This window comes from Mesorhizobium sp. ESP-6-4, assembly GCF_020164735.1.
Classification (GTDB): Bacteria; Pseudomonadota; Alphaproteobacteria; order Rhizobiales; family Rhizobiaceae; genus Mesorhizobium.
Window position 1 is genome coordinate 54,914 of the sequence record NZ_JAIUGS010000011.1, and the last position, 54,842, is coordinate 109,755.

General features: G+C 64.1%; 56 protein-coding genes and 1 pseudogene (1 of these 57 cut by a window edge). 29 read left to right on the plus strand and 28 right to left on the minus strand.

Features of this window, described 5'->3' with window-relative positions; all coding sequences use genetic code 11:
• Window positions 1-1,725, minus strand: the 5' portion of a protein-coding gene (gene uvrB / locus LB523_RS19725) for an excinuclease ABC subunit UvrB (RefSeq protein WP_318011985.1). It extends 1,398 nt beyond the left edge of the window; the window shows 1,725 of its 3,123 coding nt (coding positions 1-1,725); its start codon is at window positions 1,723-1,725; the stop codon falls past the left edge of the window.
• A 99-nt stretch (window positions 1,726-1,824) separates the two neighbouring features.
• Window positions 1,825-2,748 carry a LysR substrate-binding domain-containing protein gene (locus LB523_RS19730; protein WP_224606125.1) on the minus strand — a complete coding sequence of 308 codons (924 nt, stop codon included), beginning with the start codon at window positions 2,746-2,748 and terminating at the stop codon, window positions 1,825-1,827.
• 104 nt (window positions 2,749-2,852) lie between these two features.
• Between LB523_RS19730 and LB523_RS19735 the strand changes: the two genes are divergently transcribed.
• The gene (locus tag LB523_RS19735) at window positions 2,853-4,070 is read left to right on the plus strand and encodes a clavaminate synthase family protein (RefSeq protein ID WP_224606127.1); all 1,218 of its coding nucleotides are present in this window, start codon (window positions 2,853-2,855) and stop codon (window positions 4,068-4,070) included.
• Between the two features lie 226 nt (window positions 4,071-4,296).
• On the opposite strand, the gene LB523_RS19740 is transcribed toward LB523_RS19735, so the two are convergent.
• Window positions 4,297-5,547, minus strand: coding sequence for a hypothetical protein (locus LB523_RS19740; RefSeq protein WP_411966483.1), 1,251 nt, complete (start codon window positions 5,545-5,547; stop codon window positions 4,297-4,299).
• Between the two features lie 137 nt (window positions 5,548-5,684).
• Between LB523_RS19740 and LB523_RS19745 the strand changes: the two genes are divergently transcribed.
• Complete coding sequence (locus LB523_RS19745; RefSeq protein ID WP_224606132.1) at window positions 5,685-6,734, plus strand: CapA family protein; 1,050 nt, start codon at window positions 5,685-5,687, stop codon at window positions 6,732-6,734.
• Between the two features lie 3 nt (window positions 6,735-6,737).
• Here LB523_RS19745 and LB523_RS19750 read toward each other — a convergent pair whose 3' ends face one another.
• Complete coding sequence (locus LB523_RS19750) at window positions 6,738-7,220, minus strand: YegJ family protein (protein ID WP_224606135.1); 483 nt, start codon at window positions 7,218-7,220, stop codon at window positions 6,738-6,740.
• A gap of 159 nt (window positions 7,221-7,379) precedes the next feature.
• Window positions 7,380-7,895 (minus strand): hypothetical protein, encoded by a 516-nt coding sequence (locus LB523_RS19755; RefSeq protein ID WP_224606138.1) that lies wholly within the window; start codon window positions 7,893-7,895, stop codon window positions 7,380-7,382.
• 802 nt (window positions 7,896-8,697) lie between these two features.
• Here LB523_RS19755 and LB523_RS19760 point away from each other — a divergent pair.
• Window positions 8,698-9,636 carry a diacylglycerol/lipid kinase family protein gene (locus tag LB523_RS19760; RefSeq protein ID WP_224606141.1) on the plus strand — a complete coding sequence of 313 codons (939 nt, stop codon included), beginning with the start codon at window positions 8,698-8,700 and terminating at the stop codon, window positions 9,634-9,636.
• A 70-nt stretch (window positions 9,637-9,706) separates the two neighbouring features.
• Here the strand turns inward: LB523_RS19760 and LB523_RS19765 are convergent, their stop codons facing one another.
• The 3 genes from LB523_RS19765 to LB523_RS19775 are packed head-to-tail and all read right to left on the minus strand — an operon-like array spanning window position 9,707 to window position 13,445.
• Window positions 9,707-10,624 (minus strand): NAD(P)-dependent oxidoreductase, encoded by a 918-nt coding sequence (locus LB523_RS19765; protein ID WP_224606144.1) that lies wholly within the window; start codon window positions 10,622-10,624, stop codon window positions 9,707-9,709.
• Complete coding sequence (locus LB523_RS19770; RefSeq protein ID WP_224606146.1) at window positions 10,621-11,832, minus strand: mandelate racemase/muconate lactonizing enzyme family protein; 1,212 nt, start codon at window positions 11,830-11,832, stop codon at window positions 10,621-10,623. The genes LB523_RS19765 and LB523_RS19770 overlap by 4 nt, the downstream gene beginning before the upstream one ends.
• Window positions 11,829-13,445 (minus strand): GMC family oxidoreductase, encoded by a 1,617-nt coding sequence (locus LB523_RS19775; RefSeq protein ID WP_224606148.1) that lies wholly within the window; start codon window positions 13,443-13,445, stop codon window positions 11,829-11,831. Before LB523_RS19775 ends, LB523_RS19770 begins: the two co-directional genes overlap by 4 nt.
• Before the next feature lie 188 nt (window positions 13,446-13,633).
• On the opposite strand from LB523_RS19775, the gene LB523_RS19780 reads away from it, so the two are divergent.
• Together LB523_RS19780 and LB523_RS19785 are read left to right on the plus strand one after the other, a co-directional pair.
• The gene (locus LB523_RS19780; protein ID WP_042646168.1) at window positions 13,634-14,029 is read left to right on the plus strand and encodes an acyl-CoA thioesterase; all 396 of its coding nucleotides are present in this window, start codon (window positions 13,634-13,636) and stop codon (window positions 14,027-14,029) included.
• A 126-nt stretch (window positions 14,030-14,155) separates the two neighbouring features.
• On the plus strand, window positions 14,156-14,359 hold the full coding sequence (locus tag LB523_RS19785) for a hypothetical protein (RefSeq protein WP_224606150.1): 204 nt from the start codon (window positions 14,156-14,158) through the stop codon (window positions 14,357-14,359).
• A gap of 158 nt (window positions 14,360-14,517) precedes the next feature.
• Here the strand turns inward: LB523_RS19785 and LB523_RS19790 are convergent, their stop codons facing one another.
• The gene (locus LB523_RS19790; RefSeq protein ID WP_140629822.1) at window positions 14,518-14,886 is read right to left on the minus strand and encodes a winged helix-turn-helix transcriptional regulator; all 369 of its coding nucleotides are present in this window, start codon (window positions 14,884-14,886) and stop codon (window positions 14,518-14,520) included.
• Between the two features lie 89 nt (window positions 14,887-14,975).
• On the opposite strand from LB523_RS19790, the gene LB523_RS19795 reads away from it, so the two are divergent.
• Both LB523_RS19795 and LB523_RS19800 read left to right on the plus strand, forming a co-directional pair.
• Window positions 14,976-15,581, plus strand: coding sequence for an NADPH-dependent FMN reductase (locus tag LB523_RS19795; protein ID WP_095766563.1), 606 nt, complete (start codon window positions 14,976-14,978; stop codon window positions 15,579-15,581).
• Between the two features lie 198 nt (window positions 15,582-15,779).
• Window positions 15,780-16,145 (plus strand): avidin/streptavidin family protein, encoded by a 366-nt coding sequence (locus LB523_RS19800; RefSeq protein WP_224606152.1) that lies wholly within the window; start codon window positions 15,780-15,782, stop codon window positions 16,143-16,145.
• 46 nt (window positions 16,146-16,191) lie between these two features.
• Here the strand turns inward: LB523_RS19800 and LB523_RS19805 are convergent, their stop codons facing one another.
• Both LB523_RS19805 and LB523_RS19810 read right to left on the minus strand, forming a co-directional pair.
• Window positions 16,192-16,665, minus strand: a complete 474-nt coding sequence (locus LB523_RS19805) for an SRPBCC family protein (RefSeq protein WP_224606155.1) — start codon at window positions 16,663-16,665, stop codon at window positions 16,192-16,194.
• A gap of 47 nt (window positions 16,666-16,712) precedes the next feature.
• The gene (locus LB523_RS19810) at window positions 16,713-17,582 is read right to left on the minus strand and encodes an SDR family oxidoreductase (RefSeq protein WP_224606158.1); all 870 of its coding nucleotides are present in this window, start codon (window positions 17,580-17,582) and stop codon (window positions 16,713-16,715) included.
• Between the two features lie 104 nt (window positions 17,583-17,686).
• Between LB523_RS19810 and LB523_RS19815 the strand changes: the two genes are divergently transcribed.
• Complete coding sequence (locus LB523_RS19815) at window positions 17,687-18,580, plus strand: LysR family transcriptional regulator (RefSeq protein WP_224543149.1); 894 nt, start codon at window positions 17,687-17,689, stop codon at window positions 18,578-18,580.
• Window positions 18,581-18,727: 147 nt separating this feature from the next.
• Here the strand turns inward: LB523_RS19815 and LB523_RS19820 are convergent, their stop codons facing one another.
• Window positions 18,728-20,038 (minus strand): hemolysin family protein, encoded by a 1,311-nt coding sequence (locus LB523_RS19820; protein ID WP_095766567.1) that lies wholly within the window; start codon window positions 20,036-20,038, stop codon window positions 18,728-18,730.
• Between the two features lie 171 nt (window positions 20,039-20,209).
• Window positions 20,210-20,914: an LssY C-terminal domain-containing protein gene (locus tag LB523_RS19825; RefSeq protein ID WP_224606161.1), complete on the minus strand. Its 705-nt coding sequence runs from the start codon at window positions 20,912-20,914 to the stop codon at window positions 20,210-20,212.
• A gap of 141 nt (window positions 20,915-21,055) precedes the next feature.
• Here LB523_RS19825 and LB523_RS19830 point away from each other — a divergent pair, with 141 nt between their 5' ends.
• Entirely contained in the window at window positions 21,056-21,739 is a 684-nt protein-coding gene (locus LB523_RS19830) for a gamma-glutamylcyclotransferase (protein WP_224606164.1), read from the plus strand.
• A gap of 6 nt (window positions 21,740-21,745) precedes the next feature.
• Here LB523_RS19830 and LB523_RS19835 read toward each other — a convergent pair whose 3' ends face one another.
• From LB523_RS19835 to LB523_RS19845, 3 genes are all read right to left on the minus strand, one after another.
• The gene (locus tag LB523_RS19835) at window positions 21,746-22,576 is read right to left on the minus strand and encodes an extensin family protein (protein ID WP_224606168.1); all 831 of its coding nucleotides are present in this window, start codon (window positions 22,574-22,576) and stop codon (window positions 21,746-21,748) included.
• A 136-nt stretch (window positions 22,577-22,712) separates the two neighbouring features.
• Complete coding sequence (locus tag LB523_RS19840) at window positions 22,713-23,702, minus strand: extensin family protein (protein ID WP_224606171.1); 990 nt, start codon at window positions 23,700-23,702, stop codon at window positions 22,713-22,715.
• Window positions 23,703-23,834: 132 nt separating this feature from the next.
• Complete coding sequence (locus tag LB523_RS19845) at window positions 23,835-24,260, minus strand: DUF3775 domain-containing protein (RefSeq protein WP_095766571.1); 426 nt, start codon at window positions 24,258-24,260, stop codon at window positions 23,835-23,837.
• 178 nt (window positions 24,261-24,438) lie between these two features.
• Here LB523_RS19845 and LB523_RS19850 point away from each other — a divergent pair, with 178 nt between their 5' ends.
• Window positions 24,439-24,975, plus strand: a complete 537-nt coding sequence (locus tag LB523_RS19850; protein WP_095766572.1) for a tetratricopeptide repeat protein — start codon at window positions 24,439-24,441, stop codon at window positions 24,973-24,975.
• 261 nt (window positions 24,976-25,236) lie between these two features.
• The gene (greA, locus tag LB523_RS19855) at window positions 25,237-25,710 is read left to right on the plus strand and encodes a transcription elongation factor GreA (protein WP_095766573.1); all 474 of its coding nucleotides are present in this window, start codon (window positions 25,237-25,239) and stop codon (window positions 25,708-25,710) included.
• A 140-nt stretch (window positions 25,711-25,850) separates the two neighbouring features.
• Here greA and waaC read toward each other — a convergent pair whose 3' ends face one another.
• Genes waaC through rfaD form a run of 3 tightly spaced genes read right to left on the minus strand, consistent with a single transcriptional unit; the run spans window position 25,851 to window position 28,752 of the window.
• Window positions 25,851-26,825, minus strand: a complete 975-nt coding sequence (gene waaC, locus LB523_RS19860; protein WP_224606175.1) for a lipopolysaccharide heptosyltransferase I — start codon at window positions 26,823-26,825, stop codon at window positions 25,851-25,853.
• Complete coding sequence (gene waaF / locus LB523_RS19865; protein ID WP_224606178.1) at window positions 26,822-27,829, minus strand: lipopolysaccharide heptosyltransferase II; 1,008 nt, start codon at window positions 27,827-27,829, stop codon at window positions 26,822-26,824. The genes waaC and waaF overlap by 4 nt, the downstream gene beginning before the upstream one ends.
• Window positions 27,802-28,752, minus strand: coding sequence for an ADP-glyceromanno-heptose 6-epimerase (gene rfaD / locus LB523_RS19870; protein ID WP_224606181.1), 951 nt, complete (start codon window positions 28,750-28,752; stop codon window positions 27,802-27,804). The genes waaF and rfaD overlap by 28 nt, the downstream gene beginning before the upstream one ends.
• Before the next feature lie 163 nt (window positions 28,753-28,915).
• Here rfaD and LB523_RS19875 point away from each other — a divergent pair, with 163 nt between their 5' ends.
• The 5 genes from LB523_RS19875 (at window position 28,916) to LB523_RS19895 (ending at window position 32,909) form a co-directional block, all read left to right on the plus strand.
• On the plus strand, window positions 28,916-29,374 hold the full coding sequence (locus LB523_RS19875) for a thioesterase family protein (RefSeq protein ID WP_224606184.1): 459 nt from the start codon (window positions 28,916-28,918) through the stop codon (window positions 29,372-29,374).
• A gap of 63 nt (window positions 29,375-29,437) precedes the next feature.
• The gene (locus tag LB523_RS19880) at window positions 29,438-30,070 is read left to right on the plus strand and encodes a LysE family translocator (RefSeq protein WP_224606187.1); all 633 of its coding nucleotides are present in this window, start codon (window positions 29,438-29,440) and stop codon (window positions 30,068-30,070) included.
• 152 nt (window positions 30,071-30,222) lie between these two features.
• Window positions 30,223-31,707, plus strand: a complete 1,485-nt coding sequence (gene rfaE1 / locus LB523_RS19885; RefSeq protein ID WP_224606191.1) for a D-glycero-beta-D-manno-heptose-7-phosphate kinase — start codon at window positions 30,223-30,225, stop codon at window positions 31,705-31,707.
• A gap of 7 nt (window positions 31,708-31,714) precedes the next feature.
• Complete coding sequence (locus tag LB523_RS19890) at window positions 31,715-32,287, plus strand: SIS domain-containing protein (protein ID WP_224606194.1); 573 nt, start codon at window positions 31,715-31,717, stop codon at window positions 32,285-32,287.
• Window positions 32,280-32,909, plus strand: coding sequence for an HAD family hydrolase (locus LB523_RS19895; RefSeq protein WP_224606197.1), 630 nt, complete (start codon window positions 32,280-32,282; stop codon window positions 32,907-32,909). Before LB523_RS19890 ends, LB523_RS19895 begins: the two co-directional genes overlap by 8 nt.
• Window positions 32,910-32,978: 69 nt before the next feature.
• Here the strand turns inward: LB523_RS19895 and LB523_RS19900 are convergent, their stop codons facing one another.
• Window positions 32,979-33,455 carry an Lrp/AsnC family transcriptional regulator gene (locus LB523_RS19900; RefSeq protein ID WP_224606199.1) on the minus strand — a complete coding sequence of 159 codons (477 nt, stop codon included), beginning with the start codon at window positions 33,453-33,455 and terminating at the stop codon, window positions 32,979-32,981.
• A gap of 275 nt (window positions 33,456-33,730) precedes the next feature.
• Here LB523_RS19900 and trxB point away from each other — a divergent pair, with 275 nt between their 5' ends.
• Window positions 33,731-34,705 (plus strand): thioredoxin-disulfide reductase, encoded by a 975-nt coding sequence (gene trxB, locus LB523_RS19905; RefSeq protein WP_224531307.1) that lies wholly within the window; start codon window positions 33,731-33,733, stop codon window positions 34,703-34,705.
• A 71-nt stretch (window positions 34,706-34,776) separates the two neighbouring features.
• Entirely contained in the window at window positions 34,777-35,673 is an 897-nt protein-coding gene (locus LB523_RS19910) for a LysR family transcriptional regulator (protein WP_095766582.1), read from the plus strand.
• 146 nt (window positions 35,674-35,819) lie between these two features.
• On the opposite strand, the pseudogene LB523_RS19915 reads toward LB523_RS19910, so the two are convergent.
• The 3 genes and pseudogenes from LB523_RS19915 to LB523_RS19925 all read right to left on the minus strand — a co-directional run bounded on the left by LB523_RS19915 (window position 35,820) and on the right by LB523_RS19925 (window position 40,342).
• Window positions 35,820-36,316, minus strand: a pseudogene (locus LB523_RS19915) (methyltransferase family protein).
• Window positions 36,317-37,113: 797 nt separating this feature from the next.
• Entirely contained in the window at window positions 37,114-39,162 is a 2,049-nt protein-coding gene (locus tag LB523_RS19920; RefSeq protein WP_095766583.1) for an elongation factor G, read from the minus strand.
• A 322-nt stretch (window positions 39,163-39,484) separates the two neighbouring features.
• Window positions 39,485-40,342, minus strand: coding sequence for an alpha/beta fold hydrolase (locus LB523_RS19925; RefSeq protein WP_224606202.1), 858 nt, complete (start codon window positions 40,340-40,342; stop codon window positions 39,485-39,487).
• A 217-nt stretch (window positions 40,343-40,559) separates the two neighbouring features.
• Between LB523_RS19925 and LB523_RS19930 the strand changes: the two genes are divergently transcribed.
• On the plus strand, window positions 40,560-41,042 hold the full coding sequence (locus LB523_RS19930; RefSeq protein WP_224606204.1) for a methyltransferase family protein: 483 nt from the start codon (window positions 40,560-40,562) through the stop codon (window positions 41,040-41,042).
• On the opposite strand, the gene LB523_RS19935 is transcribed toward LB523_RS19930, so the two are convergent.
• Window positions 40,997-41,446, minus strand: coding sequence for an aminotransferase class I/II-fold pyridoxal phosphate-dependent enzyme (locus tag LB523_RS19935; protein WP_263493130.1), 450 nt, complete (start codon window positions 41,444-41,446; stop codon window positions 40,997-40,999). The two genes, LB523_RS19930 and LB523_RS19935, sit on opposite strands and share 46 nt — an antisense overlap.
• Before the next feature lie 78 nt (window positions 41,447-41,524).
• Window positions 41,525-43,054, minus strand: a complete 1,530-nt coding sequence (locus tag LB523_RS19940) for a putative bifunctional diguanylate cyclase/phosphodiesterase (RefSeq protein WP_224606205.1) — start codon at window positions 43,052-43,054, stop codon at window positions 41,525-41,527.
• 298 nt (window positions 43,055-43,352) lie between these two features.
• On the opposite strand from LB523_RS19940, the gene LB523_RS19945 reads away from it, so the two are divergent.
• Window positions 43,353-43,748: a cupin domain-containing protein gene (locus LB523_RS19945; RefSeq protein ID WP_224606207.1), complete on the plus strand. Its 396-nt coding sequence runs from the start codon at window positions 43,353-43,355 to the stop codon at window positions 43,746-43,748.
• Window positions 43,749-43,810: 62 nt separating this feature from the next.
• Here the strand turns inward: LB523_RS19945 and LB523_RS19950 are convergent, their stop codons facing one another.
• Window positions 43,811-45,013, minus strand: a complete 1,203-nt coding sequence (locus LB523_RS19950) for a pyridoxal phosphate-dependent aminotransferase (RefSeq protein ID WP_224606209.1) — start codon at window positions 45,011-45,013, stop codon at window positions 43,811-43,813.
• A 219-nt stretch (window positions 45,014-45,232) separates the two neighbouring features.
• Between LB523_RS19950 and LB523_RS19955 the strand changes: the two genes are divergently transcribed.
• From LB523_RS19955 to LB523_RS19965, 3 genes are all read left to right on the plus strand, one after another.
• Complete coding sequence (locus tag LB523_RS19955) at window positions 45,233-46,135, plus strand: EAL domain-containing protein (RefSeq protein WP_224606210.1); 903 nt, start codon at window positions 45,233-45,235, stop codon at window positions 46,133-46,135.
• The gene (locus tag LB523_RS19960; protein ID WP_224606212.1) at window positions 46,132-46,992 is read left to right on the plus strand and encodes an EAL domain-containing protein; all 861 of its coding nucleotides are present in this window, start codon (window positions 46,132-46,134) and stop codon (window positions 46,990-46,992) included. Before LB523_RS19955 ends, LB523_RS19960 begins: the two co-directional genes overlap by 4 nt.
• A 155-nt stretch (window positions 46,993-47,147) precedes the next feature.
• Window positions 47,148-47,756 (plus strand): glutathione S-transferase family protein, encoded by a 609-nt coding sequence (locus LB523_RS19965; RefSeq protein WP_224531334.1) that lies wholly within the window; start codon window positions 47,148-47,150, stop codon window positions 47,754-47,756.
• Window positions 47,757-48,208: 452 nt separating this feature from the next.
• Here LB523_RS19965 and LB523_RS19970 read toward each other — a convergent pair whose 3' ends face one another.
• On the minus strand, window positions 48,209-48,421 hold the full coding sequence (locus tag LB523_RS19970; RefSeq protein ID WP_027168154.1) for a cold-shock protein: 213 nt from the start codon (window positions 48,419-48,421) through the stop codon (window positions 48,209-48,211).
• A gap of 278 nt (window positions 48,422-48,699) precedes the next feature.
• Here LB523_RS19970 and LB523_RS19975 point away from each other — a divergent pair, with 278 nt between their 5' ends.
• Window positions 48,700-49,026 (plus strand): hypothetical protein, encoded by a 327-nt coding sequence (locus LB523_RS19975; RefSeq protein WP_095766594.1) that lies wholly within the window; start codon window positions 48,700-48,702, stop codon window positions 49,024-49,026.
• Window positions 49,027-49,037: 11 nt separating this feature from the next.
• Here the strand turns inward: LB523_RS19975 and LB523_RS19980 are convergent, their stop codons facing one another.
• Complete coding sequence (locus tag LB523_RS19980; RefSeq protein ID WP_224606214.1) at window positions 49,038-49,607, minus strand: methylated-DNA--[protein]-cysteine S-methyltransferase; 570 nt, start codon at window positions 49,605-49,607, stop codon at window positions 49,038-49,040.
• A gap of 165 nt (window positions 49,608-49,772) precedes the next feature.
• Between LB523_RS19980 and LB523_RS19985 the strand changes: the two genes are divergently transcribed.
• From LB523_RS19985 to LB523_RS20005, 5 genes are all read left to right on the plus strand, one after another.
• Complete coding sequence (locus LB523_RS19985) at window positions 49,773-50,798, plus strand: transglycosylase SLT domain-containing protein (RefSeq protein ID WP_224606216.1); 1,026 nt, start codon at window positions 49,773-49,775, stop codon at window positions 50,796-50,798.
• Window positions 50,799-50,833: 35 nt separating this feature from the next.
• A complete protein-coding gene (locus LB523_RS19990) occupies window positions 50,834-51,331 on the plus strand; it encodes a GNAT family N-acetyltransferase (protein WP_224606219.1) in 498 nt (165 codons plus the stop codon).
• Window positions 51,332-51,752: 421 nt separating this feature from the next.
• Window positions 51,753-53,009, plus strand: coding sequence for an ABC transporter substrate-binding protein (locus LB523_RS19995; protein ID WP_224606222.1), 1,257 nt, complete (start codon window positions 51,753-51,755; stop codon window positions 53,007-53,009).
• A 23-nt stretch (window positions 53,010-53,032) separates the two neighbouring features.
• Window positions 53,033-53,947: a carbohydrate ABC transporter permease gene (locus tag LB523_RS20000; RefSeq protein ID WP_224606225.1), complete on the plus strand. Its 915-nt coding sequence runs from the start codon at window positions 53,033-53,035 to the stop codon at window positions 53,945-53,947.
• 1 nt (window position 53,948) lies between these two features.
• Window positions 53,949-54,773 (plus strand): carbohydrate ABC transporter permease, encoded by an 825-nt coding sequence (locus tag LB523_RS20005; RefSeq protein WP_224606226.1) that lies wholly within the window; start codon window positions 53,949-53,951, stop codon window positions 54,771-54,773.
• The last annotated feature ends 69 nt before the right edge of the window (window positions 54,774-54,842 follow it).

Sequence of the window (54,842 nt, forward strand, 5' to 3'; positions counted from 1 at the left end):
CTGCTCGGCGAAGACGCCGCCGGACTGCTCCATTTCCCAACCGCCCGGCGTCGCCGAGACCGCCACCGACAGCGGGCGCATAGCGTCCCATTCCTCGAAACGAAGCGGCCGGTTGTCCATGCAGGACGGCAGGCGGAAACCATACTCGGCCAGCGTCGCCTTGCGGCGAAAGTCGCCGCGATACATGCCACCGATCTGCGGCACGGTGACGTGGCTTTCGTCGATGAAGATCAGCGCGTTGTCGGGCACATATTCGAACAAGGTCGGCGGCGGATCGCCGGGCTGGCGTCCGGTGAGGTAACGCGAATAGTTCTCGATGCCGGCGCAGGAGCCGGTCGCCTCCAGCATCTCCAGATCGAAGCGCGTGCGCTGTTCCAGCCGCTGCGCTTCCAGCAGACGGCCAGCCTTTTCAAGCTCTTGCAGGCGATGCTTGAGCTCCTCCTTGATCGACTTGATAGCTTGGTTCAAGGTCGGGCGCGGCGTCACGTAGTGCGAGTTGGCGTAGATCTTGACGCTCTTCAGCTCGCCGGTCTTCTGGCCCGTGAGCGGATCGAACTCGGTGATCTGTTCGATCTCGTCGCCGAACATCGAGATGCGCCAGGCGCGGTCTTCCAGGTGGGCGGGAAAGATCTCGATGGTGTCGCCGCGCACGCGAAACGAGCCGCGCACGAAGTTGATGTCCTGGCGCTTGTATTGCTGGGCGACGAGGTCGGCGAGAAGCGAGCGCTGGTCGAGCCGGTCGCCGACCTGCATCTGGAACGTCATCGCCGTGTAGGTCTCGACCGAGCCGATACCATAGATGCAGGACACGGAGGCGACGATGATGACATCGTCGCGCTCGAGCAGCGAGCGGGTCGCCGAGTGGCGCATGCGGTCGATCTGCTCGTTGATCGAGGATTCCTTCTCGATATAGGTGTCCGTGCGCGGGACGTAGGCTTCCGGCTGGTAATAGTCGTAATAGGAGACGAAATACTCGACCGCGTTCTCGGGGAAGAATTTCTTGAACTCGGCATAGAGCTGCGCGGCAAGCGTCTTGTTCGGCGCCAGGATCAAAGCAGGGCGCTGTGTCTCCTCGATCACCTTGGCCATGGTGAAGGTCTTGCCCGAGCCGGTAACGCCGAGCAGCACCTGGGTGCGGTCGTTCCGCTCGACGCCTTCGACGAGGTCCTTGATGGCTGTCGGCTGATCTCCGGCGGGCTCGAAATCCGAGACCATCTTGATGGCGATGCCGCCCTCAGACTTTTCCGGGCGGGCCGGACGGTGCGGCGTCCACAGCTGGCCGTCCTTGTGCAGCGGATTGCCGGATTCGATCAGCGCCGACAGCGCCGCGACCGTCGCGGTGACGCCGCCGGACGAAACCGACTCGGCATCCTCCAGGCTGATGTCGAGGCCGGCCACAGGGTTGAGGCCAGCGGCCGCGCGCTCCTTCGCCGAGGCAGCGCCGCCCATCGAGGTGCCGCGCGCGGTGCGGCCGGGCGCCGACGAGCGCTCGGGTATCTTCTTCGGCGCTTTTGCCTTCGGCTGCTTTTCAGCTTCACGCTCGATCTGCCCGGCCCAATCGGAGATCGAGCCGGTCAGCGGCGCTCCGGAAAAGTCGGCCTGCGGCGCTTCCGCGAAGCCGCCGGGCTCCAGCGGCTCGGCGGCATCGAGGAATTCGGTCAGCGGGCTGCGCCGCTTCGGCGCGCCGTCTTGCGAAGGCGTCTTCTTGTCAGGATGTCTGGCCATGGCCCGAATATGGGAGGACTCGGCCGAAATGGAAAGAGCGGAGTGAAAGGGCTCCGGCCGAGCGCGGACGCTGCTGACAGAAGGCTGTCAGGAAAGGGGTCATGATCCGATTGGGCTGGGAGCGTCTGCGATTGCGGCAAGCGCCGCGGCGACGGCGGCGGCGCGGCGGCCCTTCGGCCCGTCAACCGGCCAGACCAGGCGGCGCTTGATGGTCAATGCCGGAACCTCGCGGGCAATCTCGACGAGCTGGCCGGAGCGGAAATGCTCCCTAAGCACCAGTTCGCTGGCAAGCAGCGCGCCCATGCCGGAAAGCGCGGCCTGCGCGGCCAGCACGGTCAAGGGGAATCGCGGTCCGTGATCGATGTTCTTACGCTGGCGGCCGGCGGCGGCGAACCAGTTTGCCCATGTGGGATAGACGTCGTCGCCCATCGTCTGGTCGATGTGGAGGAGGGGCAGGCGGTCGAGCACTTCGGCGCTGTCTTGATCTGTGCGGTTGCGGATCAGCGCCGGGGCACAGGCCGGAACCACCCTTTCGGTGAAAAGATCGGCCGATGCGAGATCTCTTGCCGTGCTGTTGCGGTAACTGATGGCGAGGTCGATGCCTTCCTCCAGCATCGAATCCAATGCGATCGATACGACGATGCGCACGTCCAGCCTGCCGAGAGCCGCGCGGACATTGCCAAGGCGCGGCGCCAGCCAAAGCGAGGCGAAGGACGGGTCGGCGGCGATGGTGAAGGTATCGGCGCGGCGCTCGAACCGCAGCCGCCGCAATCCGGAGGCCAGCGCGTCGAAGCCGCGATCGATGTCGGGCAGCGCCGCCTCGGCGATGCGCGTGAGCGCGATGCCGTTGCCCTCGCGCCTGACCAGCTTGACGCCAAGCCGATCCTCCAGCTGCCGCAACTGATGGCCGACGGCGCCCGGCGTGACGCCGAGTTCGTCGGCGGCCCGCGTCAGACTGCCGGTGCGCGCGGCGGCGGCCAGCGCACGCAGGGCCGACAGCGGGAGGTCGCGAAGAAGCATCATGGATTGAGAATACCTCAAAACTTGCGAAAACAAACTCGTTTGCAGGAAAAGCCGCGAGCGCCCTACCGTTGTTGAAGACAACTCAATCCAGGAAAGCCGTCGCCATGCTCGATATGCAGACTCAGTCCGTCCCCGCCGGCCAGGCACTCGCGACGCGCTCCTTGCGAGCGATGCGCAACGAAGGACCGCGCATCGCCGTGGAATTCGATGACGGCAGCGCCGGCCGGCTGTCGACGCGCTGGCTGCGGCTTGCCTGCGAATGCGGGATATGCGGGGACACCGCTTCCGGAAAGCGTTGGCTGACGCCTGCCGATGTTCCGGCCGACATCCGCGCGGCCTCGATCGAAATCTCGACGAGCGGGACGATGGACGTGGTCTGGCAGGACGGCCACGTCTCGCGCTTCGCGGTGGGCTTTCTGGCGGCTCATGCCCGCGGCGGCGATTTCGGCGCGCCGCGCTTTCAGCCGGAACTGTGGAATGGCGATCTCGGCGCGCGGCTTGGGCGCTTCGCCTTCGACGCCGTGGTGGAGGATGAAGCGGCGCTTTTCCAGTCGCTGCGCGCCTTGTGCGACCATGGCATCGCCATGCTGACCGGCGTCCCGGCCGAGCCTGAGGCGACGCTGCGCGTCGCCGGCCGCTACGGGCCCGTGCGCGAGACTAGTTACGGCAAGGTTTTCGATCTCATCTCGCGGCCCGACGCGCGGGTGGCCGGGGAAACGGCGCGCGCGCAAATTCCGCACACGGACGAGCCGTTCCGCTATTCGCCGCCGGGCTTCATCTTCTTCCATGCGATCAGGACCGGCGCCGGCAGCGGCGGCACCTCGTTGATGGTCGACGGCTTTCAAGTCGCCGAACGGATGCGCACAAATAGTCCGGAGCTGTTCGACCTGCTCGCTCGACATGGCGTGACATTCCATCGCGAGCATGCCGGCGACGTGTTCTTCAGCGCCGAGGCGCATGTCATCAGCCTCGACGCGAGCGGCGCCGTCACCGGCATACGCTTCAACGATCGCTGCCTGGCGCCGCAGACGGGCGCTGTCGATGAGATCGACGGGCTGATCGAGGCGCTTGCCGAGCTGACGCGGCTGATCTGCGATCCGGCGAACCAGTTCCGGCATCAGCTGCAGCCCGGCGAGGTGCTGGTCTTCGACAATCAGCGGGTCTTGCACGGGCGCACCGAATTCGATCCGACGCTGGCCGTCCGCCACCTCAGAAGCTGCAACCTGGACCGCGACGGCGTCCACAGCGCCTTCCGCACCCTGGCGCGCCGCTTCGCGCCGGAAGAGGCGAAAGCAGTGCTTTATCAGGGCGCAATTTTCTGACGATAGCCAGGGGGACGGCGTCGACCTCGAAGGTTCGGTTCCTCGCCCCCGCCAGAGGCGGGGGAGAGGTGTCCGCGAAGCGGACGGAGAGGGGGTTTCGTAAGGCGCAAGCCCTTCTCTTCAAAGCGCTTTTCGCCGCCCGGACCGGCGCCCCCCTCTCCGTCTCGGCTTCGCCGAGCCACCTCTCCCCCATTTCATGGGGGCGAGGAACCTAAGACCGCGGGCCTCAATTGAACCACAGCGCAAAGGTCAAAAAACCGGCGCCGCTGAACTGGCGCTGGATCTGGTCGAAATCGTCGCTGGTGAGGATCTTGCCGCTTTCGAGATAGGGCGCGATGCCGGGACCGGTGATCGAAAGGACCAGGTCAAAAGGTTTCGGCTCGTCGAAGAAGCGCTTCATGCTGATGCCCTTGCCGGTGATGCGGAAGTGCGGAAGCAGCGCGCGGCCTTCGAGAAGATCCTCGGCCACGGTCAACGTGGCGAGCCAGGCCTGCACCTGTTCCTCGCCGACCTCGAGGCCGGTGAGCGGGTTGACGCCTTTCTGCTGCGGTCCCGGCAGCCATTCGCGATCGTTGTCGGTCTCGGCCAGGATCGACTTCCAGTCCTCGCGCGACAGCCGGATCATCTCCAGCAGGTGGCGGCGCGCAGCCCGCCGGCGTTCCGGCTCGATCACCGGCCAGTTGACGAGATGCACCAGCGAGATGAAGTCGGCGAAGCGCCATTCCGAGGCGAACATGTTGCCGCTCATGCCGCCGTCCAGCGGCACGAGCGCATCCTGCAATGGCAGTTTCGCGCGCGGGAACAGCATGTGGAACGAGCCGTCAAAGGCATTGCGGAAATCATGCGCCAGCCAGAAATCGGCCTGCGCCATCAGGAACTCGGCATAGCCTTGCAGCCAAAAACCGTCGGCGCGGTCGAAGCGGAAGGTGAGCGAAGGCGCGGCATCGCTCGGTTCGACGCTGCCGCGTGAGAGCGACGCCATGATGGCGGTGATGCTTTCGTCGGGCGCGAGCTTGCCATCTTCGTTGAGGTCGATGCCGACATGGGTGAGGTCGACAATCATGCCGATATCGGCATCCTTTGGCAGGGAGCCAAGCGTGACGGCGGATTTCTCCAGCCGGTCACGGAAGGCGACCAGGATGGCGCGGAATTCTTCGTAGGTCAGCGGCTGCGGGTGGGGATTGTCGGGCACCGGCAACCGCATCAGCGGCAGCATGAAGGATCTCGGGCTCTCGAAACCGTGGCGATGCAGGCCGCCGGCGAGGAGCTCGAGCGCAGTGAAGAATTCGCCGGCGCCGGCCGCATAGGCTGAGGCTGGGTCCTTGGCCGCTGCCGCCTCCAACGTCGACAGCGCCGTGTTCCGGTCGGCCACGCTCTTCGCCTCGAACATGAACTTGGCTTCGTCCGGCATCTCGGCCCAGGCGACGGACGCCGGCAGGAATGCAAACAAGGCTGCTGCAAGAATCGTTCTACGCATCGTCATCGCCCTCCACTGCTCCACGTCGTGAGCATACACGGATTTCGGGCAGTCCGAGATGGCCGCCGCGGGATCGCCAGCAACCCGCTTCAACCGGCCCGTCAGACAGTCTACACAGGGCGAAACTGGATGGGCCCGTGTCGAACTATCCGCTTGCCTATAAACTGTCGTGGCTGCCGCGCCTGCTGAGACCATCGCTTGCCGGCGACAGAAGCGGCTTCGCGGCGCCCGCGGCGATGTTGCTCGATCCGCAACCCGCACGGAAGGTGCGGCTGGCCTTCGTCGGCGACATTTCGGCCGTCGCCAATTGCGATGCGCCGGATTGCGATCCGGCAATCACGACGCTGCTTTCGTCCGCCGACCTCGTGATCGGCAATTGCGAAAGCCCGATCGTCGAACGCCCACGCGCGGTGATGGGCACGTGGCTCGGCACGCATCATGCGATGAGCGAGCATTTCCTGGCCGATGCACTCGCAGCCGCCGGCATCGCGCGCGACAGGCTCGTTCTGTCCCTGGCCAACAACCACGTGCTCGATCAGGGCATCGCCGGTTTCGAGGAAACGCTCGCGGCGCTGAACCGGCTCGGGATCCGGACCATCGGCATGGTTGCCGGCGGGCCCGTCCAGCGTCATGCGGCCGGACCGCTGACGATCGGCTTTGCGGCTTTCACGCTCTGGCGCAACACGGATGCCGCGCCGTTCGAAGAACGCATCTCGATGCATGCCGCCGAATGGCCGAGCGACGCTGCATCCGGCATCGATCTCATCTGCGCCGTGCCGCACTGGGACTGGGAGTTCCGGCATTTTCCACGACCTGCGACGCGGGTGCTGGCGAGCCGGCTGGCGGATCGCGGCGTCCGGCTGATCGCCGGGCATCACGCGCATGTCGTGCAGCCCATCGAGCGCATCGGCGACAGCGTGATCGCCTACGGCCTTGGCGATTTCCTCGGCACTGCGCTCGCCAGACTGCCATGGCCGGCACGCATCGGCTCGATATTCGTCGTCGATGTTAGCGCCGATCCGGCCACGCGGGGTAGGATCGCTGCCTACCTGATGCATTTCTTCGTGCGGCTACGGGCAGGCAACCATGAGCGGCTGCTGCCGATCGAAGTTCTGGATGGAGTGCTCAAGCAGCGGGTCGCGGCCCGACTGGTGGCGATTTTTCCCATGGCGGGAGGTGGGCGATAGACCTCAGCAATCGAAGCCGTATTGGGCGCGCATGTGCTTGGCCTCTTCCTTCGACATCTTCTTGAGCATCACGCAGACGGTGAAGCTGCCGACCTGGCGGCCGTTCCTGGTGTAGCCCCAGTCGGAGATGTCGTCCCTGGTGAATTCGATGTTCTGGCCAAGGACGACGTTGCGGACGATTTCCGGCTCGTTCGCCAATATCCCGACGAAGCCGTTGGCCGTCCGCTTGAAGGGAATGACCCAGAAATGCTCCGTCGCATTGCCGTCGACGACCATCACCTTCAGCTTGAACCTGTCGGTTCCCGGCGGCGGAGCGTCGGACAGGTTCAGGAATTCATCCAGGCTGGATCGCGCCTTCTCGACCGCCGCCGCCATCTCGGCGTCGTCGGATGCGATCACCATGGCCTTGTCGTCGCCTTCCGCCCTGGCATGCAAGGGGGCGAGCGCCAGCAGCAGGGATAACGCGATACGAACGGCAGTTGTCATGACACCCCCCGGTGATGGCCAATATCCTGTGCGTTATCTTCGGGCAATGTGTCGGCTTGATCAATCCGATCTGCGGTTGCGAAGCTACGCCTTTGTCATCGGGCAATGATAAGGGAATGGCTTCACTTCTGCTCGGGCCGACCTGAACCGTGGGCAGGCTTACAGCCCGGTCAATCCGGCCAGCCAGTTCGCCGAGCGCTTCGCCGCGTCCACCGTTGCGCCGGCAGCGCGGCTGAGGTCGGTCTTGACCACGGCATAGCCGGCCTTGGTGCGGTAGAGCACGGCGCGGCCGCCATCGACCGATCCATCGAAGGCCACGGGCTTTGCCGATTCCGTTTCGCTGGCGGTCACCGTTCCGCCGACCGGAGCGCTCGGGCGATGGTGGAGCTCGGGCGGCAGCGGGGCGATGGTTTCGACGACGCGGTTCCTGGGCTTCAAATCCGGCCTGGAAGCTTTCTCGGCAAGCTCGGAGGAAGCGGCCGAGCCCTTGACGCGGCAGATACCCGAAACCAGCGGATAGTCGAAATTGCGCTGGTGCAGCATCTGGCTCTTCACCGCCGCTTCGCAGTCGGCGAGCGTCGCCCACTTGGCCGGCGTCTCGCCGATATATTCGCAGAGCTTGGCGTCGCAGTCGCAGCCGACAATGGTCATGGCGACAAGGGCGGTCTTGATCACGGTCTTGTCCCTTTAAATGTTCCCAAACCGATCAATCGCCGGGGAACAAGGCGGGATTTGGCCGCGATTGTGGATTGTGCGTGTCGACGCGTTACGGAAGGTTGCTTGGCCGGCGACTGTGGCCGGAAAGCATCAGCAGCGGACGCCCGGAAGGCGCGGTAGCCTGTGAGGCGGGCCAAAAAGACAGTTGGCGCTGGGATTTCTCCCAGCGCCTCCCTGTCAGATCAGGAACCAGTCAAGGCAGCAACTTCCGTAAAGTCGTCGCGCCAGGCCAGCCTTGATTTTGACGGTCCTGCCAGTCGCCGCCCGAAGGGCAGCTCCCGTTCCAGACCACGCCGATCTCCACCCTTGCGGGCTTCGCCCAGCGTGCCATCGAAGGTTTTCACCGGCCTTCATGGCAGCATCGGTCCGCCGTCGGCGTTGGCACGCTTTCCGCGGCACCCGTAGGTCTCGGCATCCGTCCCTCAAACAGGCGAGCCTGCTCTCGTTCTGGGCCGTACGGGCCTCAGGAAATCCGCCTTGCGCTTTTGCCTTTCGGCTGGGCGTTCGGTAGCCGCCTGAGATGGGTTGAATGTACGCCGGGTAAGGGTTCCAGGGAATGCCGGCGCGCCTGTGGATAGCGGGATTATCGGGGACCAATGGCAAAAGCCGCGGAATCCGCCGGCCGAACCGCTTAGACAGCCTGCCCCGCTTTTCTGTGACCGTTCGACGTTGGAGCCTTGCTCCGGCGCCCGGTCCGCGTTTCAATGTCGGCAAAAGACTTTGGGTACTAGTTGCGGGACTTGCCTCGGGGGAGGTCGACTTGAAAGTCGGGGTGGTTCTCAATCCGATTGCCGGCGGCGGCAGGCTCAAGCGGCATTGGGCGGAGGCTGCGGCATCACTCAAGGCGAATTTCGGCGATTTCGACTTGCGCGAAACTCAGGCCAGCGGCGACGCAGAGCGGCTCGCGATCGATCTCGCCGCCGGCGGGTGCGACCTGGTGATCGCGGCAGGCGGCGACGGCACCGCAAGCGAGGTGGCCGACGGGTTGCTGCAGGCACAAGATGAGACCGGCCAGGAAGCCGCGCTTGGCCTTCTGCCCTGTGGTACCGGCATCGACTTCGCGCGCGGGCTCGACTTGCCGCGCGGCATCGATGCCGCGCTGAAGCGGATCGCCGATTCCAATGCGCGAAAAATCGACGCTGGCCGCATCTGCTACATCGACGACCACGGCGCGCTGGCCAGCCGCCACTTCATCAACATTGCCAGCCTCGGCCTGTCCGGCGCGACGGATCGCGCCGTCAATGCCGACAAGCGCAAGGGCAGGGTCTCGGCCAAGGCGCTGTTCTTCTGGCGCACCGTGCTGGAGTTCATCCGCTACCGTTTTCAGGATGTCAGGATCACCATCGATGACGGCGAGCCGGTCGAGGCGCGCATGGCGCTGGTGGCGGTGGCCAACGGCAAATTCTTCGGCGGCGGCATGATGATCGCGCCGGACGCCGAGCTCGCTGACGGCCAATTCGACATCGTCATCCTGCGGGCCGCCGGCAAGCTTGGGCTGATCCGCGACCTCCGCCTGCTCTATGGCGGGCGCCACCGCAACCATCCGGCAATCACCATCCTGCGTGGCCGCAAGGTGCTGGTCGAGCCGCTCGGCGATGCCGAGAAGAACAGCGCGCTGGTCGACATAGACGGCGAGTCGCCAGGCCGAATTCCGGCGACATTCGAGATCCTGCCCGGCGCGCTGACGCTGAGAGGTTGAATCAGCGGCTAAGAGGCCGATTCAGCCGGTCCGGTCAGGCAATTGAAACAGCTGGCTAATTTCTGCCGGGTTACAGTTCGAGCTTCGCCGGAAAGCCCGGCGCGCGAAGCTCCACGCCGACTTCATCCTCAAGCAGCTTGACGATCTGTGTCGACCAGGCACCACCACCATAGGCGCGCTTACCCTCTTCGAAAATCGCGTTGACGCGGGTGGCAAGATCGAGCGGCGCGCCGAAATCCCTGCCCATGGCAAGCGCGAAGCCGAGGTCCTTCAGCGCCAGGTCCATGGTGAAGCCGATGTCGTAGGAGCCGTTAAGCACCAGCTGGCTTTCGGTCTCGTGGACGAAGCTGTTGCCGGAAGAGGCGACGATGGCGTGGTAGGCCTGGGCGAGATCGAGCCCGCCCTGCTTCGCCAGCATCAACGCTTCGCCGGCAGCGACGAGATGAATGAAGGCGAGCATATTGGTGATGACCTTGATCACCGCCGCCGAGCCGACCGTGCCCATCAGGAAGGATTTCGCGCACATCGCCTCGATGGCCGGACGATGGCGTTCGTAGAGCGCCGCATCGCCGCCGACGAGCGCCGTGATCCTGCCCGCCGCGGCCAGATGGACGCCGCCGGTCACCGGGCATTCGAGCGTCTTGATGCCTTGTGCCGATGCCAGCACGGCGAGCCGTAAAATCTCGTCACGGCCATTCGTCGACATCTCGATCCAGGTGCCGCCCGCGGGCAGGCCTTGGAGCAATCCGCCGGGGCCGGCGAGCACTGTTTCGCTGACCTTCGGCGAGGGCAGGCAGGTGATAGCATTGCCGGCGCGGGCAGCGGCCTCGGCCGGGCTGGCCGCCGCCGTGGCGCCGAGCGCGACCAGGCGCTCGACCGCTCCCGGGTCGCGGTCGAAGACGGTGACGGCAAAGCCGTTGCGCAGTAGGCTGGCGGCAAGGTTGCCGCCGAGATGGCCAAGGCCGACGAAAGCGTAAGCGAGGCTCACGGCATCAACGGCGTCTGCATCATCTGCAGATGCAGCTCCTTGCCGCTATAGGGATGGGCCTCGCAGACCGCCTCGTTGAGCTCGACGCCGAGGCCGGGCTCCTTCGAGGGGATGACGTTGCCGTCCTGCCATTCGATCTTCTTCTTGAGCAGCGTGGCGTGGAAACCGTCCCACTGCTTCAGCGATTCCAGGATGAGGAAGTTGGGCAGCGTCACCGCGAGCTGGATGTTGGCGGCGCCGACGATCGGGCCGCAGTAGCAGTGCGGCGCGACCTGGATGTGATAGGCCTCGGCCATGGCGGCGATCTTCTTGGTCTCCAGGATGCCGCCGGAGCGGCCGAGATCCGGCTGCAGGATGGTCGCGGCGCGGTTCTCGATGACGCGGGCGAACTCGAACTTCGTCGTCAGCCGCTCGCCGGTGGCGATCGGAATGGATGTGCCGCGGGCGACCTGCGCCATCACCTCGGGCATATCAGGCGGTACCGGCTCCTCGAACCAGAGCGGATCGTAGGGCTCGATGGCGCGGGCGAGCCGCAGCGCCCCCGAGGCGGTGAACTGGCCATGCGTGCCAAACAGGATATCCGCCCTGTTACCCACTGCTTCGCGGATCGCCTTGACCATGCGCGCCGACAGGTCGATGTCGATCAAGCGCGGCTGATGGCCGTCATAGGCGGTGTAGGGGCCGGCCGGATCGAGTTTCACGGCATTAAAACCCTGCTCGACATATTCGAGCGCGCAGGCCGCAGCCATGTCGGGGTCGTTGTAGACGTTCTTGCCGCGCGCATCTTCCGAATGGACGCTGCCGGTGTGCGGATAGAGGTAGGTGTAGGAGCGCAGGGTCTCGTGCACCTGGCCGCCGAGCAGCTTGTAGACCGGTTTGCCGGCTTCCTTGCCGACGATGTCCCAGCAGGCCATTTCGAGCGCCGAGAAGCAGCCCATGCCGGAGACGTCGGGGCGCTGGGTGAAGCCGGAGGAATAGGCGCGGCGGAAGAAATTCTCTATGTCGTGCGGATCGCGGCCGACGAGATAGCGCTCGGCCATGTCCTCGATCATCGTCGCGGTGACATGCGCGGAGAAGGTGGCGTTGTAAGCCTCGCCATAGCCGACCACGCCGCCATCGGTGGTGAGCTTGACGAAGATGAAATATTTGCCGCCGATGCCGGGCGGCGGGTTGCCGACAACCCAGGTCTTCACGTCGGTGATTTTCATTTGTGATCCTCCAGAACCAGGTCGGCGCCTTTCCATCCGGTCAGGATCGCGGCGGCGTTGGTGTTGCCCGTGATGTTGTCGGGGAAAATCGAAGCGTCGATGACGCGCAGGCCGTCCAACCCATGCACCCGAAGCCGCGGGTCGACGACGGCGCGTGCGGGGTCCGGTCCCATGCGGCAGGTCGAGACCGGGTGATAGACGGTGCCCGAGCGTTTCCTGAAATCCTGGATCAGGTCGGCGTCCGATTGGATCGAGGGGCCGGGCAGCACCTCTTCCTCGATGATCTCTGCCATGGCCGGCATCGAGGCGATCTTGCGCACGAACTTCACCGCCGCCAGCATCTCGTCGACATCGGCATTGGTCGAATAGGCGTTGGGCGTGATCTTCGGATAGTCGCGCGGATCCTTCGAGCGGATCATGATCTCGCCGCGGCTCGAGGGCCTGCAGTTGGACAGGCCGATCGAGAAGCCCGGCCAGGGGTCGGGCGTCAGGATGGGGCGCTCGCCGCTCTTCGGGATGACGGTGGAGAAGGCCTGGAAATAGAGCTGCATGTTCGGCCGTGTCATCGACGGGTCGGTGCGGAAGAAGCCGCCGGCATTGTTCATCGACAGCGACAGCGGACCGGAGCGCAAGAGGATGTATTGCATGCCGACTAGCAGCTTGCCCCACCATGGCCTGAGGACCTGGTTGAGCGTCGGCAGCTTGCCCTTGAAGGTGTAGTTGATGCCGACATGGTCCTGCAGATTGGCGCCGATATTGTCGTTGGCATGGACGACCGGGATGCCGAGGTCGGCCAGCAATGCCGCAGGGCCGATACCGGACAGCTGCAGCAGTTGCGGCGAGTTGATCGAGCCGCCCGACAGGATCACCTCGCGGCCCGCGCGAGCCGTCTTCTTCTGCCCGTTCTGCTCGTATTCGACGCCGACGGCGCGCTTGCCGTCGAACAGGATCTTCGTCGCCAGCGCGTTGGTCTCGACACGGACATTGCCGCGTTTCATCGCCGGCCGCAGGAAGGCGCGGGCGGCCGACATGCGGCGTCCGTTCTTCGTCGTGATCTGATAGACGCCGACGCCTTCCTGGGAGGCGCCGTTGAAGTCCGGATTGAGCGGCAGCCCGGCCTGCTGAGCGGCCGCAAGATAGCGCTTGGTCAGCGGATGCACCGCGTTCGTGCAGTCGGTGATGTGCAAGGGGCCGCCGATTCCGCGCCACTGGTCGGCGCCCGCCGCATTGTCTTCCAGCGCCTTGAAGGATGGCAGGAGGTCGTCATAGGCCCAGCCGGGATTGCCTGCGGCGGCCCAGGCATCGAAATCCTCGCGCGCGCCCCGGATGAAGACCATGGCATTGATCGAGCTCGAGCCGCCAAGCAGCTTGCCGCGCGGCCAGTGATCGCTGTTGCCGGTCAGGCCGGGGTCGGACTCCGCCTTGTAGTTCCAGTTGACGGCCGGATCGAAGAAGGTCTTGCCGTAGCCGAGCGGCATCTGGACATAGAAGCGCCGGTCGGTTCCGCCGGCCTCCAGCACCAGCACCGAGAAGCGGCCCGAGGCCGACAATTTGTCGGCAACGACCGAACCGGCCGAGCCGGAGCCGACGATGATGAAGTCGTAAGTCTGCATGATGGAAAAGCGGGCTCCGCAATGTTGCGCTTACCCTAGACATTGCCGGCTTGCGGCGTCGCCGTGGCTTCCGGCATGGCTTGTGAAAAAAGCGACCGGCGCAGTGGGGCACATTTCGCTTTTACCAGAGCTTGCGACATGGCGGTCGCATTGATACGCAACAGAAGCTGCCCTTTGAGGATTTCGCCATGGTGCATTACGCGGACGGAAAACCCCTTGGCGATCTGACCTTGCGCACGCTCGCTATGCCGTCCGACGCCAATGCGGCCGGCGACATCTTCGGCGGCTGGGTGATGGCGCAGATGGACCTTGCCTGCGGCATCCGCGCCGCCGAGCGCGCCAAGGGCCGCGTGGTCACCGCCGCGGTCAAGGAGATGTCCTTCGCCAAGCCGATGAAGATCGGCGACACGTTGTGCATCTACACCCATGTCGAGCGCGTCGGCCGCACCTCGATGGTGCTCAAGGTCGAAGCCTGGGCGCAGCGCTATCTTTCCGATCTGATGGAGAAGGTCACCCATGCCGATTTCGTCATGGTGGCGCTCGACGGCGAAGGCAAGCCGAAGCCGGTTCCGGCCGAGAGCTGACGCGCCGGCGGGATTACTGATTCTCCCCAGACTTGCCGCTTTGTAACAACGCCTACGCGGGAGATTCCCTTCGCGACATCCAATGGTTGCCTTCACGCCCCACCTTGTGGGCGCGGGGGAAAGACAATGCGTCAACGTATGCTGAACGGCTGGCTCGTGGCAGCCCTTGTTGCTCTGGTCTGCCTGCTTGGCGTAACGGCCTACATGGAAGTCAGCAAAGGTCTTCCACACGTCGCCTGCATGCGGGACCGGACGGCGGCCGGCAAGATGGCCGCGCAATTCAAGAGCTGCTCGACGGCGTGCTGCGACAGCACTGCCCCAAGCGTCTGATCGGTGGCGGCTAAAGACGGGTCTCCTTGGCGAAGCGGCTGCCCGGCGACGCCGCCGGCGGAACCGCGAAGGCTCCGATCAAAATCGAAAGCGCGATGCAACCGGCGCTGAGGCCCATGGTTTCATCGGCAGGTTAAAAACCTTTCATTGCAAGGGCTTCAGGCCTGTAGGCCGTCGAATTTCGCGCGTGCTTCGCGGACCCGATTGGTGTTCTTGCGGGCCCATTCGCCGAGCGCGCCGACCGGCACGAGGAGCTCGTGACCGAGTTGGGTGAGCTCGTAATCGACACGTGGCGGAATGGTCGGAAACACTTTGCGCGTGACGAAGCCGTCGCGCTCCAAACCGCGCAAGGTGGTGGTCAGCATCTTCTGCGAAATTCCGCCGACAGCGGCGCGCAATTCGTTGAAGCGCATTGGTCCGCCGCCGAGCTTGCCGACGACGAGCACCGTCCATTTGTCGCCGACCCGTTGCAGGATTTCCGAAACGGCCCGGCAGTCCTCGGTGTTGTGCGGGTGCCTCAGTAACAAAGAAGTGCCTCCTTGCGCGTCGATTTGTCAGTATCACATATAGCGCCGGTATCCAAACGATACCAGAAATTCCCGCAAGGAGAGCCCTTATGTCCAAGCCCAAAATCGCCATTGTCGTCGGTTCGACGCGCGCCGCCCGCTTCGCCGACGTGCCGACGCAGTGGATCGCCAAGATCGCCAAGTCGCACGCCGATATCGATGTCGAGATCGTCGATCTGCGCGACTGGCCGCTGCCTTTCTTCGACGAGGTCGCTTCCTCCGCCTGGGCGCCGTCGCAGAACGAAGTGGCGCAGCGCTGGCAGAAGAAGGTCGCCGAGTTCGACGGCTTCATCTTCACCGCCGCTGAATACAATCACGCCCCGACCGCTGTGCTGAAGAACGCCATCGACTACGCCGCCAACGAGTGGAACAAGAAGCCGGCCGGCTTCGTCGGCTATGGCAGCGTCGGCGGCTCGCGCGCGATCGAGCACCTTCGGCTGATCGCCGTCGAGCTGCAGATGGCGCCGGTCAAGTCGGCGGTGCACATCGCCTGGGGCGATTTCCTTGCAGTTCGCCAGGGCGAGAAGAAGCTCGAGGATCTCGAGCACCTGAACCAGTCGGCCGCCGCCCTGGTCAACGACGTCGCCTGGTGGGCAAGGGTGCTGAAAGCGGCTCGCGCCGCCGACGCGATCGCCGGCGAAGCCCAGGCCGCTTAGAGCGGTCGATCGACACTGTCCTCCCAATGAGAAAGGGGCAGCGCCAGCGCTGCCCCTTTCCATTTGCGGAGCTGTCTGTCTGGCCTGGATCCCAGGCTGATCCCTTTGGCCGCCGCGCTGTTGACCGCTCGGAACGGCGCGTTAGATGCAGGCCCGAATCCACCGAAGAAAAAGACAGCACAGTCGTGGAGGAGCGGGATGCCTTGGCTTGGCAGATGGCGCAATCAGTATGGGTCCGTCCTCGACATCACCGGCGAGGACGGCGGCCGGATTGAAGGCACGTTTCGCACGGCGCTCGAAGACAGCAGCTTCTATGGACAGACCGTGCCGATATCCGGCATCGCGCATGGCGACGTGATTGGAGTAACGGCCGCCGGCGAGGGTACGGCCGGCCCTGCCGCCGTGAGCTACACCGGCATTTTGCGAGACGGCAAGCTGGAGACGATGTGGCTGACAGTGGCCGGCAGCACCATCACCGGCAAGGAGGGCGAAACCGCTTCCCGCAAGCAGGTAGGAACCTGGCGCGCCTTCGGCATCAGCCTCGACACCTTTTTCCGAGAATAGCCAAGCCGACGAGAGAAGGTCCCTGATTGATGTTCATGGGTGATGGTCAGAGCCGGCCCTCCATGAGCAGCTCGCGGGTGCGCTTCAATGTGGACAGCAGGGCGGCTTTGTAGCCCTGGTCGCCGTCGAACTGCGCCTGTTCGGCCTGCTCCTCGGGGCCGTTCGGCTCTTTGCCACGCAGGCCGAGATAGCAGTAGAAGCGCAGATGGAGCGTGCCGTCGGCGCCCTCGAACAGTTCGTTGATGATCGCGCCCTCGCGCGGCCCGGTGGCCTGGAAGAATGTGACTTTGCTCTCCGGTTCAAGCGTGATGATCTCGCGCAGATCTGCACCCGCGATGGTTGCTTCGCGCACGAAATGCGTCTCGCTTTCTTCCACGACATCGCAGCGGGTGCAGAGGCCGGGCGGCAGGAATTCGCGGGCGTCGCGGGCCTTGAGCTCCAGGCCAGCCCAGGCTTGTGCACGGGTCAGCCTGGTCGCGCCTTCCGGGTTCACCGGGACGGTGGCGGTTGAGTAGATCATAATTGTATCCTTAGGATTGATGTTGGGGTGGCAGGCTGCCTCCGGCGTCAGGCCGAGGCAGCGATTTCTGCGGCGAAGTCGCGATAGGTGCGCAGCGGCCGACCCAGCAGCTTGGTCAGGCGGTCGACGTCGCCAGCATCGGGAATCATGCCCTCGCTGATGAAGCGCTCGCCCATCAGGCGCATGTCGAGCGCCATCCAACTCGGCATGAACTGCCGCAGGTTCTGTTCGAAGCCTGCCAGATCTTCGCCGGGGTAGGCGATCTGGCGACCCAGGACCTCGGTCCAGATGCCGGCAATATCCGTGCCGGTCAGCGTGTCGGGACCGACGAGGTTGATCCGGTCGAGCGGGAGGGCAATTTCGGCCTGCTCGCGGCGAAGCAACTCGATTGCTGCGACCTCGGCTATGTCGCGCGCGTCGACCATTGCCAAGCCCTTGCTGCCGATCGGCATCGGATAGACGCCCTGGCTGAGGATCACGTCTTTGATCATGAGCTCGTTGTTCATGAAATAGGCCGGACGAAGGATGGTGGCGTTGAGGCCCATCTGGTCGATCATCCGCTCGACCGCGAGCTTGCCGGCGAAGTGCGGCACGTTCACGTAAAGCTCGCCGTGGATCACCGACAGGTAGACGATGCGCTCGATGCCTGCCTCGCGGGCCAGGTTGAGCGCGATCAGCGCCTGGGTGAATTCATCGGGCACCACGGCATTGAGCAGGAACAGGGTGGAGACGCCCGAGAAGGCGCTGCGCAGGGAATCGACGTCGAGCAGGTCGCCCTGCACGACGGCGACGCCCGCCGGGAAGTTCGCCTTGGAAGGATCGCGGACAAGCGCACGGACGTCGGCGCCGCGCTTGACGAGCTGGTTGACGACTTGGCTGCCGACATTGCCGGTCGCGCCGGTAACGAGAATGGTCATGGGGTTCACTCCGGGTTTGGGTCAAAAGACATCCCGTAAATGAGTGATCCACATTCGAACCGATAGGCGCTATATCTGGACACAGCGTCTCAATGGTGGAACAGATGGACCTTCTCGCCCTCGCTGATTTCAATCTGGTTGCCCGGCATGGAGGGTTCGGAAAGGCGGCGCGCGCCGCGGGGCGCCCGAAGGCGACCCTGTCTCGCCGAGTCGCGGAACTGGAGGCCGCCCTCGACTTGCGTCTGTTCGAGCGCGGGGCGCGTGCGCTGAAGCTCACCGAGGAAGGACGGGCGCTCTTCGAGCGGACGGGAGCGTTGCTGACCGAATTGGACGAAACCGCGACGGCGATCGCTTCGGGCGGACGCACGCCGCGGGGCAGGCTGCGGATCAGCGCGCCGCTGCTCTTCTCCCAAACTGCGATGGGGAGGCTGGCCGCCGGGTTCGCGCTGAAATATCCGGAAGTCCGGCTCGAGGTCACGACGGAAGACCGGGCCGTCGATATGATCGAGGAGGGATACGATCTGGTGATCCGGGTCGATCCCGAGCCCGATGAAAGTCTTGTCGGACGGGTGTTCCTGCGCGACCGGCTGGTCGTGGTCGCGAGTCCGGGCCTCGCCAGACCGCCTGACGATCTCGCCGTTCCGGCCGTCGTGCGGGAGTCCGGCGAGCGCGTTGCAGCCTGGGACATCGTGACGCCGACCGGACGGTCACGCATCGCGATTGAGCCGGTCCTTCGCCTTTCGTCGCTCCTCATGTTCCGCGATGCCGTCCGGGCGGGCGTCGGCGCCGGACGTTTGCCGATCTCGCTTGTAAGTCATGATCTGGCTGCTGGAACGCTGGTGCATTGGGGCGATGTCGACGGCCCGGACATCGCCCTATGGACGCTCTATCCGTCCCGACGCTTGCTCAGCGTCCGCGTATCGGCGTTCCTCGACTATTTGAAGCAGGCGTTTCCCAAGGGAACCCCTGACGAATTGGCGGCCTACATCGGCGGATAAGGTGAATGATCGAAACGCTATCTGGCGCTTCCGCCTTCTCTATGCGGCAACCCTGCACTGCTGGAAGCGGCAGCTTGTGGCGGTTTGCCGGAAAGCAGATTGGCCGTTCAAAGCTGACGGCGAGTTGATCACCACATAAATTTCGCCTCAGCGCGCCACCGGGCGATGGCCGTCGGGCAGGCGGGTGGCGATCAGCTTGTCGATGCGGCGGCCGTCGAGGTCGACCACCTCGAAACGCCAGCCTTGCGCGTCGACGCATTCGCCGGTGGTCGGCAGATGATGCAGATGCGACAGCACATAGCCGGCGACGGTCTCGTAGTCGCGGTTTTCGGGCAGGTCGATGCCAAGCACCTCGGCCATCTCGTCGGCCTGCATGTAGCCGGCGAGCAGCCACGAGCCGTCATCGCGCTTGACGGCGTTCTCTTCCTCGCCGGCCTCGAGGTCTGAGCGGAACACGCCGGTGATGGCTTCGAGGATGTCGGCCGGCGTGACGATGCCTTCGAAATGGCCGTATTCGTCATGAACGAGCGCCATCGGCACGTCCGATTCCCTCAGCTTCTGCAGGACGTCGAGCGCGTCGGCCTGATCATGCACGATGGGGGCGGCGCGCACATGCTGGCGCGGATCCAGCACCCTGCCGGCGAGAAGGGCGGCCAGCACGTCGCGCGTCTGGATGACGCCGACCATGGCGTCGACATTGCCGTCGCCGACGGGCAGGCGCGAGTGCTGGGTATCCATCAGAAGCTTTTTGACCGTAGTCTCGTCGGACTGCAGGTTCAGCCAGTCGACCTCGGTGCGCGGCGTCATGACGGCGCGCACGGCGCGGTCGCCGAGACGCATGACGCCGGCGATCATGCGGCGCTCGTCGGATTCGATGGTGCCGTGATGCTCGGCCTCGGCGACCAGCATCTTGATCTCCTCGTCGGTGACCTTCTCTTCGGTCTCGCCGGCCTGCCCAAGCAGCCAAAGCACCGCGCGGCCCGAGAGGTCGAGCAGGAAGACCAGCGGCGCCGAGAAGGTGGCGAGGATGGTCATTGCCGGCGCGGCTCTGACGGCGACGCGCTCCGGATCCTTGAGCGCGATCTGCTTCGGCACCAGCTCGCCGACGATGAGCGAGGCATAGGTGATCAAGGCGACCACGATGCCGACGCCGACAGGATCGGCGATGTTTTCGCGGATGCCGGTCGACGCCAGATATTGCGCCAGTCTTTCGCCGAGCGTCGCGCCCGAAAAGGCGCCGGAGAGAACGCCGACCAGGGTGATGCCGATCTGCACCGAGGACAGGAACTTGCCGGGGTTAGAGCCGAGCGCCAGCGCGCGGCCCGCGCCCCTGACGTTGCGGTCGATCATCGCCTTGAGGCGGGCGGGCCGCGACGAGACGATGGCTAGCTCCGACATCGACAAGAGGCCGTTCACCAGAATGAGGACGGCCACGACGGCGATTTCAACATATAGCATGGGCGGTCAATAGCATTGCTGCAGTGCGTTCGAAAATAGCCCGCGGGTATTTTTGGAACATGACAGGCGCGCTGTTCAGGCGGCATCCCAAAGCGGCGCCGAAAAATGCCCGACAAGCGCGTCGACCACGACGCGCACCTTCGGCGTCAGCGCGCGCGCGACGGTGCGCCGTCACTGCTGCGTCTTCAGAACGCCGATAATGGCCATGCCGTCGGTGAAATAGGGATCGCCGCCGCCATTGCGTCCGGCCTTGGTGGCGCCGATCCCGGGTATCTCGCTGGTGGAGGCCAGCAGGTCGGCGGCCTTCAGATCGCCGATCAGGAAGTCGCGCTCCGCGTCGATGTCGGGGCCGATATGGTGGGTGACGGCGCCGGTATCGTGGCTGAGGCCGACGCCGCGATCGAAGCTCGCGGCGCCCAGCCAGAGCGGGCGGCCGTCGCCCACCGTGTCCGTCTGCCAGAAGCGGACGTGGTGGCGCCGGTCGGCGCTGTCGCCGACCGGCTTCTCGAAGGCCAGGTCCTGGGCTCGGCCCTCGAACAGAAGGCGGCTCATCGGCGCATCGGGGTAGGGGCGGGAAAACAAGACGCTTTCGCCGATGTCGATCGCGGTCCGCAGCGTCACGGCATCGGCAGTGTCCCAGCCCGCGACCGCGAAGGCGTGGACAACTTCCTTCTCGGTGCCGACAAGGCCGACATTGATCGGATCGCCGGGAATGCCCTGCGGCGTATGCGTCACCATCTCGAAGGGCCGGGTGCGGAAGCCGCGCTCCCGCCAGGTCCAGAATTCCGGCGCGGCGAGATAGGCGAGCATCACGTAGAAGGCGCAGAAAGCCGCGATCCAGATCACCGCGCGTCGTCTCAAACTTCTGTGGCTCATGAACGCCGCTCGATCCCGTATGGCATGTGTTGCGCGACAATCACGGGAAATCAATGGCCAGCGATCTGGAGACCGTCTACCATCGATTATCGTTTGACGGGGGTGCGGCGAATGGAACCGACAAAGACAGGCCGCGGTAAAATGGCGCTGACTGCCGAGCTTGTCGCGAGGGTCGAGCGCATGGAGCCGGATCCAGGTCCCGAGCCCGGAACAAGCGAGCATAGCGACGCTGAATTTGACGGTCTGGCCGAACAGCTGCTTGCGCAATATCGGCCTGAGACGCTTTGGGTCTTTGCCTATGGCTCGCTGATCTGGAATCCAGAGTTCATCTATGAAGAGCAGCGTCAGGCGACGGCACTGGGTTGGCACCGCTCATTTTGCCTGAAGCTGACACGCTGGCGCGGAACGCGTGAATTGCCGGCGCTGATGCTGGCGCTCGACCGGGGAGGCAGCTGCAACGGCATCGCCTATCGGCTGCCGGCGGAGGACCATCTGGGGCAGATCGTCCAACTGCTTCGTCGCGAAATAGATGCGAACCCGCCGACCAACGTGCCATGCTGGATCAAGCTCCGGACCAGGGACGGGCCATTGCGTGCGCTGGCTTTTGTCGCCGCGCCCAAGGGCAGGGCTTATGCCGGCAGGCTGGCGTTGGAGCAGGTTGCGCACACGCTGGCGCGCGCCGCCGGGCATTGGGGCTCCTCGGCGCAATATCTTTTCCGGACGGTCGCCAAGCTGGAGGAAAGCGGGATCCGCGACAGAAATCTTTGGCATATCCAGGATCTGGTCGCCCGGCAGATCATCGCTGCCACCGAAGCCCAATGCTAATCTAGACTAGCGGCAGGCGCGGTAACCGCTTTTGCGGTTCTTGATGTCGAAATGGAAATGGTTGCGGTGGTCGTAATTGTAGCCTGGGCCGAGCACCGTGGTGAAATACTCGCAGCCGTCGGCGCGCACATTGTTGAGGAAGCTGCGCGTGCGGAAGGCGAACAGGCCGGGCTTGCGGACGTCGATGTCGTCGCCATTGTTGAGCTCGATGCTCATGACGTCGAGGGCGTTGCCCTTGCCGTGCTCGGACAGCACGCCTTCGCCGGCGATGTTGCGACAGGAATAGCTGGAGCCCTGGTGGATCGCCTTGACGCCGGAGAAATAGCGCCAGCGGGCAGCCGGCTGCAGCTCGTTCTTCGTCCAGGCGGCAAAGGTTGCGGCCATGTTGCAGGTCAGCGTCGCCGCGGGCGTCATGGCGACATTGCCGATGGCCGAGACTTTTACCGGATAATCGATGCCGCACTGGCCCTCATGGATAGGCTGGACGTCCTGATAGACGACACCCATCCGCCTCAGCTCGTTGCGGCAGTCGATCTCGCTGGCCGGCATCTGCTCGAGAGGCGACATCGGCTCGTCCATGCGCGGATAGGCGGCCTGCGTCATATAAGGGTTGGACGGAACAAGACGCTGCATTCCGGAATATTGCGGCGCATCGGGCTGCGGCACGGCTGCCGTCTGGCTGCCGACATCGACGGCCGGCTGCAGCGCAAAGACGTCACCGGTCGTGCAGGCCGATATCGCCGCCATGGCGACGCCCGCGGCCAGCCCGGCGACCGTGATGCGCGCACGCTTGCTCCGTTGCGCCGCTGCCAGCATAGCGCCAAGTCTTCGAGCCATTGAAAGGCGTCCTTGTCCCCGAATGGCACAAGGTTAACCGCCAACAGTAAAGGAAAGATCAGCGCCGGCATTCACGCATGGGGCGGAATTGCGGCGCTGTTCTTGGCTTGGCGCGGGCAAGACTTCCGGAATTCACCTATTGGCAGAAGGTTCCGCCGTGGCGGCGCGGTTCCAGGTCCAGATGGAAATGCAGCGCGTGGTCGGGATCGGCGCCTGGTCCGAGCACCGTCTTGAACGGCCCGCAGGCAGCCTTGCGCACCGCGTCGAGGAATTTTGCGTCCTTCTCAGGCGGCGCCGGCCCGACCTCGATCTTCCTCCCGTCCGACAAGGTGAAGCTGGCGATGTCGAGCGCGTTGCCGAAGGCGTGTTCGGACAGTTTGCGGGTGCCGTTGCGCGGGCGGCAGACAAAGGCCGAGCCCTGGTCGATCGACTTCAAATCGGCGCCGAGCTCGGCCTTTGCCGTGGGCTGGACGATTTCGGCCATGAAGCGCGCCGCCGCCTCGGCCATCTGGCAGTTGAGCTCGGTGCCGGGACTGATGCCGATGGACTTGCCCAGCGTTTTCAGAATTATCGGATAGGGAATCGAGCAGCCGATTTCCGCATCGTGCTCGGCCTTGTGCTCCTCGAACTCGACGCCCAGAGCCTTCAGCCGCTCGCGGCACGCGGTTTCTTCCGCCGGCATCGTTTCGGCCGGCATGTCGGCCGAGCGCGGATCGGGAAGCATCTTTTCCTCGCCCGGCGGTTCGGGTTTCTCCGCTGGCTGCGGCGCGGTTTCCGGCGGCTCAGGCTCCAGTTCGGTGGGCTTCTGCGGGGGCGTCGGCACAACATCCGGCGTCTGCGGCTCGAATTCCGTCCGTGGCGCGGACTGAGCGCTCTTCGAACGCGGCGGACGGGCGTCCCATTTCGGATGCGATTTCTGCTGGTTGAGGAAGTCGTCGCTGCCGCCCGCGCGCGGCTTGCCTTGCCCGGACTTCTCAGTGCCGTTGTCCAGGTCCTGCGGACGCGATCCTGGAACCGGGGTCGCCGGCGGCGTTTCCGGAGCCGGAGCGGCGCTCTGGCTGGCCGGCAGCAGATGTCTTTTATGCCGATGATGATGCTTGGCCATGGCCGGCGTAACCAGCAACATCGCAGCCGCCACAGGCAGCGCCAATCTGCAAAGTGGTGAAAGGCTCAGCGTTGCCATCGCCCGGAAACGGCGGTCGCGGTGCGAAGTTGCCTGTATCGGCTGCCTTGCCGATCACAATCGGTTACCGGCGCGTTACGCGCCGATGGCTTCAAGGCCTTCCTCCAGCCAGTCGGCAAGCATCGGCAGCCCGAGCAGATATTTGGCCACGCGCTTCCTGGGGCGCTCCCTGGCGGCGGCCACCGCGTCCGTCCATTCGGATGCCTCATAGTCACCGCGCCCGACCCAGGCGAGCGCGATGAGCTCGGCCGCTTCGTCGATATTGAGATCGTTGATCAGCTCGCGCAATTCTTCCCCGGTCAGGTCTTCCGAGGCTTCCTCGACAAGGCCGTCATGATGGTGGCTGTCATGCGTGTCGCCGTCGAACTCGACCTCGTGCTCAGCGCCGTCATCATAGTCCTCGTTGACGGCAGCACTCAGCGCCTTCGCCTTGAGGATGAACAGGCGCACCGTGTCCGGATCGATCGAAAGTTCCCACTCCTTCTCGAGGCGCTGCTGCACGGTCCTTCTCCACGTGATGCGCTTGGTCCGATGATAGCGGAATTAAAGCGCGCGTCACGTCCGCAGCTATCGGCTTCTGTCCGGCCTGTTCAAAATAGTTCGGTAGTCGCCCGCATTTCGGGATGAAACCGCGCCAAGGCGGCGTTAATCTGGCATTGTCACACTCACGGAGGCTTCGATGCGCAGACGTTTGCTTGTTCAGGTCATGGCTATTGCGGCGCTGCCGCTGTTCGTTGCGCCGGCTTTTGCGGCTGGTGAAGGCGGCAGCAGCGGTGGCCAGACGACCACCACCTGCAAGAAGGGCGAGGTCTGGGACAAGAAGAAGAACAAATGCGTAAAGCCGCAATATGGCATGCTGGACGACGACAGCATCTACGAGGCCGGTCACGATCTGGCGATGGCCGGACGCTATGACGAAGCGATCTCGGTGCTGACGCTCGCCGCCAACAAGCAGGATCCGCGCATCCTCAATTATCTCGGCTATTCGCACCGCCATTCGGGCCGCGTCACGGTCGGTCTCGGCTATTACGAGGAAGCGCTGCGGATCGACCCGAATTACACGCTGGTGCGCGAATATCTCGGCGAGGCGCATCTGCAGATCGGCGATCTCGCCGGCGCGCAGCAGCAGCTCCAGGAAATCGAAAAGCGGACCGGCAAGGGCTCGCGCGAATACGGCATGCTGTCCGAGCAGATCGATCATTTCCTGAGGAGCTGAACAGGGCTCGAAGCCTCTCGAACCGGCTGCGGGCAATCGCAGCCGGTTTTTTATTGCTCGCCGTCAGCCGCGGACCCGCGAAAGCGGTGATCATTTTGCCGAACTTCAATTTTTGGGCGTGAAAATCGCGCAAAGATCGCTATATTCAGGGAAATTGTGGTGAGACGGTTCCGTTAGCCCGAGGCTGCCGGACCGTTTTCTTTTTGTACCTATTGACAAGGTCCCTCCCGAAAACGGGGGTGGCGGCAGAAAGGTCAGGCTATGATCAAGGTCCCGATGACAGGCGAGGGGTTCGCGTCATTGAAGGAAGAACTTCGCTGGCGCCAGCAGGAGGAGCGGCCTCGCATCATCGAGGCGATTTCCGAAGCGCGCTCGCATGGCGACCTTTCCGAAAATGCCGAGTATCACGCGGCGAAAGAATCGCAGAGCCTCAATGAAGGCCGCATCAACGAGCTCGAGGATCTGATTGCGCGCGCCGAGGTCATCGACGTCTCCAAGCTCAGCGGCGACAAGGTCAAGTTCGGCGCGACCGTCGTGCTCGTCGACGAGGATACCGAGGAAAAGAAGACCTATCAGATCGTCGGCGACCAGGAGGCGGACGTGAAGTCGGGCCGCATCTCGATTTCATCGCCGATCGCGCGTGCGCTGATCGGCAAGGAAGTCGGCGATGCCATCGAGGTCAATGCTCCGGGCGGCGCCCGAGGGTACGAGATCGTCCAGGTGCAGTTTATCTGAGGACCTTTTGATAATTCTACTCTGGCGGCCGACTAGCGTAGTTTTCTGCGCTTCCGGTGCTCACGTACTTTAAGTACGCTCCGCTCCGGTTCTCGAAAACTACGCCATTCGACTCGCCAGAGCGAATTCTGAAAAGGTCCTCACGCTGGCGCCTTTGAACTAAGCGCCAGCAGCCGTTCCGCTTCCGCCATCACCTCAGCCGGCGTGACCCTGCCGCCCGCAGGCGCAAGCAAGGTCGATGCGAAAGGCCCGCGCGGGCCGGTGAGACCGGGTTCCGTCGCCAGGAAGACGGCGACGGTCGGCAGGCCGAAGGCGCTGGCGAGGTGGGTGAGGCCGGTGTCGGCGCCGATGACCAGCGCCGCGCGGCCAAGGATCGCGGCGACATCCGCGAGCGGCGATTTCGCAACCAACACCGTCCCTGGCACCGCACTGGCAACGGCTTTCGCCACATTCTTTTCCGCCTCATTCGACCAGGTGACCACTGGTGTGAACTGCCGGTCGGTCAGTCGGCGCGCGGTTTCGATCCAGTCCTCGACCGGCCATTTCTTGTCCTCGCGGCTGGTGCCGTGCAGCAGGAAGGCGGTCTGCCCGTCGATGCCAGGCAGGTTGCCCGCCGGCGGCACGATGCCTGAGCGAAGCGTCGACAGGTCGGGCTGATAGCCAAGCGCCAGCCCGAACAGCCGTCTGGTGCGCTCGATGGCGTGCAGGTCACGCGGCACCGCATATCTGTGTCGATAAAACAGCGTCGCCGACGGCTCGCGGGCGCTCGCCCGATCGAAGCCGGCAATCGGCGCGCCGGCCTGGATCGCGACCAGGGCCGATTTCAATAAGCCCTGCGCATCGATGACCAGATCGTGGCGGGAGGCGCGGAGCGCTCCGCGCAGTCCGGTCATCTCGCGCCACGTGGCTCCGTCGAGAAGCCGCTTGCGCCAGCGCCGGACCGCCACCTTGTGAATGGTGCCGATCGCCGGATGCAGAGCCACGATACCGGCAAACGGCTCCTCCACGCACCAATCGAAATCTATATCGGGGCGATTGCGCACCGCGTCCTCGATGGCGGGAAAAGTGTGGATGACATCGCCCATCGACGATGTCTTGACGATCAGCACTTTCATGCCGCTGCCGGAACCTTGAGCAAGCGGTCGGCCGCGGCGGTGACGCGCGCGACATCGAGCGTGTTCAGGCAGTTGAGATGGCCAAGCGGGCAGACCTTCTTGTGGCAGGGCGAGCAGGACAGATGCAGCCAGATCAGCTCGGAACGCTCGCTGAGAGGCGGCGTGTTTTCCGGCGAGGTCGAACCATAGACGGCAACGATCGGCGTGCCGACGGCGGCGGCGACATGCATCAGCCCGCTGTCGTTCGAGACCGCAAGCTTCGCCGCGGCGATCAGGTCGATGGCGTCCTCGAGGCGTGTCTTGCCGGCAAGGTCGACGGCACCCGGCGCAAGGGCTGCAATCTCGCTGGTCACGTCGGCATCGTTCTTCGAGCCGAGCAGCGCGACGCCCAAGCCCTTGGCCATCAGGTCTCGGGCAAGCCCGGCATAGCGATCGCTCGGCCAGCGTTTTGCCGGGCCGAATTCGGCGCCGGGCATGAGCGCCACAAATTTCTTCCCGGTCAGCCCGAAGCGCACCAGCAGATCGGCCTGGTTGGCCTTGTCGACGGTAAGACGCGGCGCGCGAAAAGTGCCGCCGCGCGCGAGGCCGAAATAGGCGCGTGCGGTGCGCCGCTTCAGCGCTTCGGGCAGGGGTACGACATCCGTCAGCAGGCCGTAGCGCATCTCGCGCAGATTGCCGACGCGATGTGGGATGCGGGCGAAGAACGGGATCAGCGCCGATTTCCAGCTCCCCGGCAGCACATAGGCCATGTCGTAGCGGCCGCGCAGCAGGCGGCCGAAGCGCCTGCGGCTGCGGAATTCGAGCGCTCCCGGCATCAAAGGAAAGTCGATCTGGCTGCGTATCTCGGGCATGCGCTTGACCAGCGGGGCCGCCCAGGCCGGCGCCAGCACATCGATGGCCGCGTTCGGATGTTTTTCCTTCAGCGCCGCAAACAGGCACTGCGCCATGACCATGTCGCCCACCCAGCGTGGGCCGATCACGAGGATCGTTGGGCCTTCAGCCATTCGACATAGTCCCTGACGCCGGTTTCGACTGTGCGGAATTGGCCATTGTAGCCGGCCGCGCGCAAGCGGGACATATCAGCCTGCGTGAAACTCTGGTAGCTGCCCTTGAGATGGTCGGGGAAGGGGATGAATTCAATCTCGCCCTTGCCCAGGGTGTCGATCACCGTCTCGGCAATCGCCCGGAACGGCTGGGCGCGGCCGGTGCCGCAATTGAAGATGCCGCTCGCGCCGCGCTTCCACAGCCACAGATTGACGTCGGCCACATCGCCGACATGAATGAAGTCGCGGCTCTGCTCGCCGGGTCCGAAGTCGCCATAGGCGCCGAACAGCTTCGGGTTTTCGCCACGCTCGACCTGGTTGAACAGATGGAAGGCGACCGAGGCCATGGCGCCCTTGTGCGCCTCGCGCGGCCCATAGACATTGAAATAGCGCAGGCCCGCCACTTGCGAATGATCGGTATCGAAGACGTTGCGGCGGACGTAGTCGTCGAACAACTTCTTCGAATAGGCATAGGCGTTGAGGGGACGCTCGAACTCGGGCTCCTCGCGAAACTCGCTGCCGCCGCCATAGACCGAAGCCGACGAGGCGTAGAGGAAGGGCACGCGCAGCTTCAGGCAGGCATGCAGCAGCCGTTTTGAATAGGCGTAGTTCACCTCCATCATGAACTTGCCGTTCCACTCTGTGGTGGTCGAGCAGGCGCCTTGATGGAAGACGGCTTCGATGCGGCCGAGCGCGCCGTCCTCGAGCCGGGCGAGAAAATCGTCCTTGTCGAAATAGTCGGCGATGCGAAGGTCGGCAAGGTTGGCGATCTTGTGGCCGTCGGTGAGATCGTCGACGACGACGATGTCGTCATGGCCCTCGGCATTGAGAGCGGCGACGATGTTGGAGCCGATCATGCCGGCGCCGCCCGTGACGATGATCATGCTTTCTTCAGCCTCGCTCCGTTGCCGATTCCGGCCCTTATAGGGGAGGTGGGCTGGGCTGTCGATAAAGCTCGCCAGCCGCGGGTACGACGAACGTAGGGATAGATCGGCGGAAGGGCTTTCGGGATAAGCTGCTTGCGAGCACCGCGGCGAAAGGCCGCCGGTGCGGGTCCTTGCTCGTGGTGCAACAGTGACGTCCGATCTAAAGCCCGGCCTCCGCCATCGTCAAATCCTGCGGGTCGATGACACCCTGACGGTGCCTGCCATGACGCCCGCCTTTGCGGGTTTTGGCGACATGCCACCGGTTTTCGCCACCGCCTTCATGGTCGGCTTCATTGAATGGGCGTGCATCGAGGCCTTGCGCCCGTTCCTTGGCAGCCACGAGAGAACCGTCGGCACCCATGTCGACGTCAGCCATGTCGCCGCCACCCCCGTCGGCATGATGGTCACCGCCGATGTCGAGCTTGTCGCCGTGAAAGGGCGAAAATTGCGCTTCAAGGTGTCATGCACCGACGAGGGCGGACTGATCGGGGAAGGTCTGCATGAGCGCGCGGTGATCGACCATGACAAGTTCATGGCGCGTGTCTTGACCAAATCCGGGCAGACAGGTTCTTTGTCATAGCGAGGCCGCAAAGCTACGGCTTCAGTTCGGCCTTCGCCACCTGGCGTAGCGTGAGGGAACAAGATGCCGTCGACCGAACTGCTCATCGCTTTCTTCGCCACCACGGCGATCTTCGCCTACATCCCCGGTCCTGCCATGCTCTACGCCGCTGCGCAGACGATGGCGCGCGGGCGCTGGTCTGGGCTGACGGCGGCACTCGGCATCCATCTCGGCGGCTATGTGCATGTCTTCGCGGCCGCTGCCGGCCTGTCCGTCCTGTTTCACGCCGTGCCGCCGCTGTACCTGGCGGTCAAGCTGATCGGCGCGCTTTATCTGGTCTGGCTCGGCGTTGCCATGTTCCGCAAACGGGCGGACGGCGATATGGCTCTGCCCGCCATCGAGCGGAAATCGGCCCGGCGCGCCTTTTTCGAAAGCATCACCGTCGAGGTGCTCAATCCGAAGACGGCGATCTTCTTCATGGCGTTCCTGCCGCAATTCATCGATGCTTCGGCGGCGTTTCCGGTCTGGCTGCAGTTCGTCGTGCTTGGAACCATCGTCAACCTGATGTTCTCCTCCGCCGACGTCATGTGCGTATTCCTTGCCGGCGCGATGATAGCGCGGCTGCGGCGTTCGGGACGCGCGCAGCGCCTGATGCAGCGAGCGGGCGGCGCCGTGCTGGTCGGCCTCGGCGTCCACGTCGCCCTGCAGAGGAGCTGATTGCCAACCCGGCTCCGGCTAAGGTCCGCGCCGGGCTGCCGTTGCGCTCGCCCGAATTGCGGTATATCGGCATCGCTTTGAACAGCCCGCGCCACAATTCCGGCGCTGAAACCTAATCAAGTCCGGCCGTCTTCAGGCATAGCTCGAGCGAGATGATCAAGCACCATCTGCCTTCTCCGGAACCTTTGCATCGCACTATCGCCCGGTTCGGCGACGTCACCGTGCTGGTGGTGGGCGATTTCATCCTGGACCGTTTCGTCAGCGGGGTGATCGAGCGCATCTCGCCGGAAGCTCCCATTCCCGTGCTGCATGGAAAGGGCGAGGCGTTGAACATCGGCGGCGCCGGCAATGTCGTCTCCAACATCGTTTCGTTGGGCGCGGCCGCCATTCCCGTGTCGGTGATCGGTGCCGACCAGGCCGGCGACAATCTGATGCGCATGCTCAGCGAGATCGGCGTCGATACCGACGGGCTCCTGCAGCGCCAGGACCGCATGACCTCGTCGAAAAGCCGCTTCAGCGCGCTCAACCAGCAGGTGCTGCGGTTCGACGAGGAAGAGATCAAGCCGCTCACCGGGGCCGAGCGGGCGAAGCTCATCGATCATTTCCAGGCGGCGCTTGGCCGCGCCGACATCGTCATCCTCTCCGATTACGGCAAGGGCATCCTGCTCGACGGCGTCGCCGGCGAGCTGATCGCAATCTGCCGCGATGCCGGCAAGCCGGTGCTGGTCGATCCGAAGGGACGCGACTATGCGCGCTATGCCGGCGCCACGGCTGTGACGCCGAACCGCAAGGAGCTTGGCGAGGCGGTCGGGCGCAAGGTCTTCGGCGATGACGAGATCGTGGCGGCGGCGCGCGACCTGATCGCCACGCATGATTTCGAGTTCATCGTCGCCACGCGCAGCGAGAAGGGCATGAGCGTGGTCTCCGCCGAGGACGCCCGCCACATCTCCACCCAGGCGCGCGAAGTCTTCGACGTCTCCGGTGCCGGCGACACGGTCATCGCGAGTTTCGCGCTGTCGCTCGCCGCCGGCGCCGACCGGGTGCATGCGGCGGTCATCGCCAACGCGGCCGGCGGCGTCGTGGTCGGCAAGCGCGGCACGGCGCGGCTCAACGTCGAGGAACTATCCGGCGCGCTGTTCCGCTCGCACGGGCCGACGGCTCATACCGATGCCATTCTCGACGCCAATGCCGCGGCCAGGATGGTTGCCGCCTGGAAGGAAGAGGGCCTGACTGTCGGCTTTACCAATGGCTGCTTCGACATACTGCATGCCGGCCATGTCAGCCTGCTGCATGCCGCGCGCAGCCAGTGCGACCGGCTGGTGCTCGGCCTCAACAGCGACGCCTCGGTGCACCGGCTGAAAGGGCCTGGGCGGCCCGTCAATAACCAGCATGACCGCGCCTGCGTGCTGGCAGCACTTGCCTCGGTCGATGCCGTCGTCGTCTTCGAGGAAGACACGCCGCTGAAGCTCATCGAGGCGCTTTTGCCGGACATACTGGTCAAGGGCGCGGATTACACGATCGAGACCGTGGTCGGCGCCGACGTGGTGCAGAAGGCGGGCGGGCGCGTGGTGCTGGTCGACCTTGTCGCCGGCAAGAGCACGACGAACACGATCGGCAAGCTGCGTGCCGCAAACTGAGGGTCTCATGTCCGATTTGAACGACTACCTGGTCCGCTCCGCGGCGGCGATCTCGGCGATGGTCGAGCGCGACCTCACCGGCGAGATGGAACGGGCCGTGAGCACCGTTGTGGGGGCGCTGTCGCAAGGCAAGGCGCTGCTTATCTGCGGCAATGGCGGCTCGGCCAGCGACGCCATTCACATCGCAGGAGAACTGGTCGGCCGCTTCCTGAAGGAGCGCAAGGCCTATAACGTCATCGCGCTGCCGGCCAACGCCGCGGTGCTGACCGCCTGGGGCAACGACTACGGCTTCGACACCGTGTTCTCGCGCCAGGTCGAGGCGCATGGATCGGAAGGCGCGGTGCTGCTCGCCATTTCCACCAGCGGCAATTCGCCGAGCATCCTTGCCGCCGCCGAGCAGGCGCGGGCGATGGGCATGACGGTTATCAGCCTCACCGGCGAGACCGGCGGCAAGCTCAAGCCGCTGACGGATATCCTGCTCAACGTGCCGTCGACCTCGACGCCGATCATTCAGCAGGGGCATTTGTGCCTCTATCACCATCTGTGCGAGGCTGTCGAAGCGCGCCTCAGCAATGGCTGAAAGCGATGGCTTTCCACTGGCCGGGCCGGGCCTTTGGGTCGAGCGGGTCGGTGACAGGACGTTTCCGGCCGGCCGGCCGGCGCTGTTCCTCGATCGCGACGGCACCATCAATGTCGATACCGGCTATCCAGACGTTCCGGCGACCATGGTGCTGCGCGAGGGCATCGCGCCGGCCATCGAGGCCGCGAACGAGCGCAGCATTCCGGTCGTTGTCATCACCAACCAGTCCGGCATCGCGCGCGGCTATTTCGGCTGGGACGCGTTCGCGCGGGTCAATGGGCGTGTGCTCGAGCTGCTGGCTGAGAAAAATGCCTTCGTCGACATAGTGCTTGCCTGCGCCTACCACGAAGCCGGCAGGGGCGCGTTGGCGGTTGCCGATCATCCGATGCGCAAGCCCAACCCGGGCATGCTGCTGGAGGCGGGGCGCCGCCTCGGCCTCGATCTCAGCCGATCGCTGATCGTCGGCGACAAGCCGGCCGATATGGAAGCCGGCCAGCGCGCCGGCCTTGCGCGTGGCTGGCTGGTGGACGGCGACGGCTCGACGATAGGCGGGTTTTCGGTTTCGCCGTTGCGCGGCGCCACGGACCTTGAGGGACTGCTTGCCGCGATACGGTCGCTCTGATCGCGGATTGATTCAAAACCCTACGCTAAGCCCTTTGTTTGCGCAGGCGAATTTCCGGAAGCCGGCACATTAACTTGGAAAAGCCACCAGCCCTTCGTCCTTGACCCGGCGGATCGTCAAGGCGGTGCGTACCGTGTCCACATTCGGGGCCGACGCCAGTTCCTCGATAACGAAGGTCTGAAAGGTGCCGAGGTCACTCGCCACGCAATGCAGCAGGAAATCGGATTCGCCCGAAACCATCCAGGCGTCGCGCACGATCGGCCAGCCGCGCGTGCGCTCGGCGAAGGTCTTCAGTTCGGCATCGGCCTGATGATGCAGGCCGATCAGGCAGAAGGCGACGACATCCATGCCGAGCGCCGGCGCGTTCAGCAGCGCGCGGTAACCGCGGATGATGCCGGCCTCTTCCAGCCGCCTGACACGGCGCAGGCAGGGCGGCGCCGAAATGCCGACCCGGTTGGACAATTCGACATTGGTCATGCGGCCGTCGGCCTGCAGTTCGCGCAGGATCTTCCAGTCGATGGCATCGAGGTCGGCTTTGAGCGGCATGGACGGCTTTCGCGCAAGAATCTTTCGCGATTTTGTAATTTGGTTTCGCCTGGGAGGCCATCCCTTTACGATGATTTTCTCCTTCTTTTGATGCATGCGGTGATGCCAGAGCCGCGCATACCTCCGGATGACATGCATCGGTGAGGGGCGGCGATATGCCCGATATGCGAGGAACGAAGCTTTCCGGGGACGAAAGCCAACTTGCCTTGCTGGTCTCACGGGCAACACTTACATTACCCGCGACAAACCACGGCTGCGCGCCGCAGGGGACTTTCATGAACACCAAACATGCGCCCGTTCTCATCATCGGTTCCGGCCCGGCCGGCTACACGGCGGCGGTCTATGCCGCGCGCGCCATGCTGAAGCCGATGCTGGTCGCCGGCCTGCAGCAGGGCGGCCAATTGATGATCACCACCGACGTGGAAAACTATCCGGGCTTCGCCGATCCGATCCAGGGTCCATGGCTGATGGAGCAGATGCTCAAGCAGGCCGAGCATGTCGGCACCGACATCATCAACGACATCATCACCGAGGTCGATCTCAATGTGCGGCCGTTCCGCGCCACAGGCGATTCCGGCACCGTCTACACCGCGGACGCCTTGATCATCGCCACCGGCGCGCAGGCGAAGTGGCTGGGCATCCCGTCGGAGCAGACCTTCATGGGGTTCGGCGTTTCGGCCTGCGCCACCTGCGACGGCTTCTTCTACCGCGGCAAGGACGTCGCGGTGGTGGGCGGCGGCAATTCCGCGGTCGAGGAGGCGCTCTATCTGTCGAACCTCGCCAAGAGCGTCACCGTCATCCACCGGCGCAGCGACTTCCGCGCCGAGCGCATCCTGCGCGAGCGGCTGCTCAAGAGGGACAATGTCCGCGTCATCTGGGACACGGTCGTCGACGAGATCACCGGACGGCCGGGCAAGGCGCCGCTGCCGCCCTCGGTCGAGGGCCTGACGCTGCGCAACGTGGTGACCGGCCAGGAATCGAAGCTGCCGGTCGACGGCGTGTTCGTTGCGATCGGCCATGCGCCGGCGGTCGAGCTCTTCGTGGGCAAGCTGAAGCAGAAGCCGAACGGCTATCTGTGGACGGCGCCCGATTCCACCCGCACCGACGTGCCCGGCGTGTTCGCCGCCGGCGACGTCACCGACGACGTCTACCGCCAGGCGGTGACGGCGGCCGGGCTTGGCTGCATGGCCGCGCTCGAGGCGGAAAAATATCTGGCGGGCATCGAGGTTCACCGCGAAGCGGCGGAATGACAATCGGCTGAAAAGAGCCGTTTAAAAGCCTGATTTTTCATTCAGACGCCAAAGGCAACGCGAGGGGAATCATGGCGCTGGACTGGGACAAGCTACGCGTATTTCACGCAGCGGCGGAGGCTGGGTCGTTCACCCATGCTGCCGAGACGCTGCATCTGTCGCAATCGGCTATCTCGCGGCAGGTCAGCGCGCTGGAGCATGACGTCGGCGTTGCACTGTTCCACCGCCATGCGCGCGGCCTGGTGCTGACCGAGCAGGGCGAGATGCTGTTCCGCACGGCGCATGACGTGCTGATGAAGCTGGAAACCATCAAGACGCGGCTCACAGAGACCAAGGATCGGCCGTCGGGCGTGCTCAGGGTGACGACCACGGTCGGCCTGGGCGCCGGCTGGCTGACCGAGCGCGTGCAGGAATTCATTGAGCTCTATCCCGAGATCAGCCTGCAGCTGATCCTGGCCAATGAGGAGCTCGATCTCACCATGCGCCAGGCCGATTGCGCGATCCGGCTGCGCCAGCCACAGCAGCCCGACCTTATCCAGCGCCGGCTGTTCACGGTGCATTTCCACCTCTATGCGGCGCCGTCCTATATCGCCAAGTTCGGCAGGCCGGCCTCGATTGCCGAGCTCCGGAACCACCGCATCGTCACTTTCGGCCTGCCGGTGCCCTCGCATCTGTCGGAGCTGAACTGGCTGGAGACGGTCGGCGATTTCGAGGGCGGGCAGCGGGTGCCGACGCTGCAGATCAACGACATCCTGTCGATCAAGCGGGCGGTGCAGGGCGGCGCCGGCATCGCCATGCTGCCGGACTATGTGATCAATAAGGACACGAACCTGGTGCAGCTGCTGCCGGAGACCGAGGTGCCGTCCTTCGACACCTATTTCGCCTATCCCGACGCGATGAAGAACCAGGCGAAGCTGCACGTGTTTCGCGACTTTATCATCGCCAAGGCGCGCAGCTGGTCTTACTGAATATTCAGGTGAGGCCGGCCTGCGAACGGCAGGCTCCTGCGCTTCCGGTACTCACGTACTGAAGTACGCTCCGTTCCGGTTCTCGGAGCCTACCGTTCTCGACTCGGCCTGACCTGAATATCGGCACCCCTCTCGGAAAGGGCGGCTTATCCGCGCCAGGGTTTCAGGCGCGGCAGCCAGCCGGGCACGGCGCGGCGGTAGACCTCGTATTCTTCGCCATAGCGGTTGGCGAGCGTCGGCTCTTCATAGAGCTTGACGAAGGAGATCATCGCCGCCGCGGCGATGAGGCCGTAGGCCAGCACCGCCCAACTCGAAAAGATCAGCGCCTGGCCGAGGATGATCGACAACACCGCCACATCATGGGATTGCGCACATGGCGGTAGACGCCGCCGACGACCAGTTTCTCGGTCGGCGCCACGGGAGCGGGCGTGCCCAGACCCTCGAGGGCAAAGCGGGCGAAGGCATGAAGCAGGATGGCGGCCGCTCCGATCACAAGAATCGAGCCCACAGCCACGAAGCCAGGCAGGGCCGACAGAGGTTTGCGATAATGGTCGGTCAGCAGCCACGGCGCCAAGCCGGCGACGACGCCCGGCGCTGCGATCAGGAACAGCGCGCTGCCGGCGATTGCTGAAAAAGTTCGCATCATCGGTCTCCTGCCGTAAAAATAAACTCGGCCTGCCGAAATCGACATCATTTCGCCGACTCGCATATTTCTGAGCAAAATCGGCTCGGTTTGCTTTTAAGCAGTCGCTTTAGCGCCGGAAACGCGTCGGAATCGGCGACTTTTCTGGTCCTATGGCTTCGAGGAACAGGTTGGACCACAGCCTGCGTCTTTTTGCATGCGTGTGTTGCAAAATAGATGCTTGTTTCTTGGGCATGATGAGCACATATATAGTCGCATCTCCGGGGCGCGTTCTCCTCCCATTAGCGCCCTCGAGTGTTCCCCTCTGGAGGTTAGCCTTAATCGGCACTTCCAATCAAACTCAGCCGGATCTTTATTGATCCGGCTTTTTTGTTGCCCGCATGCCTTCGAGCCGGCAAGAAAACGACTGAATCCACCGCGTAACAGTGACATGTAACATCGGGTAACATGTCGCAGACCCACTCTATCGTTTAAGTAGACGATAGGACGCGGTTGGTCGGTTCGGGAGATGGGGGCATCACTCGAAAGACCGGGCTCAGGCAAGCACCGCGTCCGAACCTTTTTACGGATGCGGCGGACCAGCCGTTGCCTCCCAGGAACGGTCCGCAATAGGAACGGCGTCCGGATCATCCGGACGCCGCTTTCATATCTCCAGCTTTCATATCTCCAACAGAAGCCTGCCAGCAGGCCGACCTGCTCGTGCGTTTCACCATTTCACGGAAACGGCGAACCGCACTATCTCCTTGTTCTTTCGCAATTCCGGACGGAAAACCGCTCACACTTTTCCCGGAATTGCTCTAGGCCGCTTTGCCGTTGGCGTTCATCGCTTCGTCGGCCAGCCGGCCGGTGAGCTCGGCCATGTGATCGAAAGTGGCCTTGTAGCTGGCGACGCCGGCGGTCGCCGAGCGCAGCTCGATGATCAGATCGCCGATTTCGGCCTGCGGCATGGTCGCCTCGACGACGTCCCAGCCGGGCCAGTCGGGCCTTGCGTCATAGCCGAGGATCTGGCCGCGCCGCTGCGGGATCAGCGCGATGATCTTGGAGGTCGCGTCGGAGGGCGTGACGATCTCGACCTTCATGATCGGCTCAAGCAGGACCGGCGAACAGGCGGCCATGCCTTCCTTCATCGCGAGCTTCGCCGCCATCTGGAAGGCCATGTCGGAGGAATCGACCGCGTGGTAGGAACCATCCGACAGATTGACGGCGACATCGACGACCGGAAAGCCGAGCGGGCCTGTCTTCAGATAGTCGCGAATGCCGGTCTCCACCGATTGGATATAGGTTTTCGGCACCACGCCGCCGGTGATGGTGTCGGAGAACTGGAAGCCGGACCCGCGCGGTAGCGGCTTGATCTCGATCACCACGTCGCCGAACTGGCCGTGGCCGCCGGACTGCTTCTTGTGGCGGCCACGCTGTTGCGCCGATTTGCGGATCGTCTCCCGGTAAGGCACCGCCGGGGTATGGCCCTCGATCGGGATCTGGTTCTTGCCTTCGAGGCGCTCGCGCACCACGCGCAGATGCATCTCGCCGTGACCCGACAGGACGGTTTCGGCGGAGTCCTGGTTGTGGCGCAGGCTGAGCGATGGATCTTCTTCGGCAAGCCGCTGGATCGCCGCCGACATCTTGACCTCGTCCTTGCGCTCCTTGGGGCGAAGCGCGAAGGCGAAGACCGGCTGCGGCGGCTCCAGCGTGACCAATGGCCGGATGCCGCCCTTGGCCGAGCTCAGCGTCTGGCCGGTCTTGACGTTGTCGAGCTTGCCGAGCGCAACCGTGTCGCCCGCCTTGGCAGATGTCAGCTTCGACTGGTCCTTGCCGAGCATCCTGTAGATGCCGGAAACCTTCGCCGTGTCGCCGTTGGAAAGGAAGAGCTCGGCTGCGTCGGCCAATTGGCCCGAGAGCACGCGCGACACCGAAAGCTTGCCGCCATGCGCGGTGTGAATGGTCTTCATCACCTGCACTACCGTCTGGCCGTCCGGCGCGCCAAGGCGCTTCCGCGTCGCCTCGACATCCGGCGCGTCATGGCGGATGGCTTTCAACAGGCGCAGCACGCCGTTGCCCTTCTCGGCCGTGCCGATCAGCACCGGCGTCACCGCGCCGGCGCGCAGATCGGCCGAGAGATCGTCGAAGATCGCGTCCTTCGGCGGCTCGATCTCCTCCAGCAACTGCTCCATCAGGTGATCGTCATGATCGGCGAGCGTCTCCAGCATGGAGAAACGGGCTTCCAGCTCGCGCGCCTTGTCGTCGTTCGGGATCTCGGCAACCTGGCTCTCGGCGTATTCGCGATAGATGTAGGCGCGTTCCAGCGCCAGATCGATCGAGCCGATGACGATGCCGTCCTTGCGCACCGGAATCTGGCGCAGCAGCAACGGTACCGTGCTTGCCGGCTGCAGCATCTTCAGCGTCTCGCGCACGCCCGCGACCGCCTTGTCGACCTTGTTGAGGAACAGGATGCGCGGAATGGCGAGATCGTCGAGCTTGCGCATGATGAGCTGCAGCGCCGGGATCTTCTTCTCATCGGCCTCGGCGACGACGACCGCGAGGTCGCAAGCGGCAAGCACGGGTTCGGCCTCGAAGGCGAATTCGATGGAGCCGGGACAGTCGACGAAAGTGATCTGCTCGCCCATGAAATCGGTGGTGGCGAAGGTCGCCTCGACGCTCATGGCGTGGGCGCGTGCCTCCGGCGAATGGTCGGAAACGGTGTTGCCCGATGAAACTGGTGACTGGCGGGGAATGGCGCCCGTGCGGGCGAGGATGGCTTCGAGAAGTGTCGTCTTACCGCTTGCGAAGGGACCGACTATGGCAATGCATTTCGGTCCCGTGCGTCGTCCTCCGGCGCGAGTACCCATGGCTGAACCTCCACTCAGGCGTTTCCCAAGAGAGCGATCAGCAAAAGTGGAAACCGGTTTGCGTCCGATCGCACCCTATGCAGAGCGGCGGCCGGCCTGTTCGGCCGTCGCGGGCGGGTTTTCACCTCTTCCCAAAACCATCGTCACACGGGTTTGTCGGGAGGGCAAGAAAAATAGGACGTTCGCCGGCTTGGGTTTCGTCAGGTCGCGATTTCCTGTTTGTCAGCCCGTGAGGGCAAGACCGCAGCCGCTAAAAGCCAAGCCGGCACCTGCCAATTGGGCCGTCCGCGAGAAGCCGGAATCGGAAGATGTCAATAAAGGCTCAGCCGGCCTCGGTTCGGCGCACCGGCATGACTGCGCTCTGCTTCACTACCTTCTCGGCAAAGCGTGACAGCAGCGGATTGAACAGGTCCGGCTTTTCCCAGAAAGGTGCATGGCCGGCGCCGGATATGACATGGCACCGTTCCCACAGCGAGGCGTAGGCCACTGTCTCGAAGTAGCTCAGCCGCACGAGCGGGTCATGCTCTCCATTGATCACCGCGACCGGGAACGGGGCATTCTCGACCACCTGCTTCTGGTCGGCGCCCTTGCCGGCAAACATGCCGAACGCCACGCCCGCGCGCAGCCTGCCGTCGGTGCGCCTTATGGCCTCGCGGAAAGACGGACTTGCACTGCCGCCGAAGCAAAACGCCTCAAAGCGCTCGATGTCGCGTTCGGAGTAAACTTTCTTGGAGGTGAGCAGCATGTCCCAGTTGGCATGAAAGCCACGCAGCATGCCGAGCGGCCCCCTCGACACCGGCGGCGCCCCGGTCAGCACCAGACCGTTCACCGCGTGATGGAAGCTGGCAAGTTCAATCGCTACATGGCCGCCAAGCGACCAGCCGAAGATGATGGCGTGGCCGATGTTGAGGGCATCGAGAAGGCGGGCTGTGGTCTGGGCGAGGCCGGTGATCGTATAGGTTGCGGCCGGGTCGCGAGCATCGGAGGAGTCGCCATGGCCGGGAAGGTCGAAAGCGATCAGCCGGTGGGCATCGGCGAGCGGACTGTCGAACTGACGCGCAAAGACGGCGCGCGAACTGCCCGAGCCGTGGATCATGACGATGGGAATGCCGGAACCAGAGGACTGGCTGAGGCGCAAATCAGCCTGCGGCGTACGGATTGTGCGGTCAGTGACGCTCATGCTGGATTAGATCCTCGAATGTGGCTGGTGGCCAACATCGCATCCGGGGCTCTATATCTTCTTTAAGCATGTGGTTAAGAGAGGGTTCCTGGAAATAAGCGGCCGGCGTGGCTACCGGCTGGATGGCAGCACCGGCGGAAACCCTACGATGGAATCACTCCTCGATCTTCTTGTCTCGATTTGCAGCATCGCGACCATTGGCCAATATGTCTGGTCGATGCGGGCGCATTTCCAATTGCAGGCCATATTTCCAGGCGCCATGGTGATTTCGGCAGCGGTGATTGCTACGACTTTTTTCTTTCTCGCCATCCTGTGGATCCAATCGCAGCCGGTTCCGGCAAAGCTCGCCGGGCTCGCCGTCGAACTGGCAAGCTCTGCCCTCTTCTGGTGGGCGATCGTTACCTCGCGGAAGTCGCGGCTGCACTTCGCCTTCGCGCCCGATAATCCGCACAGCCTGCTGACCGGTGGCCCCTATCGCTACATCCGCCACCCTTTCTACTCGTCATACATCATCTTCTGGATTGGATGGGGGATCGCGACCTGGTCGATCTGGGCGGTGGTGCCGGTCGCCGGGATCGCCGTCCTCTATGTGGTTGCGGCGCTGGGCGAAGAAAAGAAATTTTCGCGGACGCCATTGGCGGGCGATTACCAGGCCTATCGCGGTCGAGCCGGCCTGTTCTGGCCGCGGCTGGGGTGGTAGCCGACACAGGGCAGGGGTTCTCCCCAATGGAAGGATTGCCCGATGCCGCCGCAGATCGCCACCATTTCGGGATAGCTCACCCAGTAGGGGCGCGGGATGACGACTTCGTCGCCCGGGTTCAGCGTCGCCATGAAGGCGTTGAACAGGATCTGCTTGCCGCCGGTGCCGACGATGGTTTGCTCCGGCCGGTAGTCGAGATTGTTCTCGCGCTTGAATTTTTTCGCGATCGCCTCGCGCAACGGCACGATGCCGGAAACCGGCGGATATTTGGTCTCGCCGCGGCGGATCGCCTCGATCGCCGCGTTCTTGATGTTGTCGGGCGTATCGAAGTCCGGCTCGCCGGCGCCGAGGCCGATCACGTCACGGCCGGCATTTTTCAGGGTTTCACCTCTTCCCAAAGCCATCGTCACACGGGTTTGTCGGAGGGCAAGAAAAATAGGACGTTCGCCGGCTTGGGTTCAGCAGGCCGCCATTTTTGCTTGTCAGGCTGTGAGGGCGAGCGGTTCGCGGGCGGCGGCACATAACGCGCTTGCCTTGTCGCGCGGCGCCGGCCTGCCGAAGAAATAGCCCTGGAAGCGGCTGCAGCCGGCCGTCCGGGCAAGCGCGAATTCCTCCGCGGTTTCGACGCCTTCCGCGACGATGGCGATGTCCTGGATGCGGGCGATCTGGGCAAGCGCAGACACGAAGATCTGCGCCACCTGGTCGTGGGCGAGGCTGCGGATGTAGGAGCGATCGATCTTGACGCTGTCGATGGGCAGCGACTTCAGGTAGTTGAAGCCGCAATGGCCGGTGCCGAAGTCGTCGAGGGCGATGTGGAAGCCGAGGCCGCGCAGTGCCTCGAGGCGCCTGAGAACCTCGGGCGTCGCGGCCGTCGCTACCGTCTCGGTGATCTCGATGATGAACTGCGACGCGGACCGGCCGGTCTCGCGCAGGACCCGGTCGCACATCGTCACGATCTCGTCGCGCTTCAGCTGCTCGCCGGAGACGTTGATCGAGATGCGCCGTCCGGGAAAATGCCCGATATCGGCGCAGGCCCGCTTGAAGACCCATTCGCCGATCATGTCGATCAGCGTCGAACGCTCGGCGATCGGGATGAATTCCGACGGCGAGATCAAGCTGCGCACGGGATGACGCCAGCGGATCAATCCTTCCAGTGCGTCGACCGAGCCGTCGGGATCGACGATCGGCTGGTAGTGCAGTTCCAATTCGCCGAGATAGATTGCGGCGCGCAGCTCGCGTTCCACCAGCCGGCGATAGCGTTTGTCAGACAGCATCTCCTCGTCGAAAACGGTGACGCGGCCGCGGCCGCCCGCCTTGCTCTCGTAGAGCGCGAGATCGGCCAGCAGCATCAATTCAGTGCCGTTCGAAGCGTGCAACGGCGCGAGCGCGACGCCCACCGAGATCGACAGGGGAATGATCTTGCCTTCATGTCTCTTGCCGGCCCGCATCGCATGCAGCAGCCGGCGCGCGTCCTTGCCGATACTGGCGACGTCGCCATGCGGAACCATGATGCCGAACTCGTCGCCGCCGAGCCGCCCGATGACGCCGTCCTCGAAGATGCGCTGCGCTTCCGCGACCAGATGCGCCAGCGCCAGATCGCCGAACTGATGGCCGAACGTGTCGTTGAGCTGCTTGAAATGATCGAGGTCGATCAAAAGCAGGCTTGCCTGGCGGCGATTGCGCGAGCCGCTCAGCCAATCGCCCAACGCTTCGATGAAGTAGCGCCGGGTCATGGCGCCTGTCATGGCATCGACAGTGAGAAAGCGATGTTTCTCGGCCTCGGCGTCCGCCGCCGATTGCAGGCGCTGGACGACGTTCGAGCGCATATACATCAACACCAGAAGCGCCATTAAGGTCGAAGTCACCGACACCGCGAGCGCGCCGGCGCGGGAGGCGTTCTCCGTCAGCGCGAAAGCCGCAAGCCCGGTGGCGGCGATGCTCATCACGAGCAACACCTGGATGCCGCGATAGATACGGCCGCTGTGATCTTCGATTGTCGCCAAGATACTCATGTCCGCGCCCCCACAGCACGCGACATGGCTAGGACCTCAGCCGTTAAGAAACGCTGAGCTTGGCCGCTGCCTAGATCTATTCCTTTGCTTCTGAGTGGAGATCGCGATTTTATGGTTAAAAAGCAACTGTTTGTGACGGTTCTCTGACATTCTAATGCTGCAATCCGCCCGCTGCGCGAATGAGAAATCGAGGTTGCCGCCCGGCAACGGCTCAAAGCCAGTTGCAACGGTCTCCCGACGAGGTGAAACTACCGCGTGAGACGCCGCGCGGGGCGCTTTGTTCGAGAGGATCTGAACGATGAAGCTCATTGCGTGCGGCAGCGTGCCGACGATCATCGCGCCGGAGACATATTTCACCGGGCGGGTGCTGCAGACGCCGATCATCGAGAAAGCGGCGCCGGCGCGGCTCAGGGCGACGCTGGTCAGCTTCGAGCCCGGCGCGCGCACCCATTGGCACACGCATCCGCTTGGACAGACGCTCTATGTCACCGCCGGGGCCGGCCTGGCGCAAAGCTGGGGCGGCCCCGTGCAGGAGATCAGGGCAGGGGATGTCGTTTCCTTCGCGCCGGGCGAAAAACACTGGCATGGCGCCGGTCGGAAAACCGCCATGACACACATCGCCATGCAGGAGGCGCTGGACGGCGTCCACGCCGACTGGCTCGAGCAGGTTTCCGACGAGCAATATGGCGGCTGAGCGGCGTCCAAGAAAAACCCGGCGCGGCGCCGGGTTTTCTTGCTGGCCGGCCGGATGGCCGATCAGGCCAGCGACGCGGTGAAGCGCTGGATGCGCGTGCAGGCTTCTTCCAGCAAGGCGTCCGACGTGGCGTAGGAGATGCGGAAGTTCGGTCCGAGGCCGAAGGCCGAGCCGAACACCACCGCGACACCTTCGGCCTCCAGAAGTTCGGAGCAGAAGGCCTCGTCATTGTCGATCACCTTGCCCGTCTTGGTCTTCTTGCCGATCAGCTGGGCGCAGGACGGGTAGACATAGAAGGCGCCTTCCGGCGACGGGCAGGAGATGCCGCGCGCCTGGTTGAGCATCGAGACCACGAGGTCGCGCCGGCCCTGGAAGATCGCCTTGTTCCTGGCGATGAAATCCTGCGGCCCGTTGAGCGCCTCGACCGAAGCCCATTGCGCGATGGTGCAGGCGCCCGAGGTCTGCTGGCCCTGGATCATGTCCATCGCCTTGATCAGCGGCACCGGGCCGGCTGCATAGCCGATGCGCCAGCCGGTCATGGCATAGGCTTTCGACACGCCGTTCATGGTCAGCGTGCGCTCATAGAGGTTCGGCTCGACCTCGGCGATGGTCTTGAAGACGAAATCGCCATAGGTCAGGTGCTCATACATGTCGTCGGTCAACGTCCAGACATGCGGATGCCTGAGCAGCACGTCGGCCAGCGCCCGCAGCTCGGCCTCCGTGTAGGCGGCGCCCGATGGGTTCGACGGCGAGTTCATCAACAGCCATTTGGTCTTGGGCGTGATCGCCTTTTCCAGCATTTCCACCGTCAGCTTGAAGCCGTTGTCGATCGAGGTGTCGGCGAAGACCGACGTGCCGCCGCAGATCGCCACCATTTCGGGATAGCTCACCCAGTAGGGGCGCGGGATGATGACCTCGTCGCCCGGGTTCAGCGTCGCCATGAAGGCGTTGAACAGGATCTGCTTGCCGCCGGTGCCGACAATGGTCTGCTCCGGCCGGTAGTCGAGATTGTTCTCGCGCTTGAATTTTTTCGCGATCGCCTCGCGCAGCGGCACGATGCCGGAAACCGGCGGATATTTGGTCTCGCCGCGGCGGATCGCCTCGATCGCCGCATTCTTGATGTTGTCGGGCGTATCGAAGTCCGGCTCGCCGGCGCCGAGGCCGATCACGTCACGGCCGGCATTTTTCAGCTCGCGCGCTTTCTGCGTCACCGCGATGGTCGCGGAAGGCTTAACGCGGGAAAGGGCGTCGGCGAGAAAGGCCATGACGAAATGTCTCCTAGGAAGAGCGGCCAGGAGCGGCCGCGGCGCCTCTCATGTCGCATCATGGCGCGGAGCGCAAGCATTGTGCGATGAGCCAGAGGTCAAGGAGGCGTGACCAAAGTCAGCCTGCGTGAGCGGCAACGCTAAATTCATCAACGGCCGGTAAACCCTTGGCTGGCAGGATCGCAGATCGGATTGCGACTATTCGCGGAGCGAGAAACCTTGTCGCGCAGCATCGGGCTCGCCCACATCATCCGTCATGATGACGGCACCTCGACCGGTGTCTGGGGCATCTATACGTTGCAGAGCGCGTTCCAGCCGATTTTCGCCTTCAAGCAGGGCAAGCTCTCGGTCGTCGCTTTCGAAGGGCTGATCCGGCCGTTCCGCGATGGCGAGCCGCAGTCGCCGGGGACATTTTTCGGCACCTGCCCGGCGGCCGACCGGCTGCATATCGAGGCGCTGACACGCACGCTGCATCTTCTGAACGCCGGCGCCTGCCTACCGCAAGAGGCCTCCATCTTCGTCAATTTCGACCCGTCGGTCTTCACCGATCGCCACATCGCCGACAAGGCCCTGCGCGACATGCGGCTGGTGCTGCACGAAGCCGGCATCGATCCGCGCCGCATCGTCTGCGAGGTCACCGAGCAGAAATCGGCTTCGCAGGAAGCGCTCTACGGTTTTGTCGAGGCGCTGAGGGCCAATGGCTTCAGCATCGCGGTGGACGACTATGGCGCCGATGATTCCGACATCAATCGGATCAAGGAACTCAAGCCAGACATCGTCAAATTCGATGCGAATTGGATCACCCATCTGATGGAGTCCGGCGCCGGCTTCGCCTTGCTGACGGCGATGGTGCAAAGTTTCGAGAACCAGGGCATCCGCACCGTCTTCGAAGGTATCGAGGAAGGCTGGCAGTTGGAGCTCGCCGAGAGGTCCGGCGCCTCCATGGTGCAGGGCTACGTGCTTGCCCGGCCGGAACTTGCCCCCACCAGCTTTCGCGTCTTCGGCAAGGGCGCGCAGCAGCCTTCGAGCGAAGACAGCAAGGCACCGGCCGCCGCAAGCCCGGCGGCCCCAACGCTGCACGGACGGCCGGCAAGGGTGTTCGGGCGCAAGGTCGCGCCATGAGCGGACAACCAGACAGGCGGCGCAACGTCGCGGAGGCGATCTTCACTGACGAGATCGGCCTCCAATTCGGCGTCTATGGCGAGTTCCGGCTGTGGAGCGCCTATCAGCCGATCTTCGCGCCGGAGGGCAGGGTGCTCAGAGCCGTCGCCGTCGAGGGGCTGATCGAGCCGCGCCGCGTCGCGCAGCCGGTAGCCGCTTCGGTCTTCTTCGGCAGCATTCCCGCGTCCGACCTTCTGTTTGTCGAAACGATGTGCCGGATGCTGCATCTCGGCAATTACCGCAACATCGGCGTCGAGGGATTGACGCTGTTCTTCAACTATAATCCGACCATCAACGATCATCTCGGACGTGCGCTCGCCGAGATCCGGCTGATGACCAGGCATCTCGGCGATCTGGAGCTCAAGCCCAGCCTGCTGGTCTGCGAGATCACCGAACAGGCAGCCGACGACCAGGTTCTTGCCAGCCTGGTGCGCGAAATGCGGCGCGACGGCATCCGCATCGCCATCGACGACTTCGGCACGGGGCATTCGACCGAAGCGCGCATCGATCTGCTTGCACCCGACATCGTCAAGATCGATGGCGCCTGGTTTGGCGAGCTCTGCCGCCATGCTGCCGCCGAACGCTTCTTCCGGCCGTTGGTGGCGATGCTGCACGAGCGCGGCGCCAAAGTGCTGGTCGAGGGCATCGAGAATGCACAGCACTTGCGCGTCGCGCTCGAGGGCGGCGTCGACCTGCTGCAAGGCTTCCATCTCGCCCGCCCGGCGCTCGCCGGCACGGTCTTCAAGGAGGAACCGCTTTCCATCGACGCTCTCATCGACGTCGGCAACAAGGTCGTGCCCCTGCATCAGCATCGCTGATGCTCGATACAAAGACGCATCAGCATCGCTGATGCAGCGAAAAAAATATCAGCGCCGCTGATGGTTCTTCTTGAAAACAAATCACTGGATGGTCTCGCCTGGGCGCGTTAGAGCCGTGCTGAAATGAGCTTCAGGCGACGCGCGAGGTATGTGCGATGATCCTTTACGACATGGCCGACAGCGGCAATTGCTACAAGCCGCGGCTGTTGATGGCCAAGCTCGGCATTCCTTTCACCCGGGTCGAGGTGAGCTCGCATACCGGCGAGACACGCAAACCAGACTACGTCGCCAAGAATCCGAACGCGATGGTGCCGATGCTCGAGCTCGACGACGGCAGGCGTATCGCCGAGAGCAACGCCATCCTGCTCTATCTTGCCGAAGGCACGCGCTTCCTGCCGGCTGACAAGTATGAACGCGCGCTGGCTTACCAATGGCTGTTCTTCGAGCAATACAGCCATGAGCCCTATATCGCGGTGCGCAAGGCGCTTTTGACTTTTCCGGAACGGGCGAAGGACGCCACGCCTGAACGATTGGCGCAGACGCTGGAGCGAGGCAACAAGGCGCTCGGCGTGATGAACCAGCATCTGGAGCGGAACGAATTCTTCGCCGGCAACGCCTACAGCGTCGCCGACATCGCCTTATACGCCTATACCCACACCGCCGGGATGGGCGGCTTCCAGCTCGACGCCTATCCGGCGGTCGCCGCCTGGCTGAAGCGCGTCGAGGCGGACAAGGGACATGTGCCGATCGAGTGGGTGCCTTAAGGCAGCGCCGGCGATTGGCGAAAGGCTGGGGGACAGCTTCTTCTCTCCGTTCACGGGGAGAAGATGGCGGCAGCCAGATGAGGGGCTGCGCCGGCCTTACTAAGTCAGCCAAAATGACAGCCCTGAAACGTTGGCGCTGCCCCTCATCGCCCTGCCGGGCACTTCTCCCCGTGAACGGGGAGAAGGAGGCAACTCGCCAAAATCCAGACAACAAAAAAGGCGGGCAATGCCCGCCTTCCTCTGCCGGTAGCCTGATCGGGAGCGTCTGGTCCGGGCCGGCAGCTATCTGCTGTTCCAGCTTGTCGGGTCTTTTCGCTCCGGCGCGCTTCTCGCGCGACCGTCAGTACATCCGTGACTTGCCGCGCGCCCCGAACCTTCGCCCGGTGCGCGCCTTACTTAGTCGCATTTTGCGCCGCTGGCCGTAAAGCCTGCCGCAAAATGCTTAAGCCAAATCAGGCTGCCTTGCTAAGAGAGCCAGCAGCGGACTTGCCGGTGCGGCGGTCCTGCTCGATCTCGAAGTTGATTTTCTGGCCTTCAGCCAGGCTCGTCATGCCAGCGCGCTCGACAGCGGAGATGTGGACGAAAACGTCCGCGCCGCCATTGTCAGGCTGGATGAAGCCGTAGCCCTTGGTGGCGTTGAACCACTTGACCGTACCAGTTGCCATATAGAATGCCCTTCACATTTGCTTTTGTTTGACCGGACCAACGTCCGGCCGGCGGTATCGAAATTTTGGAGATAGACGTCAGCAAACGCGAAGATCGCGGCCCGATCGATCGGCCAAATTCAATGCTGCGGATATAGGATAGTTTGAGCAAGAAAACAAGACGGGTTGCCTGGACGCTGCCCCGCATCCCGGATCGAGCGGAATACAAGCATGGAAGTTTTGACAGCGGTGCCGCGTTGTGAAGGGATGGGATGCTTGCCCTTCCGAGGAGAGAAGCCATGAAGACCATTCTGCTTGCCGCCTGCTTCCTGCTGCTGGCCGCGGAAGCGCAGGCGGTGACGCGCTACGATCCGACGCGCATGAGCTGCGACCGGGTGCAGGCGACGATCGCCAGACAGGGCGCCGTCATCCTGCGCTACCAGTCGACGCGCGTGCCGGGGCTGCCGCTCTACGACCGCTATGTGCGCGACGAGCGTTTCTGCAACGCAGGCGAAGTGAGGGCACGCGCCTACGTACCGAGCGCCGACACCCGGTCCTGCATGGTCTATGTCTGCAAGCGTCCGGATTTCGAGCGGCGTTTCCGCCGCCGGTTCCTGCAGGACTGATACGCAGCGCCTTAGAACCCGAACGAACCCTGCGCCGCCGGCGGCGGGCCGACGCGAACGCCTTCCATGGCCAGCATCCTTTCCTTGGTGGCCGAGCCGCCGGGCGCGGAGAAGCCGCCGATCTTGCCGCCGGCCGCCAGGATGCGATGGCACGGAATGACCAGCGGCACCGGATTGGCGCCTAGCGCCGCGCCCGTTTCGCGCGGAAGGCCCGCATGGCCGGCGCGCTTGGCCAGTTCGCCATAGGTGGTGGTCTCGCCGAAGCCGAGCTTGCGAGCCGCGTCGTAGATGGCGAGGCGGAAATCGTCGACGCCGTCGAGATCGACCGGCACGCTCGAGAAGTCGACGTCCTCGCCGGCGGCATAGGCTTTGATCGAGGCGATCAGATCGACCACCCATTGCGGCTGGTCTGTCGAGGCTGAGACGCCGGGGTGGCGAAGCAGCCGGCGCTCGACCGCCTCGCGGCTGCGCTCCGGCAGGCAAAGCCGGATCAGGCCCTTCTCGCTCCAGGCAATGCCCATGAAGCCGATCACTGTTTCTAACACTGCGTGGCCGGCCGTGATCTGGGATGTGGGTTTCATGGCGTATTCCTTCGGCAAAACAGCGAAAAACGAGTACATATCCAGAACAATATGGCACTTCGGCCCTGTTGTCGCCACCCGAAAACCGCCGGGTGGCCCCGATTGCCGGGTGTGAATCGCTGGTGTAAGGACTCCTTAACAACCGACAAACCGGACCCGCACGGCTTGCCAGCTAAAATCATATTCACCGCGCTCAGCGTGCTCGTAGCCGCTGCTGGTCTCAGCGGCTGTACCTCGACCTCGCAGATGAAGGCCGCGCCCGCGCTTGCGGAAGCCTCGACGCCGGCCGTCGCGGATGATACGCCGACGCTCGCGCTGCCCGAAACAGTGGCCGTGCTGCCGGAGCCTTCTGGCCTCGCGCAGGTGCAGACTGCCGCGCTGGCTGGCGATGCCGTCGCCATGGCGACCACGCCAGGCGCGACCGCGACGCAAGGCGCGCCCGCGACGCAAAGCGCGCCCGCGACGCAAAGCGCGCTGTTGCCGCCGCCTGTCCAGCCCGGCGCGCCCGCCGCAGCGCTGGCTCAGCCTGCGGCTTTCGCCGGAGCGACGCCGATGGCCGGCCAGTTTCCGCCGCCGCCGGTGCTGACGGCCGGCGGCTCGCCGACCGGCCCAGGATCCATCAGCCGAGCGGCATCCATCAGCCGAGCGGCGGTCTATACGACCGCAGGCGTCGCCATGCCGGTCACCGGCCAGTCGGCAAAAGTCGCCCCGATGCCGGGCGTCCAACAGGTTGCTTATGTGGCGCCGGACAACCCGGCGCTGCTGGCGGCACCCGGTCAGCCCGAGCAGCATGCCAGCGGTCCGCGCGGCGAGATCGAGCGGCTGATCGAGAAATATTCGGCGATCTATGAAGTGCCGGTCGAACTGGTGCGCCATGTCGTCAACCGCGAGAGCACCTTCAACCCGAAAGCCTACAATCATGGACATTGGGGGCTGATGCAGATCAAGCACGCGACGGCGCGCGGCATGGGCTATGACGGACCGGCGGCCGGCCTGTTCGACGCCGAGACCAATCTCAAATACGCGGTGAAGTATCTGCGCGGCGCCTGGCTGGTTTCGGGCGGCAACGCCAAGCGGGCCGACACGCTCTACCAGACCGGCTACTACTATGATGCCAAGCGCAAGGGCCTGCTCGATGCGACGGGCCTTGGCACCGACCGCAAGCGGCACCGCCTGCCACCCGACGCCTGAGCGGACGGTTCCGCGCGGCGTTTCGAGACAGCGCCATGCATGAAAACACAATTCCCCGCCCGCCGGCTGCCAACGACATCCGCCTGCGCAAGCTGCTCGACGATACACTCACCGCGCCGCACTGGCCGCAGGGTTTCGTCATGCGCGCGTTCGAGCACCGGGATGCGCAGGCTTTGCACGCGCTGCTGGAAGAGGTGTTCGACGACGGCGCCGACGGGTTGTTCGACGAGTGGTGGCCGCGCATTGCCGGCGATGCGGAGTTCGATCCCGCTCTCTGTTTCCTGGCGATCGACGGCAAGGGGCTGCTGGCGGGCGCGGCGCTCTGCTGGACATCCGGTTTCGTCAAGGATCTCGCCGTCCATCCGGAATCGAGACGGCAGGGCCTCGGCGAGGCGCTGATGCGGCAGGTGTTCCTGACCTTTCGCGAGCGCGGGGCGACCCATGTCGATCTCAAGACCAACACGGTGAAGAGCGCCGCGGCCTTCAGGCTCTACGAGCGGCTCGGCATGATCCCGGTCGACTGGGAAGGCTGACGCGCAAAGCACAGCGGGCCGGATTGGAGGCTCCCGGCGCGGCGTTGCAATCGCCTGCGCCCGGACATTGTGAACTCCTTCACATAGGCTGACGTTAGGGCATGCTAATTCGTCGTCGTGCCGGGCGGCCGATCGGCGGATCGACGCGGGCAAGGCGTCGGAGGAGGCTGTGCCGGCATGCGTCAGCCACTCCCAGGCGGGCTCCGGGGCGGGGGTTTCGGAGCCCGTCCGCTTTGCGTGAAGCGAGGCGGACGGAGCGGGCCGCCGACGCGGCGAGCCACCGAGATCGGCTTCACCGACCTGCTGGCCCGGTCGGCCACGCACAACGCGGGAACCCTAAGCGGCGTCGCGCATTCAACGCAGGGGCCTTGATGAGCCGCGACCTGTGCGTCGCCGGTCGCGCAGGGAGGTCCGCAATCCTGTGAAGCTCGCTTCAGCATTCCTGGCCGCCGGCATGCTGCTGGGCGCTGTTCAAGCGCGAGCCGTGGAACTGTCGATCGTGTCGGGCGATACCGGCAACGGCATAAAGGTGCTGCGCGAGATACTCGATCGTTACGAGAAGAAGAGCGGCAACAAGGTCGATATCGTCGTCATTCCGCCCTCGACCACCGACCAGTTCGGCCAGTACCGGCTCTGGCTCGCCGCCGGCAGCAGCGATATCGACGTCTACCAGACCGACGTGATCTGGGCCCCGCAGCTTGCCAGTCAGCTGGTCGACCTGACCGAGGCGACAAGGGATGTGGTGGGTGAGCATTTCCCGTCGATCATTCAATCGCAGACGGTCAACGGCAGGCTGGTCGCGCTGCCGATCTTCACCGACGCGCCGGCGCTCTATTACCGCAAGGATCTGCTCGACAAATATGGCGCCAAGGTGCCGACCACCTGGAAGGAGCTGGCCGATACCGCCAAGCTTGTGATGAACAAGGAGCGGGCGGCCGGTAACAAGGACATCTGGGGCTTCGTCTTCCAGGGCAACGCCTATGAGGGGCTGACCTGCAACGCGCTCGAATGGGTGATGTCGAATGGCGGCGGTCGGGTCATCGAGCCGGACGGTGAAATCTCCATCGACAATCCAAAGGCGGCCGCGGCGCTCGACATGGTCAAGGGCTGGATCGGCACGATCGCGCCGCCGGGCGTGCTCGCCTATCAGGAGGAAGAAACGCGCGGCGTCTGGCAGACCGGCAATGCCGTCTTCATGCGCAACTGGCCTTATGCCTATGCGCTCGGTAACAGCGAGAATTCGCCGATCAAGGGCGAGTTCGACGTGGCGCCGCTGCCGGCCGGCGAAGGCGGGCATCCCGCCGCCACGCTGGGCGGCTGGAACCTTGCCGTCTCCAGATATTCGAAACATCCAGGTGAGGCGATCGAGCTGGTCAAGTTCATCGCGTCGCGCGAGATGCAGAAATACCGGACGCTGAAAACCTCCAACTTGCCGACCATTCCGGCGCTCTATGACGACCCCGACATCGCCCGGCAGCAGCCGATCGTGCCGCGCTGGAAAGAGATTTTTCTCAACGCGCAGCCAAGGCCGTCGGCAACCGCCAGGATCAAGTACAACGAGGCATCCAGCCAGTTCTGGACTGCCGTGCACGACACGATCTCCGGCCAGGGCGCCGCCGCCGACAATCTGGCCGATCTCGGGGCGAGGCTGACCAGGCTGAAAGGCAAGGGCTGGTGAGCGCGGCAAGGCGATCGCCGCTGATGCGCCGACGCGTGCGCACGGCCTGGCTGTTCCTCGCGCCGATGCTTGTCGTGCTCGCCGCCGTCGCCGGCTGGCCGTTCCTGCGCACGGTCTATTACGGTTTCACCGATGCTTCGCTGGCGGGCCTCGACGCGCGGCAATGGGTGGGCTTCGGCAATTATTTTTCGGTGCTGCGCCTGCCGAGCGGCCGCCTGCTCTATGACGGGTTGCTCGTCGATCCGGTCTGGTGGCGCGCGGTGTGGAACACGGTGCGCTTTGCCGTGGTTTCGGTGGCCTGCGAGACGGTGCTGGGCATGATCGTGGCGCTTGCGCTCAACACCGAATTCCCGGGACGCGGCATCGTGCGGGCCGCGATCCTCATTCCCTGGGCGATCCCGACCATCGTCTCGGCCAAGATGTGGCAGTGGATGCTCAACGACCAGTTCGGCATCATCAATGTCGCGCTTCTCAATCTCGGCCTGATCGACACCAAGATCGCCTGGACCGCCAATGCCGACACCGCAATGATCGCCGTGCTGATCGTCGACATCTGGAAGACGACGCCGTTCATGGCGCTGCTGATCCTGGCGGCCCTGCAGATGCTGCCGCGCGAGATCCTCGAGGTGGCGAAGCTCGACGGCGCCAACCCGTGGCAGATCTTCTGGCGGGTGACCTTGCCGCTGATCCGTCCGGCGGTAATGGTGGCGGTGATCTTCCGCGCGCTCGATGCGCTACGCATCTTCGACCTGATCTATGTGCTGACGCCCAACAACGTGCAGACCAAGTCGATGTCGATCTTCGCGCGCGAGAACCTGTTCGAGTTCGACAAGTTCGCCTATGGCTCGGCCGCCTCGACGCTGCTTTTCCTGATCATCGGCCTGCTCACCATCGCCTATATCCGCATCGGCCGGCTGAGTTTCGAGGGAGGGCGCTGACATGAAAATGCTGAAGCGCGCCGGCTTCTACCTGCTGCTCCTGGCGATCGTTTTCGTCGCGGTGTTTCCGTTCTACTACGCCATCGTCACCAGCCTGAAATCGGGAACAGAGCTGTTCCAGGCAGGCCTCTGGCCGCAATCGTTCAGCCTTGCCAATTACCGCAACGTGCTGACCGAAGGTCCCTTCCTGCGCAATCTCGTCAATTCGCTGATCGTCTCCGGCGCGGTCGTCGCGGTCTCGCTGCTGCTCGGCGTCACCGCGGCCTATGCGCTGGCGCGCATTCGTTTCCGCGGGCGCTCGGCGCTGATGCTGGCCATCCTGTCGGTGTCGATGTTTCCGCAGGTCGCGGCACTTGCCGGGCTGTTCGAGATCATCCGGGCGCTGCATCTCTACAATTCGCTCTTGGCGCTGATCCTGTCCTACATGATCTTCACGCTGCCGTTCACGGTCTGGGTGCTCACCACTTTCGTGCGCGACCTGCCGGTCGAGATCGAGGAGGCGGCGATCATCGACGGCGCCGGGCCGTGGACCATTCTCACGCGCATCTTCCTGCCGCTGATGTGGCCGGCTTTAGCTACCACCGGCCTGCTCGCCTTTATCAGCGCCTGGAACGAGTTCCTGTTCGCGCTCACCTTCACCTCCACCAACACGCAGCGCACCGTGCCGGTGGCGATCGCGCTTCTGTCAGGCAATTCGCAGTTCGAGATCCCGTGGGGCAACATCATGGCCGCCTCGGTGATCGTCACCGTGCCGCTGGTGGTGCTGGTGCTGATCTTCCAGCGCAGGATTGTCTCGGGTCTCACGGCTGGCGGCGTCAAAGGCTAGATGCGACGCGAAAAAGTAACCGGAAAACGTGTGCCGAAATGTCGGATCAGGTCGCGGCGAGCCGTCCTT

Excerpts from the sequence above, each read along its gene's own strand:
- greA (WP_095766573.1), top strand. The coding sequence starts at position 25,237 with ATGATCAAGGTCCCGATGACAGGCGAGGGGTTCGCGTCATTGAAGGAA.
- LB523_RS19820 (WP_095766567.1), bottom strand. The coding sequence starts at position 20,038 with ATGCTATATGTTGAAATCGCCGTCGTGGCCGTCCTCATTCTGGTGAAC.
- LB523_RS19805 (WP_224606155.1), bottom strand. The coding sequence starts at position 16,665 with ATGATCTACTCAACCGCCACCGTCCCGGTGAACCCGGAAGGCGCGACC.
- LB523_RS19810 (WP_224606158.1), bottom strand. The coding sequence starts at position 17,582 with ATGACCATTCTCGTTACCGGCGCGACCGGCAATGTCGGCAGCCAAGTC.
- LB523_RS19930 (WP_224606204.1), top strand. The coding sequence starts at position 40,560 with ATGCGGGCGCATTTCCAATTGCAGGCCATATTTCCAGGCGCCATGGTG.
- LB523_RS19795 (WP_095766563.1), top strand. The coding sequence starts at position 14,976 with ATGTCCAAGCCCAAAATCGCCATTGTCGTCGGTTCGACGCGCGCCGCC.
- LB523_RS19770 (WP_224606146.1), bottom strand. The coding sequence starts at position 11,832 with ATGAAAATCACCGACGTGAAGACCTGGGTTGTCGGCAACCCGCCGCCC.
- LB523_RS19945 (WP_224606207.1), top strand. The coding sequence starts at position 43,353 with ATGAAGCTCATTGCGTGCGGCAGCGTGCCGACGATCATCGCGCCGGAG.
- rfaD (WP_224606181.1), bottom strand. The coding sequence starts at position 28,752 with ATGATCATCGTCACGGGCGGCGCCGGCATGATCGGCTCCAACATCGTC.
- LB523_RS19925 (WP_224606202.1), bottom strand. The coding sequence starts at position 40,342 with ATGAGCGTCACTGACCGCACAATCCGTACGCCGCAGGCTGATTTGCGC.
- LB523_RS19815 (WP_224543149.1), top strand. The coding sequence starts at position 17,687 with ATGGACCTTCTCGCCCTCGCTGATTTCAATCTGGTTGCCCGGCATGGA.
- LB523_RS19900 (WP_224606199.1), bottom strand. The coding sequence starts at position 33,455 with ATGCCGCTCAAAGCCGACCTCGATGCCATCGACTGGAAGATCCTGCGC.
- LB523_RS20005 (WP_224606226.1), top strand. The coding sequence starts at position 53,949 with ATGAAAATGCTGAAGCGCGCCGGCTTCTACCTGCTGCTCCTGGCGATC.
- LB523_RS19825 (WP_224606161.1), bottom strand. The coding sequence starts at position 20,914 with ATGAGCCACAGAAGTTTGAGACGACGCGCGGTGATCTGGATCGCGGCT.
- LB523_RS19890 (WP_224606194.1), top strand. The coding sequence starts at position 31,715 with ATGTCCGATTTGAACGACTACCTGGTCCGCTCCGCGGCGGCGATCTCG.
- LB523_RS19975 (WP_095766594.1), top strand. The coding sequence starts at position 48,700 with ATGAAGACCATTCTGCTTGCCGCCTGCTTCCTGCTGCTGGCCGCGGAA.
- LB523_RS20000 (WP_224606225.1), top strand. The coding sequence starts at position 53,033 with ATGCGCCGACGCGTGCGCACGGCCTGGCTGTTCCTCGCGCCGATGCTT.
- LB523_RS19880 (WP_224606187.1), top strand. The coding sequence starts at position 29,438 with ATGCCGTCGACCGAACTGCTCATCGCTTTCTTCGCCACCACGGCGATC.
- LB523_RS19920 (WP_095766583.1), bottom strand. The coding sequence starts at position 39,162 with ATGGGTACTCGCGCCGGAGGACGACGCACGGGACCGAAATGCATTGCC.
- LB523_RS19835 (WP_224606168.1), bottom strand. The coding sequence starts at position 22,576 with ATGGCTCGAAGACTTGGCGCTATGCTGGCAGCGGCGCAACGGAGCAAG.
- waaC (WP_224606175.1), bottom strand. The coding sequence starts at position 26,825 with ATGAAAGTGCTGATCGTCAAGACATCGTCGATGGGCGATGTCATCCAC.
- LB523_RS19740 (WP_411966483.1), bottom strand. The coding sequence starts at position 5,547 with ATGCGTAGAACGATTCTTGCAGCAGCCTTGTTTGCATTCCTGCCGGCG.
- LB523_RS19730 (WP_224606125.1), bottom strand. The coding sequence starts at position 2,748 with ATGATGCTTCTTCGCGACCTCCCGCTGTCGGCCCTGCGTGCGCTGGCC.
- LB523_RS19935 (WP_263493130.1), bottom strand. The coding sequence starts at position 41,446 with ATGGCTTTGGGAAGAGGTGAAACCCTGAAAAATGCCGGCCGTGACGTG.
- LB523_RS19970 (WP_027168154.1), bottom strand. The coding sequence starts at position 48,421 with ATGGCAACTGGTACGGTCAAGTGGTTCAACGCCACCAAGGGCTACGGC.
- LB523_RS19850 (WP_095766572.1), top strand. The coding sequence starts at position 24,439 with ATGCGCAGACGTTTGCTTGTTCAGGTCATGGCTATTGCGGCGCTGCCG.
- LB523_RS19965 (WP_224531334.1), top strand. The coding sequence starts at position 47,148 with ATGATCCTTTACGACATGGCCGACAGCGGCAATTGCTACAAGCCGCGG.
- LB523_RS19980 (WP_224606214.1), bottom strand. The coding sequence starts at position 49,607 with ATGAAACCCACATCCCAGATCACGGCCGGCCACGCAGTGTTAGAAACA.
- LB523_RS19735 (WP_224606127.1), top strand. The coding sequence starts at position 2,853 with ATGCTCGATATGCAGACTCAGTCCGTCCCCGCCGGCCAGGCACTCGCG.
- LB523_RS19780 (WP_042646168.1), top strand. The coding sequence starts at position 13,634 with ATGGTGCATTACGCGGACGGAAAACCCCTTGGCGATCTGACCTTGCGC.
- LB523_RS19960 (WP_224606212.1), top strand. The coding sequence starts at position 46,132 with ATGAGCGGACAACCAGACAGGCGGCGCAACGTCGCGGAGGCGATCTTC.
- LB523_RS19910 (WP_095766582.1), top strand. The coding sequence starts at position 34,777 with ATGGCGCTGGACTGGGACAAGCTACGCGTATTTCACGCAGCGGCGGAG.
- LB523_RS19785 (WP_224606150.1), top strand. The coding sequence starts at position 14,156 with ATGCGTCAACGTATGCTGAACGGCTGGCTCGTGGCAGCCCTTGTTGCT.
- LB523_RS19750 (WP_224606135.1), bottom strand. The coding sequence starts at position 7,220 with ATGACAACTGCCGTTCGTATCGCGTTATCCCTGCTGCTGGCGCTCGCC.
- LB523_RS19990 (WP_224606219.1), top strand. The coding sequence starts at position 50,834 with ATGCATGAAAACACAATTCCCCGCCCGCCGGCTGCCAACGACATCCGC.
- rfaE1 (WP_224606191.1), top strand. The coding sequence starts at position 30,223 with ATGATCAAGCACCATCTGCCTTCTCCGGAACCTTTGCATCGCACTATC.
- LB523_RS19950 (WP_224606209.1), bottom strand. The coding sequence starts at position 45,013 with ATGGCCTTTCTCGCCGACGCCCTTTCCCGCGTTAAGCCTTCCGCGACC.
- LB523_RS19840 (WP_224606171.1), bottom strand. The coding sequence starts at position 23,702 with ATGTTGCTGGTTACGCCGGCCATGGCCAAGCATCATCATCGGCATAAA.
- LB523_RS19830 (WP_224606164.1), top strand. The coding sequence starts at position 21,056 with ATGGCGCTGACTGCCGAGCTTGTCGCGAGGGTCGAGCGCATGGAGCCG.
- LB523_RS19775 (WP_224606148.1), bottom strand. The coding sequence starts at position 13,445 with ATGCAGACTTACGACTTCATCATCGTCGGCTCCGGCTCGGCCGGTTCG.
- LB523_RS19940 (WP_224606205.1), bottom strand. The coding sequence starts at position 43,054 with ATGAGTATCTTGGCGACAATCGAAGATCACAGCGGCCGTATCTATCGC.
- trxB (WP_224531307.1), top strand. The coding sequence starts at position 33,731 with ATGAACACCAAACATGCGCCCGTTCTCATCATCGGTTCCGGCCCGGCC.
- waaF (WP_224606178.1), bottom strand. The coding sequence starts at position 27,829 with ATGGCTGAAGGCCCAACGATCCTCGTGATCGGCCCACGCTGGGTGGGC.
- LB523_RS19800 (WP_224606152.1), top strand. The coding sequence starts at position 15,780 with ATGCCTTGGCTTGGCAGATGGCGCAATCAGTATGGGTCCGTCCTCGAC.
- LB523_RS19895 (WP_224606197.1), top strand. The coding sequence starts at position 32,280 with ATGGCTGAAAGCGATGGCTTTCCACTGGCCGGGCCGGGCCTTTGGGTC.